55 protein-coding genes and 2 tRNA genes (2 of these 57 running past the window's edge) are annotated in these 55,484 nt (G+C 62.7%); 24 read left to right on the forward strand and 33 right to left on the reverse strand.

The features are described from left to right. Window positions 1-457: the final stretch of an AI-2E family transporter gene (locus YH63_RS10620; protein ID WP_046827636.1), read on the forward strand. 608 nt of this gene lie to the left of the window's left edge; 457 of the gene's 1,065 nt are visible here — the last part of the coding sequence; its start codon lies beyond the left edge, outside the window; it ends in the stop codon at window positions 455-457. 12 nt (window positions 458-469) lie between these two features. On the opposite strand, the gene YH63_RS10625 is transcribed toward YH63_RS10620, so the two are convergent. The 3 genes from YH63_RS10625 to YH63_RS10635 form a co-directional block, all read right to left on the reverse strand. Beyond that, window positions 470-2,113: an ABC transporter permease gene (locus YH63_RS10625; protein ID WP_046827635.1), complete on the reverse strand. Its 1,644-nt coding sequence runs from the start codon at window positions 2,111-2,113 to the stop codon at window positions 470-472. A gap of 245 nt (window positions 2,114-2,358) precedes the next feature. Continuing rightward, window positions 2,359-3,387: a Fe(3+) ABC transporter substrate-binding protein gene (locus YH63_RS10630; protein WP_046827634.1), complete on the reverse strand. Its 1,029-nt coding sequence runs from the start codon at window positions 3,385-3,387 to the stop codon at window positions 2,359-2,361. A gap of 136 nt (window positions 3,388-3,523) precedes the next feature. Continuing rightward, a complete protein-coding gene (locus YH63_RS10635) occupies window positions 3,524-7,033 on the reverse strand; it encodes a PAS domain S-box protein (RefSeq protein WP_046829597.1) in 3,510 nt (1,169 codons plus the stop codon). 333 nt (window positions 7,034-7,366) lie between these two features. Between YH63_RS10635 and YH63_RS10640 the strand changes: the two genes are divergently transcribed. From YH63_RS10640 to YH63_RS10650, 3 genes are all read left to right on the forward strand, one after another. Then, window positions 7,367-7,741, forward strand: coding sequence for a phasin family protein (locus YH63_RS10640; protein WP_046827633.1), 375 nt, complete (start codon window positions 7,367-7,369; stop codon window positions 7,739-7,741). Window positions 7,742-7,964: 223 nt separating this feature from the next. Continuing rightward, a complete protein-coding gene (locus YH63_RS10645; protein WP_046827632.1) occupies window positions 7,965-8,390 on the forward strand; it encodes a phasin in 426 nt (141 codons plus the stop codon). Window positions 8,391-8,581: 191 nt separating this feature from the next. Continuing rightward, window positions 8,582-8,658: transfer RNA gene (locus YH63_RS10650), tRNA-His, on the forward strand. Window positions 8,659-8,687: 29 nt separating this feature from the next. Here the strand turns inward: YH63_RS10650 and YH63_RS10655 are convergent. Together YH63_RS10655 and YH63_RS10660 are read right to left on the reverse strand one after the other, a co-directional pair. Beyond that, complete coding sequence (locus YH63_RS10655) at window positions 8,688-11,099, reverse strand: sensor domain-containing diguanylate cyclase (protein WP_046829596.1); 2,412 nt, start codon at window positions 11,097-11,099, stop codon at window positions 8,688-8,690. Between the two features lie 273 nt (window positions 11,100-11,372). Beyond that, window positions 11,373-11,648, reverse strand: coding sequence for a metal-sensitive transcriptional regulator (locus YH63_RS10660; protein WP_046827631.1), 276 nt, complete (start codon window positions 11,646-11,648; stop codon window positions 11,373-11,375). Window positions 11,649-11,695: 47 nt separating this feature from the next. On the opposite strand from YH63_RS10660, the gene YH63_RS10665 reads away from it, so the two are divergent. Further along, window positions 11,696-14,098 (forward strand): heavy metal translocating P-type ATPase, encoded by a 2,403-nt coding sequence (locus YH63_RS10665; RefSeq protein WP_283809699.1) that lies wholly within the window; start codon window positions 11,696-11,698, stop codon window positions 14,096-14,098. Here YH63_RS10665 and dapA read toward each other — a convergent pair. The 3 genes from dapA to trxB form a co-directional block, all read right to left on the reverse strand. Next, window positions 14,055-14,990, reverse strand: a complete 936-nt coding sequence (gene dapA, locus YH63_RS10670) for a 4-hydroxy-tetrahydrodipicolinate synthase (RefSeq protein ID WP_046827629.1) — start codon at window positions 14,988-14,990, stop codon at window positions 14,055-14,057. The genes YH63_RS10665 and dapA overlap by 44 nt on opposite strands. A 611-nt stretch (window positions 14,991-15,601) precedes the next feature. Continuing rightward, window positions 15,602-16,525, reverse strand: coding sequence for a LysR family transcriptional regulator (locus tag YH63_RS10675; protein WP_046827628.1), 924 nt, complete (start codon window positions 16,523-16,525; stop codon window positions 15,602-15,604). A 2-nt stretch (window positions 16,526-16,527) separates the two neighbouring features. After that, window positions 16,528-17,493, reverse strand: coding sequence for a thioredoxin-disulfide reductase (gene trxB, locus YH63_RS10680; protein WP_046827627.1), 966 nt, complete (start codon window positions 17,491-17,493; stop codon window positions 16,528-16,530). Window positions 17,494-17,758: 265 nt separating this feature from the next. Between trxB and YH63_RS10685 the strand changes: the two genes are divergently transcribed. Further along, window positions 17,759-18,241 (forward strand): Lrp/AsnC family transcriptional regulator, encoded by a 483-nt coding sequence (locus YH63_RS10685; protein WP_046827626.1) that lies wholly within the window; start codon window positions 17,759-17,761, stop codon window positions 18,239-18,241. A gap of 214 nt (window positions 18,242-18,455) precedes the next feature. Further along, window positions 18,456-19,214 carry a sulfite exporter TauE/SafE family protein gene (locus tag YH63_RS10690; RefSeq protein WP_046827625.1) on the forward strand — a complete coding sequence of 253 codons (759 nt, stop codon included), beginning with the start codon at window positions 18,456-18,458 and terminating at the stop codon, window positions 19,212-19,214. Between the two features lie 30 nt (window positions 19,215-19,244). Here the strand turns inward: YH63_RS10690 and YH63_RS10695 are convergent, their stop codons facing one another. From YH63_RS10695 to YH63_RS10725, 7 genes are all read right to left on the reverse strand, one after another. After that, window positions 19,245-19,649, reverse strand: coding sequence for a DoxX family protein (locus tag YH63_RS10695; protein WP_046827624.1), 405 nt, complete (start codon window positions 19,647-19,649; stop codon window positions 19,245-19,247). Between the two features lie 164 nt (window positions 19,650-19,813). Beyond that, a complete protein-coding gene (locus tag YH63_RS10700; RefSeq protein WP_046829595.1) occupies window positions 19,814-20,095 on the reverse strand; it encodes a hypothetical protein in 282 nt (93 codons plus the stop codon). Window positions 20,096-20,144: 49 nt separating this feature from the next. Then, window positions 20,145-20,411 carry a GIY-YIG nuclease family protein gene (locus tag YH63_RS10705; protein ID WP_046827623.1) on the reverse strand — a complete coding sequence of 89 codons (267 nt, stop codon included), beginning with the start codon at window positions 20,409-20,411 and terminating at the stop codon, window positions 20,145-20,147. 137 nt (window positions 20,412-20,548) lie between these two features. Continuing rightward, complete coding sequence (gene greA, locus YH63_RS10710) at window positions 20,549-21,025, reverse strand: transcription elongation factor GreA (protein WP_046827622.1); 477 nt, start codon at window positions 21,023-21,025, stop codon at window positions 20,549-20,551. Between the two features lie 331 nt (window positions 21,026-21,356). Beyond that, on the reverse strand, window positions 21,357-24,821 hold the full coding sequence (gene carB, locus YH63_RS10715) for a carbamoyl-phosphate synthase large subunit (protein WP_046827621.1): 3,465 nt from the start codon (window positions 24,819-24,821) through the stop codon (window positions 21,357-21,359). 201 nt (window positions 24,822-25,022) lie between these two features. Further along, window positions 25,023-25,097, reverse strand: a tRNA-Cys gene (locus YH63_RS10720). 77 nt (window positions 25,098-25,174) lie between these two features. After that, window positions 25,175-25,870, reverse strand: a complete 696-nt coding sequence (locus tag YH63_RS10725; RefSeq protein ID WP_046827620.1) for a class I SAM-dependent methyltransferase — start codon at window positions 25,868-25,870, stop codon at window positions 25,175-25,177. A gap of 219 nt (window positions 25,871-26,089) precedes the next feature. Between YH63_RS10725 and YH63_RS10730 the strand changes: the two genes are divergently transcribed. After that, entirely contained in the window at window positions 26,090-26,614 is a 525-nt protein-coding gene (locus tag YH63_RS10730; protein WP_046827619.1) for a Dps family protein, read from the forward strand. 166 nt (window positions 26,615-26,780) lie between these two features. Here YH63_RS10730 and YH63_RS10735 read toward each other — a convergent pair whose 3' ends face one another. Continuing rightward, window positions 26,781-27,416 (reverse strand): HAD hydrolase-like protein, encoded by a 636-nt coding sequence (locus YH63_RS10735; protein ID WP_046827618.1) that lies wholly within the window; start codon window positions 27,414-27,416, stop codon window positions 26,781-26,783. A gap of 5 nt (window positions 27,417-27,421) precedes the next feature. Then, a complete protein-coding gene (gene carA / locus YH63_RS10740; RefSeq protein ID WP_046827617.1) occupies window positions 27,422-28,630 on the reverse strand; it encodes a glutamine-hydrolyzing carbamoyl-phosphate synthase small subunit in 1,209 nt (402 codons plus the stop codon). A 219-nt stretch (window positions 28,631-28,849) separates the two neighbouring features. Here carA and YH63_RS10745 point away from each other — a divergent pair, with 219 nt between their 5' ends. From YH63_RS10745 to YH63_RS10760, 4 genes are all read left to right on the forward strand, one after another. Beyond that, window positions 28,850-30,442, forward strand: a complete 1,593-nt coding sequence (locus YH63_RS10745; protein ID WP_046827616.1) for an AMP-binding protein — start codon at window positions 28,850-28,852, stop codon at window positions 30,440-30,442. Window positions 30,443-30,561: 119 nt separating this feature from the next. After that, the gene (locus tag YH63_RS10750; RefSeq protein WP_046829594.1) at window positions 30,562-31,263 is read left to right on the forward strand and encodes an alpha/beta fold hydrolase; all 702 of its coding nucleotides are present in this window, start codon (window positions 30,562-30,564) and stop codon (window positions 31,261-31,263) included. A 71-nt stretch (window positions 31,264-31,334) separates the two neighbouring features. Next, the gene (locus tag YH63_RS10755) at window positions 31,335-31,790 is read left to right on the forward strand and encodes a GatB/YqeY domain-containing protein (RefSeq protein ID WP_046827615.1); all 456 of its coding nucleotides are present in this window, start codon (window positions 31,335-31,337) and stop codon (window positions 31,788-31,790) included. A 200-nt stretch (window positions 31,791-31,990) separates the two neighbouring features. After that, a complete protein-coding gene (locus YH63_RS10760; RefSeq protein WP_046827614.1) occupies window positions 31,991-33,601 on the forward strand; it encodes an acyl-CoA synthetase in 1,611 nt (536 codons plus the stop codon). 41 nt (window positions 33,602-33,642) lie between these two features. Here the strand turns inward: YH63_RS10760 and YH63_RS10765 are convergent, their stop codons facing one another. The 4 genes from YH63_RS10765 to YH63_RS10780 all read right to left on the reverse strand — a co-directional run bounded on the left by YH63_RS10765 (window position 33,643) and on the right by YH63_RS10780 (window position 35,362). Continuing rightward, on the reverse strand, window positions 33,643-33,993 hold the full coding sequence (locus YH63_RS10765) for an endonuclease domain-containing protein (protein ID WP_046829593.1): 351 nt from the start codon (window positions 33,991-33,993) through the stop codon (window positions 33,643-33,645). Between the two features lie 76 nt (window positions 33,994-34,069). Beyond that, entirely contained in the window at window positions 34,070-34,594 is a 525-nt protein-coding gene (locus YH63_RS10770) for an SRPBCC family protein (protein ID WP_046827613.1), read from the reverse strand. After that, window positions 34,594-35,055 (reverse strand): SRPBCC family protein, encoded by a 462-nt coding sequence (locus YH63_RS10775; RefSeq protein ID WP_046827612.1) that lies wholly within the window; start codon window positions 35,053-35,055, stop codon window positions 34,594-34,596. Before YH63_RS10775 ends, YH63_RS10770 begins: the two co-directional genes overlap by 1 nt. Beyond that, window positions 35,048-35,362, reverse strand: a complete 315-nt coding sequence (locus tag YH63_RS10780) for an ArsR/SmtB family transcription factor (RefSeq protein WP_046827611.1) — start codon at window positions 35,360-35,362, stop codon at window positions 35,048-35,050. The genes YH63_RS10775 and YH63_RS10780 overlap by 8 nt, the downstream gene beginning before the upstream one ends. Before the next feature lie 180 nt (window positions 35,363-35,542). Between YH63_RS10780 and YH63_RS10790 the strand changes: the two genes are divergently transcribed. Then, window positions 35,543-36,157, forward strand: coding sequence for a LysE family translocator (locus YH63_RS10790; RefSeq protein ID WP_046827610.1), 615 nt, complete (start codon window positions 35,543-35,545; stop codon window positions 36,155-36,157). Window positions 36,158-36,159: 2 nt separating this feature from the next. Then, window positions 36,160-37,128 carry a DUF3592 domain-containing protein gene (locus YH63_RS10795; protein WP_046827609.1) on the forward strand — a complete coding sequence of 323 codons (969 nt, stop codon included), beginning with the start codon at window positions 36,160-36,162 and terminating at the stop codon, window positions 37,126-37,128. Here the strand turns inward: YH63_RS10795 and YH63_RS10800 are convergent. Continuing rightward, a complete protein-coding gene (locus YH63_RS10800) occupies window positions 37,125-37,934 on the reverse strand; it encodes an N-formylglutamate amidohydrolase (protein ID WP_046827608.1) in 810 nt (269 codons plus the stop codon). The genes YH63_RS10795 and YH63_RS10800 overlap by 4 nt on opposite strands. 111 nt (window positions 37,935-38,045) lie before the next feature. Here YH63_RS10800 and YH63_RS10805 point away from each other — a divergent pair, with 111 nt between their 5' ends. From YH63_RS10805 to YH63_RS10815, 3 genes are read left to right on the forward strand one after another with little or no spacing between them, the layout of a single operon-like run. Then, the gene (locus tag YH63_RS10805) at window positions 38,046-38,936 is read left to right on the forward strand and encodes a transglutaminase family protein (protein ID WP_046829592.1); all 891 of its coding nucleotides are present in this window, start codon (window positions 38,046-38,048) and stop codon (window positions 38,934-38,936) included. A gap of 33 nt (window positions 38,937-38,969) precedes the next feature. Then, window positions 38,970-39,800 carry a transglutaminase-like domain-containing protein gene (locus YH63_RS10810; RefSeq protein ID WP_046827607.1) on the forward strand — a complete coding sequence of 277 codons (831 nt, stop codon included), beginning with the start codon at window positions 38,970-38,972 and terminating at the stop codon, window positions 39,798-39,800. Further along, window positions 39,797-40,189: a gamma-glutamylcyclotransferase family protein gene (locus tag YH63_RS10815; RefSeq protein ID WP_046827606.1), complete on the forward strand. Its 393-nt coding sequence runs from the start codon at window positions 39,797-39,799 to the stop codon at window positions 40,187-40,189. Before YH63_RS10810 ends, YH63_RS10815 begins: the two co-directional genes overlap by 4 nt. Before the next feature lie 52 nt (window positions 40,190-40,241). Here YH63_RS10815 and YH63_RS10820 read toward each other — a convergent pair whose 3' ends face one another. The 3 genes from YH63_RS10820 to YH63_RS10830 all read right to left on the reverse strand — a co-directional run bounded on the left by YH63_RS10820 (window position 40,242) and on the right by YH63_RS10830 (window position 41,597). Continuing rightward, window positions 40,242-40,454: a BrnA antitoxin family protein gene (locus YH63_RS10820; RefSeq protein WP_246658041.1), complete on the reverse strand. Its 213-nt coding sequence runs from the start codon at window positions 40,452-40,454 to the stop codon at window positions 40,242-40,244. Between the two features lie 46 nt (window positions 40,455-40,500). Beyond that, window positions 40,501-40,830, reverse strand: a complete 330-nt coding sequence (locus tag YH63_RS10825; protein ID WP_046827604.1) for a BrnT family toxin — start codon at window positions 40,828-40,830, stop codon at window positions 40,501-40,503. Window positions 40,831-40,973: 143 nt separating this feature from the next. Then, the gene (locus YH63_RS10830) at window positions 40,974-41,597 is read right to left on the reverse strand and encodes a cysteine hydrolase family protein (protein WP_046827603.1); all 624 of its coding nucleotides are present in this window, start codon (window positions 41,595-41,597) and stop codon (window positions 40,974-40,976) included. 159 nt (window positions 41,598-41,756) lie between these two features. Between YH63_RS10830 and dnaG the strand changes: the two genes are divergently transcribed. From dnaG to YH63_RS10845, 3 genes are all read left to right on the forward strand, one after another. Next, window positions 41,757-43,781, forward strand: a complete 2,025-nt coding sequence (gene dnaG, locus YH63_RS10835) for a DNA primase (RefSeq protein ID WP_046827602.1) — start codon at window positions 41,757-41,759, stop codon at window positions 43,779-43,781. A 390-nt stretch (window positions 43,782-44,171) separates the two neighbouring features. Beyond that, entirely contained in the window at window positions 44,172-46,310 is a 2,139-nt protein-coding gene (gene rpoD / locus YH63_RS10840; protein WP_046827601.1) for an RNA polymerase sigma factor RpoD, read from the forward strand. A gap of 115 nt (window positions 46,311-46,425) precedes the next feature. After that, complete coding sequence (locus YH63_RS10845) at window positions 46,426-46,836, forward strand: DUF4345 domain-containing protein (RefSeq protein ID WP_046827600.1); 411 nt, start codon at window positions 46,426-46,428, stop codon at window positions 46,834-46,836. A gap of 21 nt (window positions 46,837-46,857) precedes the next feature. Here YH63_RS10845 and YH63_RS10850 read toward each other — a convergent pair whose 3' ends face one another. After that, the gene (locus tag YH63_RS10850) at window positions 46,858-47,310 is read right to left on the reverse strand and encodes a DUF6647 family protein (protein ID WP_046827599.1); all 453 of its coding nucleotides are present in this window, start codon (window positions 47,308-47,310) and stop codon (window positions 46,858-46,860) included. A gap of 216 nt (window positions 47,311-47,526) precedes the next feature. Here YH63_RS10850 and YH63_RS10855 point away from each other — a divergent pair, with 216 nt between their 5' ends. Then, on the forward strand, window positions 47,527-48,207 hold the full coding sequence (locus YH63_RS10855; protein WP_083992582.1) for a TetR/AcrR family transcriptional regulator: 681 nt from the start codon (window positions 47,527-47,529) through the stop codon (window positions 48,205-48,207). Between the two features lie 150 nt (window positions 48,208-48,357). Then, window positions 48,358-49,164: a lytic murein transglycosylase gene (locus YH63_RS10860; RefSeq protein ID WP_046827597.1), complete on the forward strand. Its 807-nt coding sequence runs from the start codon at window positions 48,358-48,360 to the stop codon at window positions 49,162-49,164. Between the two features lie 222 nt (window positions 49,165-49,386). Here YH63_RS10860 and YH63_RS10865 read toward each other — a convergent pair whose 3' ends face one another. From YH63_RS10865 to YH63_RS10880, 4 genes are all read right to left on the reverse strand, one after another. Continuing rightward, window positions 49,387-49,842 carry a DUF6647 family protein gene (locus tag YH63_RS10865; protein ID WP_046827596.1) on the reverse strand — a complete coding sequence of 152 codons (456 nt, stop codon included), beginning with the start codon at window positions 49,840-49,842 and terminating at the stop codon, window positions 49,387-49,389. A 187-nt stretch (window positions 49,843-50,029) separates the two neighbouring features. After that, complete coding sequence (locus YH63_RS10870; RefSeq protein WP_046827595.1) at window positions 50,030-50,503, reverse strand: SRPBCC family protein; 474 nt, start codon at window positions 50,501-50,503, stop codon at window positions 50,030-50,032. Continuing rightward, window positions 50,500-50,844, reverse strand: coding sequence for an ArsR/SmtB family transcription factor (locus tag YH63_RS10875; protein ID WP_046827594.1), 345 nt, complete (start codon window positions 50,842-50,844; stop codon window positions 50,500-50,502). Before YH63_RS10875 ends, YH63_RS10870 begins: the two co-directional genes overlap by 4 nt. Window positions 50,845-50,981: 137 nt before the next feature. Then, window positions 50,982-51,251, reverse strand: a complete 270-nt coding sequence (locus YH63_RS10880) for a DUF2798 domain-containing protein (RefSeq protein ID WP_046827593.1) — start codon at window positions 51,249-51,251, stop codon at window positions 50,982-50,984. Between the two features lie 907 nt (window positions 51,252-52,158). Here YH63_RS10880 and YH63_RS10885 point away from each other — a divergent pair. Beyond that, window positions 52,159-53,373, forward strand: coding sequence for a GGDEF domain-containing protein (locus YH63_RS10885; protein ID WP_046827592.1), 1,215 nt, complete (start codon window positions 52,159-52,161; stop codon window positions 53,371-53,373). A gap of 12 nt (window positions 53,374-53,385) precedes the next feature. On the opposite strand, the gene YH63_RS10890 is transcribed toward YH63_RS10885, so the two are convergent. From YH63_RS10890 to YH63_RS10900, 3 genes are all read right to left on the reverse strand, one after another. Continuing rightward, window positions 53,386-53,625, reverse strand: coding sequence for a DUF2171 domain-containing protein (locus YH63_RS10890; RefSeq protein ID WP_046827591.1), 240 nt, complete (start codon window positions 53,623-53,625; stop codon window positions 53,386-53,388). Window positions 53,626-54,051: 426 nt separating this feature from the next. Next, window positions 54,052-54,273, reverse strand: a complete 222-nt coding sequence (locus tag YH63_RS10895; RefSeq protein ID WP_046827590.1) for a hypothetical protein — start codon at window positions 54,271-54,273, stop codon at window positions 54,052-54,054. 365 nt (window positions 54,274-54,638) lie between these two features. Further along, window positions 54,639-54,971 carry a hypothetical protein gene (locus YH63_RS10900; protein ID WP_046827589.1) on the reverse strand — a complete coding sequence of 111 codons (333 nt, stop codon included), beginning with the start codon at window positions 54,969-54,971 and terminating at the stop codon, window positions 54,639-54,641. 412 nt (window positions 54,972-55,383) lie between these two features. On the opposite strand from YH63_RS10900, the gene YH63_RS10905 reads away from it, so the two are divergent. Next, window positions 55,384-55,484: the 5' portion of a hypothetical protein gene (locus YH63_RS10905; protein WP_046829591.1), read on the forward strand. The gene runs 127 nt beyond the window's last position; the window shows 101 of its 228 coding nt (coding positions 1-101); the start codon lies at window positions 55,384-55,386; its stop codon lies beyond the right edge, outside the window.

The following is a 55,484-nucleotide window of genomic DNA, read 5'->3' on the forward strand; positions in this document are numbered from 1 at the left end:
CACCGTCGTGATCCGCGCCACGGTGAAAGGCAGTCTTCTGGTTGCCCTGGCGCAGGGCGCGCTCGGCGGAGTGATCTTCTGGTTGCTCGGCATCAATGCGGCGTTGCTGTGGGCGGTGCTGATGGCATTCCTGTCGCTGCTGCCGGCCGTCGGGGCCGGGCTGGTCTGGATGCCGGTCGCGCTCTATCTGCTGGCCACCGGATCGTTTCTTCATGGCGCGATCCTGATCGCCTACGGCTTTCTGGTCATCGGGCTTGTCGACAATCTGCTGCGCCCGATGCTGGTGGGCAAGGACACCAAGCTGCCGGACTATGTGGTGCTGATCTCGACGCTGGGCGGCATCGAAGTCTTCGGGCTCAACGGCTTCGTCATCGGCCCGGTCATCGCTGCGATGTTTATCGCAGCGTGGGATATCTTTTCGATCTCGCGGAAGAATGATCAGGCTGGGGCGGCCTGATATCTGCGACGTCTAGGCCGGTCCCTGCGGAATATCCGAAAACCGCGTCAGCCATGCCACCGGCCCGATGCTCGCTGCCACAATCAGAAGTGCAGCGAGCGCGCCGTCCTCGAAGCTGCCGCGGCTGGCATATTGATAGATCGAGGTCGCCAGCGTCTCGACATTGAGCGGACGCAGCAGCAGCGTCGCCGGCAATTCCTTCAGGCAATCGACGAACACCACAATGGCCGCGCCCAGCAGGGCAGGGCGCAGCAGCGGCAGGTGGATCCGCCGCATGGCGGTGATCTGTCCGGCGCCCGCGCTGCGCGCGCTGTCGTCGTAGTCGAACGGAATGCGCTCAAAGCCGGCCCGCAGAAATCCGGTCGGCACCGCGAGAAAGCGGATCACATAGGCGGTCACCACTGCAGCGCCTGAGCTCATCAGCACGAGGCCGGGCAGGGCGAGTCCGAGCCACGCGGCGAATGTGTTGAGCGCATTGTCGATCGCCAGCACCGGCGTCAGCAGGCCGAGCGCCAGCACCAGCCCCGGCAGCGCGTAACCCGTCTGCGCGATATTGGCCGAGAACGCGCGCCATGAACCGGGACGCCAGCGGGTTGCAAGGATCGTCGCCAGCCCGAGACCGAGCGCGGCCAGCGTCGCGAGCGCCGCAAAGATCACCGAGTTGAACGCATCGCGCCAGACCGCCGTGTCCATCGTCACCGACGCGCGGTGCACGCTCTGATGCAGCAGAAACAGCAACGGCACGATGAAGCCGAGCAGCACGGGGAGGGCGCATGCGGTGAACGCCAGCCAGCCCCTGACCCCCTTGAAGGGCGTGCGCGGTGTCAGCCGCGGACTCTCCGACGAGAATTCGGTCACGACGTTGCGGCGGCCGTAGCGTTCCAGCGCGATCAGTCCGCCGACGATCACCAGCACCAGACATGACAGCTGCGCCGCGCCCGCGAGGCTGCCGCGGTTGAGCCATGTCGTGAAGATCGAGACGGTGAGCGTGCGCACGCCGAGATACTCACTGGCGCCGATGTCGTTCAGCGTTTCCAGCGCGACAAGCGCGAGGCCGACGGCCAGCGCCGGGCGCGCCATCGGCAGCGAAATGCGGCGAAACACGTTCCAGCGTCCGGCGCCGAGCGTTCGCGCGGCTTCCGCAAATTCGGCGCTTTGCAACTGGAATGTCGCGCGCGCGGAGAGATAGACATAGGGATAGAGCACGATCCCGATGATGAAGATCGCGCCGGGCAGCGAGCGCAAACCGGGGAGCAGCGCCAGCGCCTCGCGCGCAGGGAGCCACAGCGTCAGCGTGCGATGGACGAGGCCGAGCGGTTCGAACAGATCGACGTAAACATACGCCGCAATGTAGGTCGGGATCGCCAGCGGCAGCGGCAGCAGCCAGAGCAGCAGTCCGCGCCCGGGAAAATCATGCGACGACACCAGCCAGGCGGTGCCGGCGCCGATCAGCAGCGCGACCGCTCCGACGCCGATCAGCAGCGCCGCCGTGTCGCGCAGCGCCAGCGGCAGCACGTAGTCGATCAGATGCGACCAGAGGCCGGGCGCGGGCTGCGCCGCGATCACGACAATCGCCAGCACCGGCAGCGCCACCAGCGCGGCCGTGACGACGGCCAGCGCCGAGACGGCGGGTTCGGCGATGCGGGTGGTGGTCATACGGGATAGTTCCCTCTTCCCGCTTGCGGGGAGAGGGTTGGGGTGAGGGGCAACTCTTTATCCGGGAACGATGCGAGTCTGTCGTTCGTCCTGCCCGGCCATAGCAGTCGCAGACTGCGTAAACTTGTCTGCGTGCCGGGTCTCGACGTCCTGCCTTCAATAAGAGGTGAGCAAGACGTGGATGGCCGGGACAAGCCCGGCCATGACGAGATTTCTGGTTTGATCGAAATCACAAGATCAACCCATCAGTTGTTATCGAACCCGACCTTGTCGACCAGCGTCGAGGCCGCCTTGCGGTTGGCCGCAATCTTCGAGATCGGCAGCGTGTCGGCGTTCAGCTTGCCGTAGCCGGCGATGGTGGGATTGACGGCGACGCCGGCGCGGACCGGATACTCGTAGTTGGCGTCGGCATACATCTGCTGCGCTTTCTCTCCCGCGAGCCATTCGATCAGCTTGATCGCATTGGCGCGGTTCGGCGCGTTCTTCGCCAGCAGCACACCCGAGAGATTTACATGGGTGCCGCCGCCGGCGAAGGTCGGCAGGATCACCTTGGTGGCTTCCGCCCACGGCTTCTTGTCGGGATCGTTGTTCATCATCAGCGCCCAGTAATAGGTGTTGCCGATGCCGATGTCGCACTTGCCGGCCGCGACGTCGCGCGCCGTCTCGCGGTCGCCGCCGGACGGTTTCTGCGCGAGGTTGGCCTTGACGCCGCGCAGCCATTCCTCGGCTTTCGCTTCGCCATGATGCGCGATATAGGCCGCGAACAGCGCGTTGTTGTAGATGTGCTGGCCGGAGCGGATGCAAATCTTGCCCTTCCATTTCGGATCGGCGAGTTCTTCATAGGTGATGGCGTCCTGCTTGACGCGATCCTTGGAGGCGTAGATCACGCGCGCACGCATCGAGATGCCGGCCCAGTGACCGTCCGGGTCGCGGTACTGCGCCGGCACGATCTTGTCGAGCGCGTCGGACTTGATCGGCTGGGTCACGCCGGCTGCCACCGCTTCGGCGATGCGGCCGACGTCCACCGTCAGCATCACGTCGGCGGGGCTGTTGGCGCCCTCGGCCTTGATGCGCTGTTCGAGGCCGGAGCTTGCCGAGACGATGTTGACCTTGATGCCGGTGTCCTTGGTGAAGGCGTCGAACAGCGGCTGCACCAGCTTGGTCTCGCGGTAGGTGTAGACGTTCACCTCGCCGGATTGGGCGAACGCCGGGCTGTTCAGAAAAATCGCAGATGCGACGGCGGTTGCGGTGGCGACAATGCGGGTTCGTGACATGAGGGCTCCAGCGGCTTGGCAAACCACGCAGCATTGAACGCCGCGCGCGGTGATGCCGGTTCTGTAGCGCAGCGGGCGTCGACATTCACGCGGCGCGATGTCGCGAGAGCATGAGTTTAGAGCGATTCCAGATTACTTAGGCGATCGCGCTGGCGTGCGAGAAGACGACCTCGATCAGCGTGCCTGAATGCGGCGCGGTCTTGATGTGGAATTGCGCGCGGTTGGCCTCAACGAGCGCCTTGGTCAGCGACAGGTTGATCACCGAGCCGTCGGCGGTCTGGTCCGATGCGCCCGACGTGCGGAACGGCGCCATCGCGGCCGCGATCTCGTTGTCGTTGAGGCCGTGTCCGGTGTCGCGGACGCGCAGCACGATATCGCCGAAATCGGTGGTCGCGGTTGAGACGATGACCTGCCCGCCGGTATTGGCCAGGTGGATTGAATTGCCGATCAGGTTCATCGCGATCTGGCGCAGCGCGCGGGCGTCAGCCTTCACGGTCGGCAGCGCATGCGCCAGCGATGTGCGGATGATGATGCGCTCGCGGTTGGCCTGCGGCTGCATCACGGCGACGCATTGCTCGACCATGCTGTTGAGGTCCTGGCTCGCGAACGACAGTTCCATCTTGCCGGATTCGATCCGCGACAGGTCGAGCAGGTCGTCGATGATCGCCATCACACGCTGGCCGGAGGCGCGGATGTCCTTCATGTACTCGACATAGCGTTCATTGCCGAGCGCGCCGAAACGCTCCTCGATCATCACGTCGGCGAAGCCGATGATGGCGTTGAGCGGCATGCGGACCTCGTGACTGATCCGTCCGAGAATGTCGGCCTTGGCGTTGGTCGCGCGTTCAACCTGACGCCGCGCCTGTATCAGGTCGCCTTCGCCCTTCTTCGCCTGCGACAGGTCGCGGAAGATCGCGAAGAAACGCGCATTGTCCGGACGGGTGCGGCCCACGGTCATCGACAGCGGAATGGCGCTGCCGTCGCGGGCGCGGCCCAGCATATTGCGGTCGTGCTGAAGCAGACTCGCGACTGCGGCGGTCCTGACTTCGTTCACATAGTCCTGCACCGCGTGCTGGCTGTCCGGCGCGAATAGATCGGTCAGGTTGAGCGCGGCCATCTCGTTGTCGTCGCGGCCGAACAGGACTTCGGCGCTGCGGTTGCAGGAGAGGACATGGCCCTCACCGTCGAACACCACAACGCCCTCGGCGGTATGGTCGAGAATGGTGCCGAGTTCTTCCGCCTGCGTGGTGTCGTCGCTAGGCACGACAACCGGCGTTATGACCACCGCCGGCGCAGGCTCGCTCCGGGTGGCGGCGCGCGGGCCGGAGAACACCAGCACATGGGACGGTTCGCCGTCCCATGTAATGGCGAACAGGCGGGCGTCGGCGGGTTCGCCCTTGTCGGGCCCGCTCTTGCTGGTCGCCGCGATCACGACCGGCGTGCCGGTCTCCGAAGTGCTGCTGGCGGTGCCCGCACCGGCTTCGACGGTCAGCGCATCGAGACCGCCGGCCTCGGTCAGCGCGTGAAGATCGTTGTATCCGGTCGAGGCGAGAAACGCCTTGTTGGCGTAGAGCAGCCGGTCGAGTCGGTAGACCAGCACGCCGACCGGCAGGCGATCGAGTAACTGCGAATCCTGCGCGGCGTTGGCGCGCGGCAGCACCGGCTCCGGCTGCAGGAATGCGGGCGGGTTTTCGAGCGCAGGCGGTTCGGCAACGGGTTCGCGGGTTTGTTCGCCCTCATCGGTGGCGAACAGTTCGGCCACCGAGGCGTCGGTGAGCGTATCGCTCTCGGCTGCATTTTCGAGACGGGCCGACAGCCGCCGCGCCAGTTCGTCAAAGGCGTTGCTCTCGACCGCGGTCAGCGCTGGCGCTTTCGGCTCGGCCACGGGAAACGGTACGACGTTCTGCGGAGTGTCCACGGGGGGCTTCGATTCGGTTCGCTGTGAATTCTCTGTCGGGAAATTGTCTTGCGTGCTGCCGGCGAGGTGCAGCGGTTCGGTTGGCGCATGCACGTCCACTGCGTCCGTGATGTCCTGATTCACCGGTTCTTGGCTGGTGGCGTCATGAGCCGTCGCGTCCTGCACAACAGGTTCGTCGGAGAAAGGCGTTGCGGGCGGCGTCGACGCGTACAGCATGTCGTCGCGGCGCTGCGCGGCCAGCCGCGCCATGCCTTCGACGTCGCGGCAGACGCCGAACCCGCGATAGCCCAAAAAACTCCCGGCGCGGTCGTAGATCGGCAGACCCGACAGTTCGACCGGCAATCGCGCGCCCGCGCCGTCGGCGGGCCAGTTGACGACGATGTTGCTCCAGGTCTCGCGGGTTGCGACCGCTGCCGCCACCTGGCCTTCGGGGTCGAGGCCGAGTGCATCGGCGATTTCATTCCACGGCCTGCCGAACGCGGCTGAGGTGCGCGCGCCGATCAGGCGGGTGAATTCATCGAGGCCGAGCGAAAAGCGGCCGTCCTCGTCCATGTGCCACATGAAGCGCAGCGGATGCCGCCGCGGCGTCAGCGGCGGGCCGTCCAACTCGAGCAGCGTCGCCGACACGTCGTGTGTGCCGATGTCTTGTGCCGGTGGTTTGCGGCGCTCGTCGTCGAAATAGATTCGCGTCACATGATCTGCCGGCGCGTCGTGACGCGAGGTTTCATCGTGAGACGCGGACTCCGAAACGTTGCTCGCTTGAGTCTCAACGTGCTGAAGCGCTGTGGTGGTGTCCGCGATCTGCTGAACCGGCGATTTTTGTTCGGGCGGCTCATCGAACACCGATCCGAAAACGTCGGCGGGCATCACCTCGGCAGGCGGTTCAGGCGGCGCGCGATGAAGCGGGGCGTCAACGACAGCTTGAGTAATCACTTCAACAGGCTGTACGGGTGGCGCATCGGGTGTGGACTGCGTCGCTGCTACGACGGGGTCGGCCTTTGGCGTTTGCGCCGGAGCGCTCTCGACGGTTGATGCAACAACGACGGGAATAGGCTTCGGTGCGCGCGGCGGCACAACAGCGGCGCCGATCAATGCAACTAGCGCTGTTGCTTCGCCGGTCCCGACGCGATGCACTGAGACGCGGCCGAGATCCATTTGCAGGATCGCCTGTCCGTCGCGCAGCGCGCCGCTGCGCGCGTCGTCGAAGCCGGGGCCGGTGAGATCGTTGAACAGGCCGGGGAAATTTTTCGCACGTTCGTTCGCGCCCGCCAGCGCGCCGTTCGGCGTGAAGGTCATGGCCGGAATCGTGACGCTGTCCACGAGATGCGCGAGCCGTTCGGTGAGCGGCGCCGGACGGCCGACCGGGTCGGCGGCGGCGATGAGAATGCCTGCTGTGCCATCGGCGAAGGTGAGCCGCGCGCAGGAGCATGTCAGGAGGCGGCCGAGCGGCGCGCCGAAACCGCGCAGCCGTTCCAGCCGCGGCGCGCCGGATGGCGACAGCCGTGCCGCGAGCTGCGCGGCCTGCCGGCGATGCGGGTCCGCGGGTCCGATGATTTTTTCCGCGAGCACGGCGGCGTTGCGTGCGCCGAACAGTTGTGCGCCGATGGTGTTGGCCCAGAGAATGTGCGCGCCGTCGAGCGACCAGACCCATGCAGGCAGGCCGCTTGTCGCGTGAACCGCAAGGCGCGGATCGCGGATGCCGTGAAGCTGGAAGTCGGCTTCGCTCATATCGGACAACGTGCCTTTGACTCGCTTTCGCCGCGCCGGATTTCGGCGCTGGAAGTGGGATCGGACAGCCTTAACAAATGATTAGTATGGCGCGGTTGCCGCAAGGTCCACCAGTGCGGTGTGAGACTACCCGTCCAAACCCGCGATAACGTTAATTCCCCGACGCGCTGAACCCCAACGCCGTTCAGGCGTTGGGTGTTGCAAAAGCTATTCAAACGTTCACGATGAGCGGGCAGGAACTGTCGTTGCGCTGCGTCAAATGTGGTGTCACCCGGCGGTGAATTGCGGACTCGGGTCCGGCAGACGGGCCCGGATGTAACAGGAGGGTGCGACATGGCAGGCAATCAGTTCGAGATTCCGAAGGAAATGCGGTCGATGGCGGAAGCGAGTCTGGATCAGGCGCGCAAGGCCTTCGAATCCTTCATCAGCAGCGCGCAGCAGACAGCGTCTGCTTTCGGCGGATCGTCGTTCGGCGCCCCCGGCGAGGCGGCCAAGGATATCAGCACCAAGGCCATCGCCTTCGCGGAGAAGAACGTGCAGTCCTCGCTGGCCTACGCCCAGCAGTTGATTAATGCCAAGGATCTGACCGAGGTGATGCGCCTGCACACCGAATACGTTCAGGGCCAGATGCGCGCGCTGGCGGAGCAGGCCAGCGAAATGGGGCAGGCCATGACCCGTGCGGCGATGGACGCCACCAAGCAGAAATAGTCTGCTTCCGGACGCTTGCGCAGTCAGCACGGCAGATCCGGCCCGGCAGATCCGGCCCCGGGGCCGGCTCGGCTGGGCTCCCGGCCCGGCGTTTCTTGTTGCAATGCACAATGTCCAGCCTATAGTGCCAAATAGAGACTGATCTTGCGCCGGGCTGTGAGCCTCGCGCGGCCGGCTTTCTCGTCCCGGCCATTCAATTCCAGACACCACAAGGAATCTCCACATGAGCGCGAACGATCCGTTTTCCGTCGTCCCCTTCAAGGTTCCAGAGCAGTTTCGCGCATTCGCGGAGATGGGCGTTTTCCAGGCGCAGGGCAGCTATCAGAAGCTCAAGGACGCGGCGGTTTCCAACAACGGGGCGCTGGAGGCGATGGTGACGTCGGCCACCAAGGGTGCAGGTGACTTCACTTCGAAGGTGATCGGGATGGCCCAGACCAACACCGAGGCGGCCTTCGCCTTTACCCAGAGCCTGATGGGCGTGAAGTCGCTGCCGGAAGCGTTCGAACTGATGAACGCCCATGCCCGCAAGCAGTTCGAGGTTTTCAGCGCGCAGTCGCAGGATCTCGCCACCCTGACCCACAAGGTTGCGGCCGAGGCGGTCGAGCCGATCGCCACCGGCGCGGCAAAGGCCTTCAAACCCGCTCTCTGACCAAGTCCCGGTCACGGAACAGGCGCACCCGGATGAACCTTTTGCTCTTCCGGGGCGACCCACTAACGAGCTGTTCGCGACGCCCGTTCGGCAGGTCAAAGCGTCTTGCAAAAGCGCGGCGTTGCACCTAGTTTCCCGCGAAATCGCCGCCCTTGGCGGGGCCGCCTCCAGGCGGCCGTTCGATTGAAAATGCAGTTGTAGCTCAGCTGGTTAGAGCGCCGGATTGTGGATCCGGAGGTCGGTGGTTCGATCCCACCCAACTGTACCACTTCCATCCCTTGCAGAGATTAGAACCCGTCAGGCCGACTGCGCCAGCAGGACGCGAACGTCGTCGCCTGTGGCGAGCGCGCTGTCGGCATGCGTGAGCATCGCAAAGGTTGCGATCGGCGCGGGGCGTCCGACCAGATAGCCCTGAACCTCGTTGCAGAGTTCGGATTGCAGGAACGCCAGTTCAGCCGGCGTCTCGACGCCTTCCGCTAGCACCGGCAGACCGAGACCGCGCCCCAGACCCAGCACCGCGCGCACGATGGTCGCGGCCTGTGCATTGGTGTTGACCGATTTGATGAACGAGCCGTCGATCTTGATCTTGTCGAACGGGAAGGCGCGCAGATTCGAGAGCGAGGAATAGCCGGTGCCGAAATCGTCCATCGCGATATGGACGCCGAGCGCCTTGATGCGCCGGAGCGTGTTGAGCGCGCGGTTGAGATCGCGGACCAGCGCGGTCTCGGTGATTTCGAGTTCGAGCCGGTCCGGCGTCAGGCCGGTTTCGAGCAGCACTTCGTGCACCAGCTGCACGAAATTCTCGCTGTAGATCTGCACGGCAGAGACATTCACCGCGATCGTCAAGGGCTGCGGCCAGCTCGCCGCCTGCTGGCAGGCCTCGCGCAGCACCCACTCGCCGATGCCGAGAATGGCGCCGGTTTCTTCGGCGATCGGAATGAACACGGCCGGAGAGATCGACCCGCGGGACTTGTGGGTCCAGCGCAGCAGGGCTTCGAAACCGACCACGCGGCGGGTCTGAATGTCTTCCTGTGGCTGATAGACCAGATTGAATTCACAGCGGGCCACGGCCTGGCGCAGGTCGTGCTCCAGCACCCGGCGGTCATGCACTTCCGCGCCCATCCTCGCCTCGAAGAAGCGATAGGTCGAGCGGCCTTCCGTCTTGGCGCGGTAGAGCGCCGTGTCGGCGTGGGTGAGCAGCGCTTCGCGGTTGTCGGCATCGTCCGGGCAGATCGCGATGCCGATGCTGCACGAGGTCAGATTGTCACTGTCGGATTTGTTCGCGCCGGGCTGCAATGCCGCGAGAATAGCGTCGGCCAGCCTTCCCGCCGCCGCGGGGTTGGACAGTTCGGGCATCAGCACCGCGAATTCGTCGCCGCCGAGGCGCGCGACCATGCAGGTGTTGTCGAGAAGCGCGGAGACGCGCGAGGCGACGGTCTGAAGCACCTTGTCGCCTGCTGCGTGCCCGAACAGGTCGTTGATCTCCTTGAACCTGTCGAGGTCGAAACACAGCACCGCGCACTTTTGTCCGTTGGCTTTCGCCGTCGCGATCTCGTGATCGAGCCGTGCATGGAAACTGCCGCGGTTCGGCAGCGACGTCAGCGCGTCGTGATGCGCGAGATAGCGGATGTGCTGCTCGGCTTTCTTGCGCGCCTGCAGGTTGCGGACGGCGATGACGTGATGCGCCTGTCCGCCGAAATCGATCGGACGCAGGATCAGCTCGACCGGAATCATGGATCCGTCGACATGGCGCAATTCGGCCTCGACCGGCTGGTTCGGCGCGGCCAGCAGTTTTGCGCGCGCCTCCGCGTTCGGAATGTATGTTTCCAGCCTGGCGCCGATCAGTTTGTCCGACGATGATCCGACAAGCTGGGCAAAGCTGGTGTTCGCTGTCACGGCGGTGTCGCCGTCGCAGACCAGCAGGCCTTCGATCGCTGCATTGGCCAGACCGCGCATCCGGTCGGCTTCAAGCACAGAGCGGCGCTGGTCGTGGATGTCGAGAGCGGCGGCGCCCAGCGCCAGCAGAATGATGGTGAAGCTCGAGACGGCGACGCCGATGGCGAGCCATCCGGCGGGGATCGCGGCGGGAGGAATCGTGACGGTGGGATCGGGGATGATCGCCACCGCGCCCATCGCCGTGAAATGATGGCTGCAGATCGCGAGCGTCAGAAGCAGCGCGCCGGCAATTCGCCAGCGCTGCGAACTGGCGTGCAGGCCCGAAGGCAGGGAGGTCGCGCCAATCATCGTGCCGAGCAGGATCGAGACCGCGACAAGGGTTGAATCCCACAGGATAACGCCAGCGATCTGAAAGGCCGCCATGCCGAGATAATGCATCGTGGCGATGCCGCCTCCGACAACGGCGCCGCCGAGCCAGGGTCCGGCCCGCCATTCGGGCCGCATGGCCATCGCGAGACCCGCGCCGGTCAGCAACACAGCGGCGGCGAGCGACAGGATGGTGAGGGCGATGTTGTAGCCGCTTGGAATCCCGGGCGAGAACGCGAGCATCGCGATGAAATGGGTGGACCAGATGCCGAAGCCGGTGGAGATCGCGGACACCGCGAGCCAGGCCGGGCGCATGCGGCCGGCCGACCGGCGTGCATGTCTCAGCAGACTGATGGCGGCGAACGAAGCCAATGTACAAATGACGGCCGCGAGACCCACGAGCCACAAATCATGGGCGGTGGCGATACAATTGTAGACCTTGAGCATCGAACGACCTGCAATGCGCGAGAACAAGCGATTGCTTCGGCAGGTACCGGGGAATTGCGTAAGAACACGTAAATACCCCGGTGCACGTTCGACCTATGCGTTGAGCGGGCCTTGCGATCAGCTGGACGACCAGCGTGTGCGCTCAGCGAACAAATAACGAAAGCCGCTGTGGCGCAGGTATTTCTTGCATGCATGGCGCATCAGTCGACGCACCGTTGCAAGCTAACGCGCAATCAACCATGTCGCGAAGTGGTAACCCGGTGATCATGCCGCCTAACGGTCCGCGCGGCTGACCACATCCATCAGCTCGGCGATTTTGCGGCGCTGATCGGCCTTGTCGCCCGACGTGATCGCATGCTCGACGCAATGAGCGACATGGTCGCGCAGGATTTCTTCCTCGACCCGACGCAGCGCCGTGCGCGCCGCCGCGATCTGCGTGACGATATCGATGCAATAGCGATCGTCATCGACCATGCCCGCGAGACCGCGAACCTGGCCTTCGATCCGTTTCAACCTTTTCAGGCATGACGTCTTGATTTCCTGGCGCATGACGACCTATATACCCCCATAGGGTATATAGGTCAAGGAGAGCGATCGTGGTTGCGAACACAAACGGCGGGAAAAGTTGCTGCGGCGGCCATGGTCACGCGGGCCATGATCACGCCGGTCATAGTCATGGTCATGCGGACCATGCACCCGCCGATGCCGATGGTCGCGTCACCGATCCGGTCTGCGGCATGCAAGTCGATCCGCTCACGACGAAGCATCACCTCGACTACAAGGGGCAGGATTACTTCTTCTGCTCGGGACGTTGCCGCACGCGCTTTGAGGCCGAGCCGGAAAAGTTCTTGGCGCCGAAGTCATCCGCGCCTGAAGAGAAGCTGCCGGAAGGCACGATCTACACCTGCCCGATGCATCCCGAAGTGCGTCAGGTCGGGTCGGGAAGCTGCCCGATCTGCGGCATGGCGCTGGAGCCGGAGACGGTCTCGCTCGACGACAAGCCAGATCCCGAACTGATCGACATGACGCGACGCTTCTGGATCGCGCTGGCGCTGACGCTGCCGGTGTTCGTCATCGACATGACGGCGCATCTTGGCGGCATACACCTGTTACCGGCGCAGACATCCAACTGGCTGTCGTTCGCGCTGGCGACCCCGGTGGTGCTGTGGGCCGGATGGCCGTTCTTCGAGCGCGGCTGGCAGTCGCTCAAGACGCGCAACCTCAACATGTTCACGCTGATCGCGATGGGCACCGGCGTCGCCTATGTCTACAGCGTGGTCGCGACCCTGGCGCCGCAGCTGTTCCCGCAGGCATTCCGCGATCACCACGGTGCGGTCGCGGTGTATTTTGAAGCGGCCGCAGTGATCACCGTTCTGGTGCTGCTCGGTCAGGTGCTTGAACTGCGCGCCCGCGCGCAAACCTCCGGCGCGATCCGCGCGCTGCTGGGCTTGGCACCAAAGACCGCGCGTCGCATCACGCCAGCGGGCGACGAGGACATCGACATCGACGTCATCGCGGTGTGCGATCTGTTGCGCGTGCGGCCGGGCGAGAAAATTCCGATCGACGGCGTCGTCACCGAAGGCTCGTCGCTGGTGGACGAATCCCTCGTCACCGGTGAATCGATGCCGGTGAAGAAGACCGAGGGTGCGCAGGTGATCGGCGGCACGGTCAATCAAAGCGGCGGCCTCGTGATCCGCGCCGAGAAGATCGGCCGCGACACCATGCTGGCGCGGATCGTCGATCTGGTGGCGCGGGCACAGCGCTCGCGCGCGCCGGTGCAGCGCCTGGCCGATCAGGTCGCGGGCTGGTTCGTACCGGTCGTGATCGCGGTGGCGCTTGCGGCATTCGCGGCTTGGGCCGTGTTCGGTCCGGAGCCGCGCTTCACCTACGCGCTGGTCGCCGCAGTGACTGTGCTGATCATTGCGTGCCCCTGTGCGCTTGGTCTTGCGACCCCGATGTCGATCATGGTCGGCGTCGGCCGTGGTGCGCGCTCCGGCATCCTGATCCGCGACGCCGAAGCACTCGAGCGGATGGAGAAGGTCGACACGCTGGTGATCGACAAGACCGGCACGCTGACCGAAGGAAAGCCGAAAGTGGTGGCGATTGTCGCCGCCGATGGATTCGAGCGTAACGAACTGCTGCAGCTCGCCGCCAGCGTGGAACGCGCCAGCGAACACCCATTGGCGTTCGCAATCCTGAACGCGGCGAAGGAAGAGAGCATCGAGCTTCGCGACGTGCAGAACTTCGATTCCCCGGTCGGCAAGGGCGCCATCGGTACGGTCGATGGCCGCCGTATCGTGATCGGCAATGCCGTGATCATGCAGCAGTCGAACGTCGACATCGCGGCGCTTGAGGCCGAGGCACGGACGCAGCGCGAACGCGGCGCGACCGCGATCTATGTGGCCGTCGATGGCCGCGCCGCCGGCGTCATCGCCATCGCCGATCCGGTCAAGCCGAGCGCGCAGGACGCGCTCCGGCAGTTGCGCAACGACGGGCTGCGCATCGTCATGCTGACCGGCGATAACGTCACCACGGCGCAGGCGGTGGCGAAGACGCTCGGCATCACCGAGGTCGAAGCCGACGTGCTGCCCGAGCGCAAGGGCGACGTGGTCACGCGGTTGCGCGGCGAAGGCCGTGTGGTGGCGATGGCCGGCGACGGCATCAACGACGCGCCGGCGCTGGCAGCCGCGGATGTCGGCATCGCCATGGGCAGCGGCACCGACGTGGCAATCGAAAGCTCCGGCATCACACTGCTGCGCGGCGATCTGATCGGCCTCGTGGAAGCACGGCAGTTGTCGCGCGCGACCATGCGCAATATCCGTCAGAACCTCGTGTTCGCGTTTCTCTATAACGCGGCGGGCGTTCCGGTCGCGGCGGGCGTGCTGTATCCGGTGTTCGGGATCCTGCTGTCGCCGATGCTGGGTGCCGCTGCGATGGCGCTGTCGTCGGTCAGCGTCATTGGCAATGCGCTCCGGCTGGCGCGGGCGCGGTTGCACTAGTGCGGGCTGCGATGTCCCGGTCGAGCCGCGCCGCCAGTTCGGAGCTGACTTCCGTCATCGGCAGGCGCAGCTCCGGACTGTCGATCAATCCGGTGCGCCACAGCCAGTACTTGATCGGCGCCGGGCTCGGCTCGGAAAACAGCAGCTTCGTTAAATCCGAGATGGTGCGCCAGTGGATCAGCGCCCCGTCTCGGTCGCCCGCCGCCAGCAACTTGACGACCGACGCAAATGCTCCGGTTTCGATATGCGCCGATGCGAGAATGGCGCCGTCCGCGCCGTCGGCCAGCGCATCCCAGGTCTGTGCATCCTCGCCGGTCAGCACGGCAAACCGGGCCGGACGCCTGCGCAACAACTCGATGAATTGCGCGCGGTCCGCACAACAATCCTTGAGCCCGACGATGTTGTGATGGTCCGCCAGTTGCAGCATCGCCTCATTGCCGAGATTGACGCCGGTCCGGTACGGAATGTTGTAGATCAGGACCGGGTGCGCGGCCTGGTCGGCAAGCGCTCTGAAATGCCTGATCATCCCGTCTTGCGTTGGTCGCGAATAATAGGGACAGGAGATCAGGTAACCGTCGATCGGCCATGCAGCCGTTCTCCGCAGCGTGTCCAGCAACGCCCGCGTATCGCTGCCGGACAGGCCGAGGCAAACCGGAAGGTCCTTGCCACTGCTGGTGAGTTCGTCGCGCACGATAGCGACCAGCCGCGCAGTTTCCTGCGGCGCAAGGGTGAGACCTTCGCCGGTGGTGGCGGTGAGGATCATTCCGTTGACCGGCAGGGCGGCGTAGTGCCGCACCAGGCGCCGCAACGATGCGTCGTCGAGTTCTCCGTCATGAAACGGCGTGACGAGCGGCAGCCACAGGCCATGCAGGCGTGATCGAAGGTTGGTCATTGGTCCGTCTCCATCAGGTAAAGCCGGAGACGGGACAAACAAAAACCCCGTCCTCGCGGCGGGGTTTCGGGATCAAGCTTGAGCGAGACAATTATCGCGCGCGTCGATCTCCAGTCCCCGGATGGGGACCTTTTTTCGACAGCGTTGCGCACGAATTCGCGATCATGCGCCGAGAGTGATTTGAGGTCGCCGCGTTGTCAACGTACGGGCAGAAAAAAGACCGGGCTAAAGAGCCCGGCCTGTTTAGTTTTTTGGCCACGTGAGGCCGACACAATCACCTTCCAAGAGGGATAACTGAGCGCGCGTTCCGCTGGAGGAGGGGGACAATGCGCAGAACGCTCAATCAGTGTGGGGAGAGTATGGGCCGCGACTTCCCATCCGGACAACTCCGATCCCGGTATGTCAGTCATGCTCAGAATGCGGGCTCAAACGTCCGTTTGAACCCGGGGCCTGGTGATCCGGTTCTGACATTCGTCCGGTATCCATCGCAGGTACTTTGACGAATGTCAGAACCAAAGGATCACCAGAATTATGGTGTTGCTAGTGTCCTTTCGTATCCGACGTTTGCACAGGCGACGCTGCGAAACGAAGCAAACGTCGGATACGGGACACTAGGACGGCCAGCGTTGCGCCTTACTCACGATAAAATCACGGAAAACCTGCACGCGCGCCACCGACTTCAATTCTTCGGGATAAACAAAATATGTATCCAATTGAATCGAGTCGGCCTCGCTGAACAGCTGCACCAGCCGGTTATTGTCCTCAACGAGGTAGTCCGGCAGCGCGGCGATGCCCAGGCCCTGCTGGCAAGCGCGCACCAGACCCAGGATGTTGTTGACCTTGAACACGGCTTCGCGCGGGCCGGAGCCGTTGCGGTTGGCGTCGACCAGCCAGTTCCGGTTTTGCAGGTGCTGCGGCACGTTCTGGTCGCTGAGCACGATGATCCGGTGCGCATCCAGTTCGTCGAGCGTGCGCGGCGTGCCGTGGCGCTTGACGTATTCCGGCGAGCAATAGGCGTGGAAGCCCATCGAGAACAGTTTGCGCTGAATGAGATCCGGCTGGGTCGGCTTGCGGGTGCGGATCGCCACATCGGCTTCGCGCATCGACAGGTCGAGTTCCTCGTCGGTCACGATCAGTGAAATGCGGATGTCGGGGTAAAGCGCGGTGAATTCGCCAAGCCGCGGAATCAGCCAGTTGATGCCGACGCCCGGTGTGGTGGTGACCTTGAGGTCGCCGCTCGGCCGCTCGCGGCTGTCGGTGAGTTTTGCGCGCGCCGCCTGCAACTGCATGAACACGTCATGCGCGGTGCGGAACAGGAGGTCGCCCTGCTCGGTGAGGATCAGTCCGCGGGCGTGGCGGTGAAACAGCGAAACCGACAGTTCCTGCTCCAGCGCGCTGACCTGACGGGAGACGGCCGACTGCGACAGCCCGAGCTGTTCGCCCGCATGCGTGAAGCTTCCCGCTTCCGCAGCCGCGTGGAAGACCTTCAGCTTGTCCCAATCCATATCGCTTAATCCGTCGCGTGTTCGTGCCATGGTTACTCCGCAGCTGCGCGTTCGGTGGCGCTGTGAGCGATAAATCGTTCGGCTTCCAGCGCTGCCATGCAGCCAAGACCGGCCGCTGTCACCGCCTGGCGATAGGTTTCATCCGCGACGTCGCCCGCGGCGAAGACGCCGGGCACCGAGGTCGCGGTCGAATGGGGTGCGATCTCGACATAGCCGGTGGATTTCAGTTTCAGCTGGCCGGTGACGAGTTCGGTCGCCGGCGCATGGCCGATGGCGATGAACACGCCGTCGGCGGCGTGCTCGGTCACGGTGCCGCTCTTGAGATTCTTCAGGCGGATGTGGGTGACCTTCGAAGGATTCTCGGAGCCGCGGATTTCGTCGACCTCGCTCTCCCAGATCACGCTGATCTTGGGGTGCTTGAACAGCCGGTCCTGCAGGATGCGTTCGGCGCGCAGGCTGCCGCGGCGGTGGACCAGCGTCACCTTCGAGGCGAAGTTGGTCAGGAACAGTGCTTCCTCGACCGCGGTGTTGCCGCCGCCGACCACGAACACTTCCTTGTTGCGGTAGAAGAAGCCGTCGCAGGTGGCGCAGGCCGATACGCCGAAGCCCTTGAACTTCTCTTCCGAGGGAATGCCGAGCCAGCGCGCCTGGGCGCCGGTGGAGAGGATCACGGCGTCAGCCAGATAGACATCGCCGCTGTCGGTGGTGATGCGGAACGGGCGCTGGCTGAGTTCGAGCTTGTTGACGTGATCGGTAACGAGCTTGGTCCCGACATGCGCCGCCTGCTTTTCCATCTGCTCCATCAGCCAGGGACCTTGGATGACGTCGGCAAAGCCCGGATAGTTCTCGACGTCGGTGGTGATGGTGAGCTGGCCGCCAGGCTGGATGCCCTGGATCAGCACGGGTTCAAGCATGGCGCGGGCGGCGTAGATCGCCGCCGTGTAGCCTGCGGGCCCGGATCCGATGATGACAACCTTGGCATGAATGGGAGCGGCCATAGCGCGACCTTCGGTATTCTGTTGCAGGGATGATCAGCGACGAGGCGGGACTTGCCCGTAAAGGCATCGCTGGGCTGTTAAAAGTGCATGCTCCGAATGTAGGCCATCCTGCGAGCTATGCAAGATATGCAACCCCTATCATGAGATTTTCCCCAGCTAGCCATGACATAGCATGCTGACGAAATAAAATTGCGCGAAACGCTGCGGATGGCTAGAACAGTCCCGAAACCGGCCGGACCATCCGGCCGCCAAGGATTACCTGCCCGTGTCAAAAACCCTCGACGAAATCGATCTGAAAATTCTGAACGAGATTCAGGCCGACGGCCGAATCACCAACGTGGAACTGGCCAAGCGGGTCGGGATTTCGCCGCCACCGTGCCTGCGCCGGGTCCGGACGCTGGAAGAAGACGGCTACATCACCGGCTATCGCGGGTTGCTCAATCCCTCGTCGCTCGGCTTCGACGTCACGGTGTTCGCCTCGGTGCATCTGTCGAGCCAGGCCGATGCCGATTTGCGCGCGTTCGAGGAATTCGTCCGTCACGAGCCGCTGGTGCGCGAATGCTGGATGCTGTCGGGCGAGATCGATTTCATCCTCAAATGCGTCGCGCCGGACATGGTGACGTTTCAGAATTTCGTCTCGCACCTCACGGCTGCGCCCCATGTGCGCAACGTGCGAACCTCGCTGGTGCTGCACAATTCCAAGGATGCGCCGGACGTGCCGCTCGAACTGAAAGTCCCGCAGGGCTGAAAGTGCGCTGCTCGCCGTAGTTGGTCGTCCACGCGAAAGCGGGGACCCATGCTTGGAGAGTTCACGAGAACCTCATTTATTTTGTGCTTCTGGGTCCCCGCTTTCGCGGGGACGACATGGAGGCCATACGAGACGCAGCGTTCTCCCGGGCGGCGGCATGCTCTAAAAGCCGCGTGCCGGGCGCTTCCCCGCCCGATTGCGTGATGGGGCTGACGTGACTTTATTCCAGATCGTTGTGCTGGCGGTGGCGGGCTTCGCCGCGGGCACCGTCAATGCTGTCGCCGGTGGCGGCACGTTTATTACGTTCGCCGCGCTCGTCGTCAGCGGCTTGCCGACGCTGGATGCCAACGCCACCAGCGCGGTGGCGCTGACGCCCGCCAATCTCGCAAGTGTCGCTGCCTACCGCTCCGAGGTTCGCACTTATCATCGCGAGATGATTCCGTTCGCGATCATCGGACTGATCGGCGGCGGTGCCGGTGCGCTGCTGCTGATCGGGCTGGGCGACAGTGGTTTCCGTCCGCTGGTGCCGTGGCTGCTGTTGCTGGCCACTTTGCTGTTCGCATTCAGCAGCCAGATCCGCGCTTTCGTTGAACCATGGTCGCGCGGCCAGCATGCAGGTGCGCGGATTGCCGCCTACGGGTTCATGATGCTGGTGGCGATTTATGGCGGATTCTTCGGAGCCGGCACAGGCATCATGATGCTCGCGGCGCTGGCCATCCTCGAAAGCGGTAATTTTCACAAGGCCAACGCGACCAAGATCGTTGTCGCGTTTCTGATTCAGATCATGTCGGCGGCGTTGCTGATCGCCGGCGGTCTGGTGCACTGGCCGCACGCGCTGGTGACGATCGCCGCGTCGGCCATCGGCGGCTATTACGGCGTCAGTCTCGCGCGCCGCGTCCCGGAAAAAATAATCCGCGCCGTGGTGGTGGCCATCGGCGCGGGTTTGACTGTTGTGTTCTTTGTCAGGACATGATCGGAAATCATGCCTTGAGGGCTTGAGCGATCAGGCCTTGCCGCGCGAGGCGTCGACGCTCCACGGACCCGGGCCTGCGCTCGCCAGATAAAGGCATGCGAAGCAGAACATTGCCGCCAGCGTGCCGCCGTTCAGAAGCGGATGAAAAACGGCGCTGCCGGTCTTGAACATATGGCCGATGAAGTAGGCGAGGGCCATTTCGCCGGCCAGAAGGAACGCCGACAGGCGGGTGAACAGGCCGACGATCAGCAGTGCGCCCAGCACCAGTTCGATTCCGCCGGCGACGAGACTGAGTGTCGGCGGGTTGGCGAACATCGGCACCGCCGGAAATTTCAGAATCTTGGCGACGCCGAACTGAAACAGCAGCAGGCCGGTCATGATGCGCAGCACGCTGAGAAGCTGCGGCCGGTATGGCGCGAGAAACCCGAAGTCCATGGAAAACTCCCCCTGTTTGATTCCACGTGATTTGATATCGCGCCGGACAGGGAAGCAATAGTGTTGCCCCTTGGAAATCCGATGACGATTTCGTGGGGCGATCCGGAATAAGTCGAAGGTGACAGTGTTGTGCGTGTGCCCTGGTTTCCGGTTGGAAACTGCCGCTACTTCTTCTGGGGTTCGCCCTGCGGAATGTCCGCGGCGGTGCAGCGGATCGCCTTGGGCTGACAGGCAACCCCGATGTTCGAGCAGGTCGGCGCCTCGCCGCTCGCTCCGCGCGCGCAGTTCACGCAGTCATCGGTCCAGCGCTGGCAGTTCGGCTGGTTGACGTAGACCGAAAGTTCTTTCGGCTTGCCGGGCGGGGGAATGTCGATTTCGGCGGCGCGTGCGCCGGTGGTGGCGATGACCACCATCAGCAGCAACGTCATGATGTGAGAACGCGGCATATCCCAACCATCGTCGTCGTCCCCGCGCAGGCGGGGACCCATCTTCCTTTTAAGCTAGCATGTCGGTCAGGTCCCGCCACTCGGGATTGTCCTGTTCAATCAGCCTTATTTTCCATGCTCGATTCCATTTCTTCATCTGCTTCTCTCGTTGGATGGCTTCTTCTGCTCTGGAATAGGTTTCGACATAGACAAGGCGATAGACGCGATATCGCTTCACGAATTCTGAGCCTTGGCCAAGACGATGCAATTCGAGCCGCGCCGCGACGTTGTTGGTTACGCCGATGTACAGCGTTCCATTGCGGGCACTGGCGAGGATGGTAGACGTGGAACAAGATTAGTCCTCACGCATAGCGAGATGGGTCCCCGCCTGCGCGGGGACGACGCTGAGGATACAAAAATGGCCGGGGAAAAACCCGGCCATCTTGCTTAGGCGCAATCGAATTAGTGGGCGTCTTACTTCCAGTCCACCCTGGTGATCTCGTAAGCCTTGGCGCCACCGGGAGCCACGACTTCCACCGAGGAGCCCTTCTTCTTGCCGATCAGCGCGCGCGCCAGCGGCGAGGTGATCGAGATGCGGCCCTTCTTGGCGTCGGCCTCGGGCTCGCCGACGATCTGCCAGACAGCCTTCTTCTCGGTGTCCTCATCGACCAGCGTCACGGTCGCGCCGAACATGATGGTGTCGCCGGACAGTTTCGAGACGTCGATAATTTCGGCGCGCGCAAGCTTGTCCTCGAGTTCCGCGATGCGGCCCTCGTTATGCGACTGCGCTTCCTTCGCGGCATGATACTCGGCGTTCTCCGACAGGTCGCCATGCGAGCGCGCTTCGGCAATCTGCTCGACGATGCGCGGGCGATCCACCGACTGGCGCTGCTTCAATTCAACTCCCAGGGCGTCGTATCCGCCTTGGGTCATCGGTACCTTGTCAACCATTTCGTCGTCCTTGCATTTCGTGCGGCGGGCTGTTGCCGTATGCACGAAACATCTTGTTTGATCCCGTTGGCTACGGCCGCGGGGCAACGAATGAGAACACGATTGCGGCTGGGCGGTTCCCGCCGCTAGTGTCCCGTATCCGACGTTCGCTTCACTTTGTAGCGCCTTCCGAGCGAACGTCGGATACGAAAGGACACTAGTAAACTATAATTCCAGTGATCCTTTGGTTCTGACATTCGTAAAGGTGCCTGCGAAAAACGAGATACGAATGTCAGAACCGGATCACTGGTTCCACTTATACTACTCCGGTCGGGATGACCGGCTACCAATTTCAGAGATCGGGGAAGTAACCTTGCAGGGTGCGGACCTCGAGATCCCCGCCCAGATAGGCCCGGATGCCCTGCGCCGCCGCCAATGCACCCGAAAGAGTGGTGTAATATGGCACTTTATGCAAGAGGGCAGCGCGCCGCAACGAGCGGCTGTCGGCGAGTGCCTGCGGCCCTTCGGTGGTATTGAAAACCAGTTGCACCTCGCCGTTGGTAATGGCGTCGACGATGTGCGGGCGGCCTTCCAATACCTTGTTGATCTTCTCGGCCGGAACACCGTTTTCAGCGAGAAAGCGTTGCGTGCCGGATGTCGCGATCACCTTGAAGCCGAGCGAGCTCAGCAGTTTCACCGCGTCGAGGATTCGCGCCTTGTCGGTTTCGCGCACCGACACGAACACCGTGCCCTTGCGTGGCACGCGGGTGCCGCCGCCGAGCTGGCTCTTGGCGAAGGCCACCGCGAACGAGCGATCGATACCCATGACCTCGCCGGTCGATTTCATTTCCGGCCCGAGCACGGTGTCGACGCCGGGGAAACGCGCGAACGGAAACACCGATTCCTTGACGCCGACATGGTTGAGCTTGGGCGGCTTCAGTTTGAAGTCGGCGAGCTTCTCGCCCGCCATGATCCGCGCAGCGATCTTCGCGACCGGAATCCCGACCACCTTGGCGACGAACGGCACCGTGCGCGAGGCGCGCGGATTGACCTCCAGCACGTAGATATCGCCGTCCTTGATGGCGTACTGCACGTTCATCAGGCCGACGACGTCGAGGCCGAGCGCGAGTTCGCGGGTCTGGCGCTCGAGTTCGGCGATCACCGCCGGCTCAAGCGAATGCGGTGGCAGCGAACAGGCCGAGTCGCCGGAATGAATACCGGCTTCCTCGATATGCTCCATGATGCCGACGACGAACGTATCTTTTCCATCGCACAGGCAGTCGACGTCGACCTCGGTGGCGTCCGACAGGTAGCGGTCGAACAGCAGCGGGTTCTTGCCGAGCACCGTGTTGATCTGGCCGGTCTTGTCGTTCGGATAGCGCGCCTTGACGTCGGCGGGCACCAGTTCCGGCAGCGTGCCGAGCAGGTAATCGCCGAGCTGGAATTCCTCGCGGATGATCTGCATGGCGCGACCGCCGAGCACGTAGGATGGACGCACCACCAGCGGCAGGCCGAGATCGGCGGCCACCAGCCGCGCCTGCTCCACTGAATAGGCGATGCCGTTCTTGGGCTGCTTGAGCTTGAGCTTGTCGAGCACGCGCTTGAAGCGGTCGCGGTCTTCAGCGAGATCGATCGCGTCGGGCGAGGTGCCGAGGATCGGCACATTGGCTTCTTCCAGCGCGCGCGCGAGCTTCAGCGGGGTCTGGCCGCCGAACTGCACGATGACGCCGTGCAGCGTGCCGTTGCTGCGCTCGGTGTCGATGATCTCGAGCACGTCTTCTGCGGTCAGCGGTTCGAAGTAGAGGCGATCCGCGGTGTCGTAGTCGGTCGAGACGGTTTCCGGATTGCAGTTGACCATGATGGATTCGAAGCCGGCATCATGCAGCGCGAAGCAGGCGTGGCAGCAGCAATAGTCGAACTCGATGCCCTGGCCGATCCGGTTCGGACCGCCGCCGAGGATGATGACCTTGTTCTTGTCCGAGGGCGCGCTCTCGTCGGCCATCGCGCCAGCGAACGGGGCTTCATAGGTCGAGTACATATAGGCGGTGGGCGAGGCGAATTCGGCGGCGCAGGTGTCAATGCGCTTGAACACCGGGCGCACGTTCAGCGCACGGCGTGCAGCTTTCACCTCGGGTTCGGTGGTGTTGGCGAGCACGGCGAGGCGGGCGTCGGAGAAGCCCATCGCCTTCAGCATACGCATGCTGTGGGCGTTGCCGGGCAGGCCGTTCGCCCGGACCTTGGCTTCCATCTCGATAATGCCGCGCATCTCGGCGAGGAACCACGGGTCGATCTTGCACGAGGTGAAGATCTCTTCGTTGGACCAGCCGAGCCGCATCGCCTGCGCGACCTGCAGCAGGCGGTCGGGCGTCGGCGTGCCGAGCGCGGCGCGCACCGCGTTCTTGTCGTCGCTCTGGCCGAGGCCTTCGATCTCGATTTCATCGAGGCCGGTGAGGCCGGTCTCAAGCCCGCGCAGCGCCTTTTGCAGGCTCTCCTGAAATGTGCGGCCGATCGCCATGACTTCGCCGACCGACTTCATCGAGGTGGTCAGCGTGGTCGAGGCGCCGGGGAATTTTTCGAACGCGAAGCGTGGAATCTTGGTGACCACGTAGTCAATGGTCGGCTCGAACGACGCCGGCGTGGCGCCGCCGGTGATGTCGTTGGCGATTTCATCGAGCGTGTAGCCGACCGCGAGCTTGGCCGCGACCTTGGCAATCGGGAAGCCGGTGGCTTTCGAGGCCAGTGCCGACGAGCGCGACACGCGCGGATTCATCTCGATGACGACCATGCGGCCGTCGGCCGGATTGACGCCGAACTGCACGTTCGATCCGCCGGTCTCGACGCCGATCTCGCGCAGCACCGCCAGCGAGGCGTCGCGCATGATCTGATATTCTTTATCGGTCAGCGTCAGGGCAGGAGCGACGGTGATGGAGTCGCCGGTATGCACGCCCATCGGATCGAGGTTTTCGATCGAGCAGACGATGATGCAGTTGTCCTTCTTGTCGCGGACAACCTCCATCTCGTATTCTTTCCAGCCGAGAACGGATTCCTCGATCAGAACTTCGTTGGTCGGCGAGGCATCGAGACCGCGCTCGATGATGTCGAGAAATTCTTCCCGGTTATAGGCGATGCCGCCGCCGGTGCCGCCCATGGTGAACGAGGGGCGGATGATCGCGGGTAGGCCGATCTCGGACAGCGCCATCAGCGCCTGGCCGAGCGCGTGCTCCTGATAGCGCTTGCGCCGGTCGCCTTCATGCAGCACCCACTGCCGCTCGTGCTCGGCAAGCGCCTCGCCGGAGAGCTTTTCCTTCTCGGCAAGATACTGGTCGCGGTACTGCTTCTTCAGCGCCGAGGCATTCGCCAGCCGCGATTTGGGGGTCTCGAGGCCGATCTTGGTCATGGCCTCGCGGAAAAGCTGACGGTCTTCCGCCTTGTCGATGGCGTCCGCAGTGGCGCCGATCATTTCGACGTCGAATTTGTCCAGCGTGCCCTGCTGGCGTAGCGACAGCGCGCAGTTCAATGCGGTCTGGCCGCCCATGGTCGGCAGCAGCGCGAACCCGCCGGGGAGCACATGGCGCTCCTTCTCGATGATCTTGGCGACGATTTCCGGCGTGATCGGCTCGATATAGGTCGCGTCCGCCAGTTCCGGGTCCGTCATGATCGTGGCCGGATTGGAGTTGACCAGAACGATGCGATAGCCCTCTTCGCGGAGCGTCTTCACGGCCTGGGTGCCGGAGTAATCGAATTCGCAGGCCTGGCCGATCACGATGGGGCCAGCGCCGATGATGAGGATCGTCGAGATGTCTGTACGTTTAGGCATTAAGTCTCACGGCAGGAATTTGGGCACAAAAAAAGGGCGCGCATCCGCGCGTCCCTCGAGCCAAGCGCCAGGTTGCCCTCGCGCGCGCCGTGTCTTTAGACCAGATTCCGTGACGGTGAAAGGCCTTAAAAGCCGCGATCAACTGCGAATTTCAGGTAGTTTCCGGGACTTGCGGCCCGCAGGATCGCGGACCAGAGAATTTGGAGGCTCGGCCTGGACTTGAACCAGGATATGAAGCGTTTGCGGCGCCTCCGCGTAACATTCCGCCACCGGGCCATGGCAGGAGAGTACCGCGGCGTTACGTGGAGTCCACGAGGGCTTCGGCTTAACCTTAATGTGTGCAGTTGTATCGATCAGGCACGCGGTGTCGCGACGAAAGTCATGCGCGCGGGATTGTAGCCGATATTGGTTTTTGCGCGCGATGCCTGGAACCCCGCGGCTTTCAGCTTCGCCAGCATGTCGGCTTCGGCGTAGCGCTGCAGCCCGATGCTTTTGCGCAATTGCCAGTAGTCCGACAGCGCCGTGCGGGCCAGCCCCCACAATGCGTCGGTCAGGAAGCCGTTCTTGGCCGCAAGCCTGAGCAACGCCATCACGTCGGTCGCAGCACCGACTTCGGGGCGCAGGATATCGCCCAGCACCAGCCGGCCGCCGGGCTTCAACACGCGGCGCATCAGGGCGAATGCCGTATCGAGTTCGGCCGGCGTCATGTACTGCGCCACTGAAATCATCACGGCGAGATCGACCGACCTGTCCGGCAACTGTTGAAGGTCATCGAGCGAGCGGACCGCGATTTTCGGGTTCGGGCCGAACCGGGCGGTGAGACGTCCGCGCACACCGGGGGCAGGTTCGGCAAGGATCAGCTTCTGGCAGGCGGCCGCGACCTGCGCGGCGAACAGCGCCTCGCCGCAGGAATAATCCAGCACCACGGCATCCGGAGAGGGGACGTATGCGAGAATGTCATTGGCGATCACGCGGAAATGCACGTCGCGATGCAGCTTGCTGACATAAATCGTGTGGGTTGAATCGTAATAATCGATCCAGTCGTCCATCGGCTTTGTCCGGACTGGCATGATCCCGAAAAGTGGGCCCGGTTTTCGGGAAGATCATGCCTCTATGTTAATGGCATGGTCCCGGAAACCTGCGGTTTCGGAACGATCATGCCTCCAAGGGAGGGGTTCCCGCCCGGGAACCGGCGGGCCTAGGATGCGTTAGTTGGTCTGGCGATCACTGTCCATCGCCTGATGTTATTTCCTACAGGAAGGCCCGCTGTGAGCAAAACCAAGAATGCCGTTTCGGCCGAACTCGACACCCCCACCGATCTCGACAGTGCTGCCGTGACCAAGGTGTCGGCTGCACTCAACACGCTGCTGGCGGATGCCTTCGCGCTTTACTTAAAGACGAAGAATTTCCACTGGCATGTCAGCGGACGCCATTTCCGCGATTATCATGTTCTGCTCGACGAGCAGTCCGCCCAGATCCTAGGCTCCACCGACCAGTTGGCGGAACGTGTCAGAAAGATCGGCGGAAACACCATCCGCTCCATCGGCCACATCGCCAAGCTCCAGACCCTCGAGGACAACGACGAGAAGTTCGTGCCGCCGCGCGAAATGCTGCGCGAACTGATGGAAGACAACAAGAAGGTCGCCGCGGCCATGCGCAAGGCGCACAAGGTTTGCGACGATGCCGAGGACGTTGCGTCCGCCAGTATCCTCGAGGTCTTCATCGATGAGACCGAGCGCCGGACCTGGTTCCTGTTCGAGGCCACCCGCCAGGAAGGCGGCAACGAGGCGTAAGCCTCGTGCAGCGTCTTCGACGCGATCGTTACTGGATCGAAAAACGCCCGCTTCGCGCGGGCGTTTTGTTTTCGATTTATGCTCGCTGTCCCCGCAAAGAGCGCGAGCTGCTCGGCAACGATCCAGATGGCGCACCGGCTGGAAGAAGAGTTCGACTGGGCCGAACTCAGCGCGGCGGAGTGAGGGCGGTGGTGATATCGTTCATGGTATGAAAGATGAACTGCGGCCGTTGTGCTTGCAGCGCCTCTGGCAAGGTATACCCCCACGCCACGGCGCCGAAAGCGATGCCCGCGGTGCGGGCGGCGTCGATGTCGCGGATTTCGTCGCCCACCGCGAGTGTTTGTGCGGCTGAGATTCCGGTATGGCGCAATGCTTTCTTGAATTGGGCGGCTTTGCCGAAGACCGAGACGCCGCAGCCATAGTAATGCACGAGCGCCGCCGTGTCGGGGCCAAGAATGGCGCGGACATTCGCTTCGGAGTTGGAACTGACGATGGCGAGCGTTCGTCCGGCCTCGCGTACCTGCCGCAACATCCCTGCCGTTCCGTCGAACAGGCCGATGGCCGCGACGTCGCTCGCCTTGCGCGCGCGCATGTAGCTGGCGATGGCGGGCATCTTCCAGAACGGTACGCCGAGATGTGCGACGACCTCGCGCGCGCCTTTGCCGCGCAGCATGTCGATATCCTGCGGTGCAACGCGCCGGAATCCAAACCTGTCAGCGGCGTCGTTCACGACGTACGTGAACCATGTGAAGGAATCCGCCAGCGTGCCGTCGAAATCGAACAAGACGAGACGATAGTCCACGGGTGTCAGGCGCTCTTGCGCTGCGACGGGTCTTTGCGCTCGCGCATCAGATCGGCGAAGCGCCTGAAAAGATAGTGCGAGTCGCGCGGGCCGGGCGAGGCTTCCGGATGGTACTGCACCGAGAACACCGGCTTGTCTTCCAGCGCGATGCCGCAGTTCGAGTCGTCGAACAGCGAGATATGCGTCTGGGTGACGTTGTTCGGCAGCGTGGTCTTGTCCACCGCGAAGCCGTGGTTCATCGAGGTGATCTCGACCTTGCCGGTGGTCAGGTCCTTCACCGGATGATTGGCGCCGTGATGGCCCTGATGCATCTTCATGGTCTTGCCGCCGACGGCGAGGCCGAGCATCTGGTGGCCGAGGCAGATCCCGAATGTCGGCGTGCCGGACTCGATCACCTTCTTGATGACGGGCACGGCATATTCGCCGGTCGCCGCCGGATCGCCGGGGCCGTTGGACAGGAACACGCCGTCCGGCTTCATCGCCAGAATGTCTTCGGCCGAGGTCTTCGCGGTCACGACCGTGACCTTGCAGCCTTCGCCGGCGAGAAGCCGCAGGATGTTGCGCTTGATGCCGTAGTCGATGGCGACGACGTTGAATTCAGGCTTGTCCTGCTTGCCGAAACCCTTCTCCCATTCCCACGGCGTCTCGTCCCAGGTGAAACGCTGGGCGCTGGTCACCATCGGCACGAGGTCCATGCCCTCGAGGCCGGGCCATTCGCGCGCTTCTTCCTTGAGGCCGTGCAGGTCGAACTGGCCGTCCTTCGCGTGCGCGATCACGGCGTTGGGCATGCCCTTGTCGCGGATCAGCGCGGTCAGCGCCCGGGTGTCGATGCCGGACAGGCCGATGATGCCGCGCGCCTTCAGCCATGCGTCGAGATGCTTGGCGGAGCGATAGTTCGACGGATCAGTAATGGCTGCGCGTAAAATTACGCCGCGCGCGCCCGGCGTCGCCGCCATGTTCACCGTTTCGATGTCTTCGTCGTTGGTTCCGACATTCCCGACATGGGGAAATGTGAAGGTAATGAGCTGCCCGGCATAGGACGGATCGGTGAGGATTTCCTCATAACCGGTCATCGCCGTATTGAAGCAGACCTCGCCAACGGCCTGACCTTCTGCGCCGAGGCCGAAGCCTTCCAGCACGGTGCCATCGGCAAGCACGAGGAGCGCGGTCGGTTTATGGTCCGGCCAGGCTGAAGAGTTATCTGATGTCGTCATAAGTGCATCACATAACCCCTGTGCCGCGGCGCGTCAAAGGCAGAAGCGCCGGAAATTCATGTCATTTGCACATATTTGACACCCGGCGAACGCTGCCTAATCTGCGCCCCCGCGCGGCCACTGCGACATAACGAGCCGCGTCGCGCATGATCCGCCAAAGTGTAGGCGGTTTGGCGAACAGATCATGCGCTCTTGATGGGATTTAACAGGAGACACGCGATGAATGTGGCGATTGGCGCGCCGGATCTGGCTCAACTTCATTCCGGCGGTACGATGGGAAGCCTCATCGTCAACGCGATTGCGCGATTTTCCGACCAGCCGGCCATCGCCGACGGCCATCTTCGCTGGACCTATCGCGAGTTCGGCGGCCAGGTGGCGCGTTTCATCGCGGTGTATCGCTCGCTCGGCATGAAAAAAGGCAACGCGCTGTCCGTCGTGGCGAGCAACCGCGCCGAGTCCTGGGCGGCGATCTGCGCGGCGCTGGTGATGGGTATGCGCTACACCGCGCTGCATCCGATGGCGGCGGAGGACGACCATGCCTTCATCGTCGATGACGCCGAGATCGATCTTTTGATCGTCGAGGGCGCGAAGTTCGGTCCGCGCGGTCTCGCCATCAAGGCACGCGCGCCGAAGCTGAAGCATCTGATGTCGTTCGGCCCGATGGACGGCGTGCGCGACATTCTCGCCGATGTGGCGCAGGCAACCCCAGCGCCGCTGGTGGACGAGAGTGCAAGCCATGAACTCGCCTTTCTCGCCTATACCGGCGGCACGACCGGACGCTCCAAGGGCGTGATGCTGCCGCATCGCGCATTGGTCACCATGGCGCTGCTGCTGCATTCGGATTGGGACTGGCCGCAGGATGTCCGCTTCCTTGCCGCGACGCCGATCAGCCATGCCGCCGGCGTGACTTTGTTCACGGTGATGATGCGCGGCGGGTTGATGCGTCTCGTGCAGGGCTTCGAGCCGGAAGTTTATGCCGGCGTTGTCGCCGCCGAAAAGATCAACTCGACGTTTCTGGTGCCGACGTTGATCTACGCACTGATCGACAACGAGGACCTGCGCAAACGTCACGACATGTCGTCGCTGGAGATGATCGTCTACGGCGCGGCGCCGATGTCGCCGGACCGTTTGCTCGAAGGCATCAAGATTTTCGGCAAGGTCTTCGTGCAGCTTTACGGGCAGACCGAAGCGCCGCAGTGCATCACCACGCTGCGCAAGATCGACCACGACGAGACCAAACCGCACCGCTTCGGCTCCTGCGGCCGCGCCAGCCCGTTCGTGGACGTGAAACTGTTCGATGCCGAAATGCGCGAAGTTGCGATCGGCGAGCCCGGCGAGATCTGCGTGCGCGGGCCGCTGGTGATGGACGGCTACTGGAAGCGTCCCGACGCCAACGCCGAAACCCTGAAAGGCGGCTGGCTGCACACCGGCGACGTCGCGGTGAAGGATGAAGAGGGCTACTTCTATATCGTCGACCGTACCAAGGACATGATCATCTCCGGCGGCTTCAACATCTATCCGCGCGAGGTCGAGGATGCGCTGATGTCGCATCCCTCTGTCGCATCCGCTGCGGTGATCGGGATTCCCGACGACAAGTGGGGCGAGGCCGTCAAGGGATTCGTGGTGCTGAAATCCGGCGCGAATTCCGGCGCCGCTGAACTGCAGGCCCACGTCAAGGACAAGCGCGGCGCGCCATGGTCGCCGAAGACCATCGATTTCGTCGAGACCATCCCGGTCACGGGGCTCGGCAAGATCGACCGCAAGGCGCTGCGTGCGCCGTACTGGGAAGGCCGCAAGCGCGGCGTGGCTTGATGGATCCTCAATAGGATGTCATGCGCGGGCTTGACCCGCGCATCCATCTCAAGAGTAGAGTCTTTCAAGAAGGATGGATTGCCGGGTCAAGCCCGGCAATGACAGAACTGGATGTTCACATGCCAACCTCGCTTCCCGTCGTGCTCGTTCCGGGCCTTGCGTGTTCGCCGCGCATCTATGATCCGCAAATCCCCGCGCTGTGGCGGCAGGGTCCGGTGGTCCTCGCCAACCATGCGCGTGGCGGCGACATGGCCGCCATCGCGCGGCGCATTCTCGCCGAAGCTCCGCTGCGCTTCGCGCTCGCCGGCCATTCGATGGGCGGCTACATCGTGCTGGAGATGTACCGGCAGGCGCCCGAGCGGATCGCACGGCTGGCGCTGCTGAACACATCGGCGCTGCCCGAAGCGCCGGAAGTCTCCGAGAAGCGGCGGGCGATGATCAACGAAGTGAAGCAGGGCGGCTATCGTGCCGTGATGGATCGCCTGTTTGCGAACTTCGTGCACCCCGCACTGGCGCGCGACGAGCAACTGCACCGCATTGTCCTCGATATGGCGGACGATGTCGGTCCCGATGCCTTCGTCTGGCAGCTTGAGGCGATCACGGGGCGCATCGACTCCCGCCCGACGCTGGCGACCATCAAGTGCCCGACGCTGGTGCTGGCCTGCGACACCGACAACATGGTTCCGGTCGATGCATCGATCGAGATGGCGAACGGAATCGCGGGCGCGAAGCTGGTCACCATCCAGGATTGCGGTCACCTTCCGCAGCTCGAAAAACCGCAGGCGATGACCGAGGCGTTGCTCGACTGGCTTGAGATGTAACCCTGTTGGTTGTGCCGCGGCGAAAAACGCCCTAAATCAACGCAAAGCGATTTGCCGCGAGGGAGAGACCGATGCTGCGCGATGACATCAACAATGCCGTCAAGGACGCGATGAGGGCAAAGGACGAGCGCAAGCTCTCGACGCTGCGCATGGTCAATTCGTCGCTGAAGAATGCCGACATCGAGGCGCGCGGCCAGAGCAAGCCGCCACTCAGCGACGAGGACATCCTCGGGCTGCTGCAGAAGATGATCAAGCAGCGCCAGGAATCGGTCGAGCTTTACGACAAGGGCGGCCGTCCTGAACTCGCAGCCCAAGAGCGCGAGGAGATCGCGGTGATCTCGGCCTATCTGCCCAAGCAGATGTCGGAAGATGAAGTGAAGGTCGCCATTGCCGCCGTCATCACGGAAACCGGCGCCGCCGGCATGAAGGACATGGGCAAGGTGATTGCCGCATTGAAGGCGAAATACGCCGGGCAAATGGATTTCGGCAAGGCCAGCGGGTTGGTGAAGGCCGCGCTGACAGGGTGAGATTCGAAGAACATCACCCCACCCGGCTGACCTTCGGTCAGCCACCCTCCCCATCGAGGGGAGGGATAAGAGGTGCGGCGACGTTCATTTTCTTTTCCCTCCCCCTTGTGGGGAGGGTCGGCGCGCAGCGCCGGGGTGGGGGTCTCCTTTACGAGACAGAATGAGTTAGCTCACGACGACGGATAACTCGAAGGCCCAACATGCTCACCGAAACCGACAACTACGACGACCTCTACCGCAATTTCCACTGGGACATTCCGGCGGTCTTCAATATTGCGACGGCTGCGTGCGACCGTCACGCCGACGGCTCAAACCGGCTTGCGCTGATTTACGCTGATGAGAATGGCAGCACACAAAAGCTGTCGTTCGATGAGATCAGCGCGCTGTCGAAGAGTTTTGCCAATGCGCTGAAGGCCGATGGCCTTGTGCGCGGCGACCGCGTTGCGGTGTTCCTGTCGCAGTCGGTGGAGCTGCCGATCGCGCATCTCGCCGCGTTCCGCTCCGGTCTGGTCTCGGTGCCGCTGTTCACGCTGTTCGGCGAGGACGCGCTGGAATTCCGGCTCTCCAACAGCGGCGCGAAGGCCGTCATCACCGACGAGGGCGGTTGGGAAAAGCTGTCGAAAATCCGCGATCGGCTGCCGCATCTGCAGGACATCTATGTGACCAGCGGCGCGATCCATGCCGGCGCGAAATCGTTCTGGCAGGCGATCGAGGACGCCTCGGAGAATTTCTCGACCGTCTACACCGGCCCGGATGATCCGGCGATCATCATCTACACTTCGGGCACCACGGGAAATCCCAAAGGCGCGCTGCATGCCCATCGCGTGCTGCTCGGCCACTTGCCGAATGTCGAAATGGCCCACGACTTCCTACCGAAGCCGGGCGACCTGATGTGGACCCCGGCGGACTGGGCGTGGATCGGCGGGTTGTTCGATGCGCTGTTTCCGGCCTGGTATCACGGCGTGCCGATGCTTGGGCATCGCGCCAAGAAGTTCGAGCCGCAGGCGGCGATGCAACTGATGGCCGATCACGGCGTGCGCAACGTGTTCCTGCCGCCGACCGCGCTGAAGCTGATGCGTCAGGCCGACGTCAAACATTCCGGCGTGAAGCTGCGCAGCATTTTCTCAGGCGGCGAATCCCTCGGCGCCGAACTGATCGAGTGGGTGCACGCCACCTTCGGCGTCAACGTCCATGAGATCTACGGCCAGACCGAATGCAATCTGGTGCTCGCCAACAACTCGGCGCTGTTCCCGATCAAACCGGGCTCGATGGGCAAGCCGACGCCGGGCTTCGATGTGCGCATTGTCAACGAGCGCGGCGAGGAACAGCCGCGCAATGCACGCGGCATCGTCGGCGTGCGCGCGCCGAATCCGTGCATGATGCTCGAATACTGGAAGAATCCGGACGCGACCGCGACGAAATATGCCGGCGGATTTCTGCTCACCGGCGATCTCGGCGTGCAGGATGACGACGGCTATTTCTGGTACGTCAGCCGCGAGGACGACGTCATCACCAGCGCGGGTTATCGCATCGGCCCGGCGGAGATCGAACACACTTTGATGAAGCATCCGGCGGTGGCGATGTCCGCCGTGGTCGGGATTCCCGATCCGATCCGCACCGAGGCGATCAAGGCGTGGATCGTGCTGCGGCCGGGGTTCACGGCGAGCGATACGCTTGCGAAAGAAATTCAGGATTTCGTCAAGGTGCAACTCGCTGCGCATGAGTATCCGCGCCACATCCAGTTCGCGGACACCTTGCCGATGACCGCCACCGGCAAGGTGCTGCGGCGCGAGTTGCGAGGGTTGGGGTAGGCGGTCTCCTCCCTCCCCCTTGTGGGGAGGGTCGACCGGCGTTAGCCGGTCGGGGTGGGGGTACTCAATTCCGAGAGAATTCTCTCCATCACACCTTCGAGATTTTGATCGATATCGGAATTCCAGAAACGCAAGACGCGAAAGCCATGCGAAACGAGAAATCTATCACGCCGAATATCTCGCTCCATGCCCGGAGCTAAGCCGTGCTGGCCGCCATCTACTTCGAGTAGGAGATGTCGGCGCAAACACGCGAAGTCCACGATGTAGGCTCCTATCGGCGCTTGCCTACGGAAATGATAACCGAGCGGTTTCAGCGCGCGCAATCTGCTCCACAGTTTGATTTCCTGTGGTGTAAGTTGCTTTCGAAGTTTGCGCGCATTCTCGTTGGCCATCGGCGTTTGCCGCTCACCCCACCCGGCTGACCTTCGGTCAGCCACCCTCCCCATCAAGGGGAGGGAGATCATCGCATCATTTCGGCATTCCCGGAATCTTCACACCCATCTTCTTCAGCGCCTCCAGCATCCGTTTCGGCGGCTCCATCTCGATCGCGAGCGGCTTGCCGGTTTCCAGCACGCTCTTCAGGCTGGACAGAATCGCCGGCCAGCCCGCGCGGCCACCGGAGAGAATGTCCTCGCTGATCTCGCGGTCGTTGGCTTCGGTCATGGTCAGGCGGACGGAATCACCCGACTGTTCGATCTCGTAGGTCACCAGTGTCTCGCCAAGGGCCTCGACGAGACCGGGCCAGTTGACGTTGAAGGTGATGACCAGCTTGCGCGGCGGATCATAGGCGATGACTTCGCCGCCGATATGGACCGAGCCGTCCGGCGCGCGGAGAACGAACGCGCCTCCCACTCTGTCCTCGACCTCGACGCCGAAGCCCGAGAAATATTCCCTGCTGTACTCGGCCGATGTCAGTGCTTCCCAGACCTTCTCGGGCGTCGCGGCGATGTAGATCGTGTAGACGAGCGAAGGTTTGAATTTGCTGATATCCATCACGCGCTCTCCGCATTGCGGGCCATTTCGAAATCCAGCGGCTGGCTGGTTTCGAGAATGCTCTTCAGGCTGGACAGCACGATCGGCCAGCCTTCGGAAATGCTGGGCAACGTCTTGCTGCCTTCCGCGAAATCCTCGTGCGTCACGGTCAGCTTGACCGCGCCGTTGCTTGGCTCAAGCACGAACGTCACGCGCGAAGGGCGTTCCTTGATCATGTCCGTGTCGTAAACCGACAGCCAGCTATAGGACAACCTGCGCGGTGGATCGGATTCGAGAACAAAGCCCTCGTTCATCACCTTGCCGCCAAGGTCCATATGCACGCGGGAGCCGACTTTCCAGTCCGAGTGCAGACTGCATCCGAACCAGTAGCTCAGTGTGAATTCCGTGTCGGTCAGGGCATGCCAGAGCTTGTCCGGCGTGGTCTTGATATAGGTCGTGTAGACGAATTCCGGCTTACGCATCACGCTTCTCCAGTTGACGTTTTAGTTCGCTGAGCGCGGCGAGCTTGCCGCGCTCGAATTTTCTGATCCATCGTTCGCCGATCTCGTGGATCGGAACGGGATTGAGGTAGTGCAGCTTCTCGCGGCCGTGTTTGAGCGTGGTCACGAGATTGGCGTCTTCAAGAATCCCGAGATGCTTGGTCACGGCCTGCCGCGTCATGGCGAGGCCATCGCAGAGTTCGAGCAACGTCTGTCCGTTGCGGGCATGAAGCCGGTCCAGCAATGAGCGCCGCGATGCATCCGCCAGTGCCTTGAAGACGTCATCCATGGTCAGGATAATAGGCAACCAAATGGTTGCATGTCAAGCGCGTTGTAAAGTGAGAATGACTCAGACAAGAATTCGTCATGCCCGCGCTTGTCGCGGGCATCCACGTCTTTCTATTCTTGCTAGTAAGACGTGGATGGCCGGGACGAGCCCGGCCATGACGGTCATGGACGGAAATCAATCATGTCGCTTCAGGTTTATCTCGCCTACGTCGCCGCCTGCGTCGCGCTCGCGATCCTGCCGGGTCCGATCGTCACGCTGGTCATCGCCAACGGCCTTCGCTACGGCACGCGTGCGGCGCTCACCAACATTGCCGGGGCGCAGGCGGGCCTTGTGATCATCATCGCGATCATCGCCGTCGGTCTGACCACGCTGATGGCGACGATGGGGTACTGGTTCGAGTGGGTCAGGTTCGCGGGAGCGGCCTATCTCGTCTGGCTCGGCATCAAGGTGTTCCGCTCGTCGGGCGCGATGTCGGCAACGGAAGCGCCGCCGCCACCGCGCGGCGGATTCTTCCTGCAGGGATTTCTGGTCCTGCTGAGCAATCCGAAGGTGCTGGTGTTCTTCGGCGCGTTCATTCCGCAGTTCGTCGATATGCAGCGGGATCACTTGCCGCAGGTGGCGTTGCTTGGCGTTACGTTCACGGTGATCGCGGCGCTGACCGACGGGGCCTATGCGCTGCTGGCCGGGCGCGCGGGCAAAATTCTCTCGGCCCGCCGCGTGCGGCTGGTGTCGCGCATCTCCGGCGGTTTCATGATCGGCGGCGGCATCTGGCTCGCCCTGACGCGCGCGAGATAACGATGCTGCCGGATATTCCGTGGTTTGTGTATGCGATGTTGCTGGCGCCGGTCGGCCTCATCGTGTTTGCCGCGGGCTATAAATATCTGGAGGTCCGCGCCGCGAGCGACTGGCCCAGCACGCCGGGCAAGGTCGTCATCTCGAAACCCGAGACGAGACAGGTCAAGGTGATCGACAGCGACCGCGCGAGAGGCCATCGCTTCGAGGAGCGCAATTTCGCCAACGTCACTTACGAATATTCGATTGCCGGACAGGTCTATCGCTGCAACCGCGTCACCATCGGTGAGGACCGCGGAAACTTCGAGGTCGCGGAAACCATCGCGCGCTATCCGGTCGGCAAGCCGGTGACCGTCTTCTACAATCCGAACAAACGGAGCGAGGCCGTTCTGGAGCGCGACATGCCGCAAGGCATGTGGGGCTGCATCGGCTGGATGGTGGCGATCGCGGTCGCGCTGGTGTTCGGCTCCGCGATCGGTTTCCACAAGCTGACCGATTTCGTTTCCTCCATGCCGGTTGCCAATGCGCCGATGACGGTGGCGCTCGGGGCGTTCGGGGCTGTTGCGGCGCTGATTGCCCTCGCCATCCAGCGGCATGCGCGTCAGGCCCGGCACTGGCCGGTGACCAGGGGCACGATTGCGACATCGGGGCTTGAAAGGTTCCGAAGCGCGGCGACCGATACAAGCCGCGGGCAGATCAGGTTCAAGGCGCGGATCAGCTACACCTACAGCTTTAACGGCGTGAACTACACGGGCACGGTGGCGTCCCTCGGCGGCGAGGTGTCATCGACATCCGATCGCGCGGTGCAGCGTTGGGTGAAGCGCTATCACGATGGCCAGTCGGTGGATGTCTATGTCAACCCCGCCAATCCCTCGGAGTCGGTGCTGGAGCCGCGCGCGAAAGGAATCTGGGTTGTCTGGGCGATCGTTGCCGTGCTTTGGGCGCTGGCCGCCTTTGTCGCAACAAGAGGTTAAGCCGGCATCAGCTTCTTCGCGTGCAGCGTCTCCTCGATCTCGCGCAACAGACGCGCCAGCCGCTCCGCCCATTGATGCTGGCCGGACTGGTCGCCGATCAGGTCCTGACGAATCTCGACGCCGGTGTTCATCAGGCCGCGCCGCTCGCCGTGAACCGGGATGGTGTAGTCGGTGGCGTCGCTGACCGCATAGGGCTCGTTGTCGCCGACCACGAGATCGCCTTCGTGGCGCAGCAGGTCGCGCAAAAGATGCGGCAGCCGGTCGTCGCGATTGTACAACGTGCCGATGTGCCAGGGCCGCGCGATGCCGGCATAGACCGGCGTGAAGGAATGCAGCGACACCAGAATGGTCGGCAGCCCCTGCGTCTTGCGCGCATCCAGCGCCTGCGCGATCCGCGCATGGTAGGGCGCGAACACCGCCTGCCGGCGCGCGGTGACCTGTTCGTGGTTGAGCCCGCCATTGCCGGGAATTTCCGTCGCTTCGCTGATCAGAGGGATCGAGCCCGGGCTGTCGAACGGCCGGTTGCAGTCGATCACGAGGCGCGAGTAGCGCTGCGCAATCAGGTGAGCGTCCATCTCTCTCGCAAGCCAGGTCGCGACCTCGGCGATGCCGATGTCCCAGGCGATGTGCCGCTCCAGCTCGCCGGCATGCACGCCGAGATCGCCGAGCGCCCGCGGGATCAGCCGGCCGTAATGGTCGCAGGTGAAGACGAACGGCGAGCGGCTGCCCGCATTTTCCTCGAGAACGGGGGGAACTTCGTCGTCCTCAAGGAGTCGTCGTGTGTCGCTCGTTTCGTGCACGGTCATCCGTCGATCATTGCCTAACGCTGAAGCATCCAAGCCCAACAATGAGCCGGAAGTGCAGCAAGATAGCATGTACGATTTGAACACATGAATATAGCCGCCGCGAACGCCACGATGCCCCTGCTGACGATTCATCACAAGACCGAGTATCGCTATGACCGCCCGGTGGCGTTCGGCGAGCATCGGATCATGCTGCGCCCGCGCGACGGCCACGATATCCGTGTGCTGTCGGAGAGGCTCGACATCTCGCCGCAGCCATCCTCGCTGCGCCGCATTCACGATGTGTTCGGCAACAGCGTCGCCATCGCCGATTTCGACATCGAGTCGGACCGGCTGGTGTTCGATTCGACCGTCACCGTCGAGCATTATCCGCTCGAGAACATCGACCTGACCCCCGACGATGAGGCCTATTACTACCCGTTCTTCTACAACCAGGATGAATTTACGGATCTGACGCCATCGATGACGCCGCAATACAGCGATCCCGATGGCGCGCTGGCGGCATGGGCGCGGCAGTTTCTCAGCGAAGGGCGCCGGACAAGGACGCTGGATCTGCTGGTCGGCATGACTCATGGCGTGCGCCAGTCGTTCGGCTATCGCAGGCGCTACGAGCGCGGCACGCAGCATCCGCTCGATACACTCAGCATCGGCTCGGGCACCTGCCGCGATTTCGCGCTGTTCATGATGGAGGCGCTGCGCCGCCTCGGCATCGCGGCGCGTTTCGTCAGCGGTTACATCTTCATTCCCGGCGACGAGGCGCATGGTTATGTCGGCGGCGGTTCGACCCATGCCTGGGTGCGGGCCTATCTGCCGGGCGCGGGCTGGATCGAGTTCGATCCCACCAACGGCATTGTCGGCAGCCGCGATCTCATTCGCGTCGCGGTCGCGCGCGATCCGCATCAGGCCATCCCGTTGTACGGCACTTACGTGGGACCCGCCGACGCCCATCTCGGTATGGATGTCACCATCCATGTCCTTTCCGTCGGCGAAGATATGAAGGACTAGTATGAGGCGAACTTCGAATTCAGGACACTAGACATGCTGATCCGGGTCGGTTTCGAAATTTCCTATGGCGCGGTGGCAGAGACGCCGATGGTGGTCATGCTGCGGATTCATCCCTCGCGCGTGAAGGACATTGTCGGCGAGGAGACCATCGTCACCGAGCCGGATGTTCGCATCCGCTACTATCACGACACGTTCGGCAATATTTGCGGACGCCTTGTTGCGCCGCCGGGCGGCATCACGTTTCGCGGCGATGCGCTGGTGCGCGATACCGGCCTGTCCGATGCGATCGTGCCCGAGGCGCAGCAGTTGCCGATCGAGCAGTTGCCCGACGAGGTGCTGCTTTATCTGATGGCGAGCCGCTATTGCGAGACCGATCGCCTCACGGACTTCGCCTGGTCGCAGTTCGGCAATACGCCGCCCGGATGGGAGCGCGTGCAGGCGATCAATGCGTGGGTGCACAATCATGTGCGGTTCGACTACCAGCAGGCGCGTCCGACCAAATCGGCCTTCGATGTGTTTCAGGAGCAGCAGGGCGTCTGCCGCGACTTTGCGCATCTGGCGCTGACGCTGTGCCGCTGCATGAACATTCCGGCGCGTTACGTCACCGGCTACATGGGCGACATCGGCATTCCCTATGATCCGGCGCCGATGGATCTGTCGGGCTGGTACGAAGTCTATCTCTCGGGTAAGTGGTACACATTCGATGCGCGCCACAACAAACCGCGCATCGGCCGCATCCTGATGGGCACCGGCCGCGACGCGGCCGATGTCGCGCTATCGACCAACTTCGGGCCGATGGTGCTGAACAAGTTCGTCATCATCAGTGACGAGGTCACTGAAGCAAAGGCGAGCTCATCGCGATGACCGAGCGTCTGTTTGTCTATGGCACGCTGAAGCGTGGCTCCCGGCATCCGTTTGCGGAGCAATTGGCGGCCAAGGCCAGCCATCTCGGCGAAGCGCGCTATAACGGCCGGCTTTACCGCGTCGCGCATTATCCCGGCGCGGTCGCATCCAGCCTGCCGGGCGAGTGGGTGCAGGGCGACGTCTATGCCCTGCAGGATGCCGGTCTCCTGAAAGCGCTGGACAGGTATGAGGGCTGCGGCCCTGACGATCCAAAGCCGACGCAGTATCTGCGGCTGCTTCAGACTGTGAAGCTGTCCGATGGCACGGCCGTCGAAGCGTGGGTCTATGTTTACAACAGGCCGGTCGAGAAGCTCGAGCGGATCATGTCGGGCAGCTTCGACGAGGCGTAGCCGCAGGTAAGTGATTTCGCGGCGCGCGCCTTTCTTGGCGTTGATTTTAGAATCAGGCTCGCTTTTTAGGCTTGGCCTTCTGCTGCATGTAAGAACGCAGAACGGCATTCATGCGGCCCTGATAACCCTCACCTTCGCCTTTAAAATAATCGAGCACGTCTTCATCGATCCGAATGGAGATAGCCTTTTTCTTGGCAGGAATAACAAGCTCGGCTTTTGACCAGTCGATATCCTTGAACTCTGCCCAATCGGGATCGTTCGCCATAGCGGCGTTGATCTTCCGATCGGTGAGCTTGCCAACGCGGGACCAGTCAGTCTTTCCCTTTCGCCGGTCGCCCGATTGACGTGTGACGATATGATTCTTTTTCATTCTTTCTCGCGGAGCGCGCTGAGATGATCCGGATGATGTCATTTCGTCGTGTGAAGATAACGGCAATGACATGATCGTTGGACTTCCCAATCGCGACCCAGCGCTCCTCAAGGTTGCGATCTGACCGATACAAAAGAATCGGGCCATCAAAGACTTCGACTGCATCGTCGAAATCGATGCCGTGCTTTTCTATGTTCCGATGATTCTTGTCGTCATCCCATTCAAATGAGCTAGCTGCGATAAAGGTGAGTTCCGGGCCGTTGTCCGCCATTCTCTGGTATCCCTATTGAATCTAGTTCGCTCCATCGGCGTCTCCTATTTGGCGGCCACAATTGGCCATACACATGTATATACAGGTATTGCTTGCAGTTGTCTAGATGGTTGACGGCATTTTAGGGTGATGCCCGTTGCGAACTATGCCACCGCCTGCGCCGTCGCCGTCAGCGCCGCAGTGTCCTTCACGACAATCGCAAAGCGATCTGCCAGTTCGGACAGTGCCACGCGGTGCACGACGCTGGCCGGGATCGTGCCGCCGAGCGGATCGGGCAGGTCGCGCGTCGCGGTCGCGTTGGCGACGATGGTGGTGCGGTACTTCAGATCCGTCGCGGCGCGCGCGGTGGCGCTGACGCACATATGGGTCATGAAACCGGCGAGGATCAGTTCGGAGCGGCCGGTGCTTTTCACCAGTGCGTCGAGATCGGTGCCTGCGAAGGCGTTCGGCAGGGTCTTGCGCACCACCACTTCGCCGGCAGCCGGCGTCAGCAGTTGCACGATCGGCGCGGTCGGCCCGTCCTCGGCGAACAGCGGGCGGCCCGATGGCGCGTGCTGCACGATATGGAACACCGGAACGCCCTGCGCGCGCGCCAGCTTCAGCAGTTTGGCGGCTTCCACGATGGCGGCGTCGACGCCGTCCAGCGGCAGGCTGCCCTTGGTGTATTCAACCTGGGCGTCGATGATGACGAGGGCGGATTTGTCGAGCGCGCTCGGATGCAGCGGCGCGCCGGCGATCTGGAGCAGGGATTTCGGGGCAGGGGCCATTTTTCTTGCTTTCGTTGAGGAAAAGGACGACTTCGAAAGGGTGCCGGACAATAAGGCTTGTGGTCAGTGGGGACAATCCGGCGGGGATTGGGCCAAACGCCACGCGGTCTTATATGGATGATCGGTTGGCAACCCCCGAGTCCCGAACCTTCAAGGCTCATGCGTTTTACGCCTCAATTTCTCGACGAACTGCGCGCCCGGCTTCCGGTTTCGGAAGTCGTGGGCAAGCGCGTGAAGTTGAAGCGGGCGGGCAAGGAGTGGAAGGGGCTGTCGCCGTTCCATCAGGAGAAGACGCCGTCCTTCACGGTCAACGACCAGAAGGGTTTTTACCACGACTTCTCCAGCAACAAGCACGGCGACATCATCTCCTTCGTGATGGAAACCGAAGGCGTCGGTTTCCCCGAAGCGGTCGAGCGCCTCGCGTCGATGGCGGGGATGTCACTGCCTGCGGTGACGCCCGACGCTGCGCGGCAGGAGCAGCGCCGCAAGACGCTGCACGACGTGATGGACCTCGCCGCGAAATTCTTCGCCGACACGCTGGCGTCGCGTAACGGCGCCAAGGCGCGCGGCTATCTCGGCGACCGCGCCATTTCGCCGGCGACGCAATTGCAGTTTCGTCTGGGTTACGCGCCCGCAGAGCGGTTCGCGCTGAAGGAGCATCTGGGCGGCCTCGGCATTCCGGTTCCGGACATGGTCGAGGCGGGACTTCTGATCGGCGGCGACGACATTCCGGTGCCGTATGACCGTTTTCGCGATCGCGTGATGTTTCCGATCACCGACGCCCGCAATCGCGTCATCGCCTTCGGCGGACGTGCGTTAGAGAAGGACGTGCCCGCGAAGTATCTCAATTCGCCGGAAACGCCGTTGTTTCACAAGGGCGACAATCTCTACAACCTCGCCACCGCGCGGCAGGCCGCGCATGAAGGCGCGCCCCTCATTGCAGTGGAAGGTTATGTCGACGTGATCGCGATGGTCAGCGTCGGGTTCAACGCCAGCGTCGCGCCGCTCGGCACCGCGCTGACCGAGAACCAGCTCACACTGCTGTGGAAGATGGCGGACGAGCCGATCCTGTGCTTCGACGGCGACGGCGCCGGCCAGCGCGCGGCGTTTCGCGCAGCCGATCTGGCGATGCCGCATCTCAAGCCGGGAAAAAGTCTGCGCGTCGCGCTGCTGCCGGAAGGGCAGGACCCTGACGATCTGGCGCGCTCCGGCGGACGCGGCGCGATCGAGGAAGTGATCGCGCAGGCAAAGCCGCTGGCGGAGATCGTGTGGTCGCGCGAGATCGAAGGCGGCAGCTTTGCCACGCCCGAACGCCGTGCGGCGCTGGAAGCACGCATCAACGAACTCACCAACGGCATCCGCGACGAAGTGGTGCGGCGTTATTACCGGCAGGATTTTTCCGAGCGGCTGCGCAATGCCTTCGCGCCTCAATCCGGCTACCGCGACGGTCCGCGCGGCGGCGGATTCCGGGGACAAAATCAGGGCGGGTTTGGCCGCGAATCAGGGCCGCGTTTTCAGCAACGCCCCCCATTTGCCCCCGGTGGAACCGGGCGGAACGACGGCCGGGGTGGCCTATCCACAGGTCCGCGCACCATCAACCGCTCGCCCTATCAGGTCGCCAGCCCACAGATGGCAGGCTCGTCGATCATGCGCGGCCAGCGCAGTTCCCTGTCCCGGCGGGAGGCTTTGATCCTGCTGTCGCTGATCAATCACCCTTGGCTTTTGCACGATCATCTCGAGGAAGTTGCCGCCTTGGAGCTGGCCCATCCGGAGGCCCACAAACTGCGGGCCGGGATCATCGGCGCGTTCTCAAATTATTCGCACACCGACGATCCGGCGGCGGAAAGTGCGCGGCTGCGGGCGAGTTTGGATCGGGCGGGATATTCCGAGCAAATTCAAAAGGTTGAGCGATCGCTCACAACCAAGAACGTGTGGGGGGCCCAGCCGGGCGCCGCGGAGGAGGATGTTCTGGCCACCTGGCACCAGCTCGTTGCCTTGCATCGCCAATGGCACTCCTTACTTAGAGAACTCAAGGATGCCGAACTGGCGCTTGGGCAAGACAGCAGCGAGAGAAACCTTTCCTGGCTGCGCGATGTGAAAGCCCGGCTTGCCGAAGTGGACGGCCTTGAGGCGCTGATCGAGGGTTTCGGCGAATCGTCGGGCCGGTTCCAGCGCAGGAGTTGACGAAACCGCCGCGATGGGCCTTTAAAGCCTCCGCCAAGGCCTTAAAAAGACTCGCCAAACCGGGTTTTTACCCGCAAAAACAGGGTTAATCGAAGCTTAACGGCCTTCGGCCATACCTACACCTTCGGCCCGGGTGGTGCCCTCAAAAGCGCCGCCCTTTCCGCATCGCAGTGATCCGGTTCTGACATTCGTATCCGACCCTTCGCGGGCACTCTTACGAATGTCAGAACCAAAGGATCACTAGAATCTTAATTTGCTAGTGTCCTTCGTATCCGACGTTCGTACAGAGAGCTCCGCAGAGTGAAACGAACGTCGGATACGGGACACTAGCGGTTTCAAATTCCACGCGGGCCACCGGCCCACGTCGTGAGCGTGTTTCAGGAGCAGTGAATGGCCATCAAGGCAAAGACGGCAGCGATCAAAGACACCGCCAAGGATCAGAAGGCCGCCGACACGCCTGAGAAGGACGGAGCAGACGCACCGTCTCCGTTGCTCGATCTGTCCGACGCCGCCGTCAAGAAGATGATCAAGCAGGCCAAGAAGCGCGGCTTCGTGACCTTCGATCAGCTTAACGAAGTGCTGCCCTCCGACACCACCTCGCCCGAACAGATCGAAGACATCATGGCGATGCTCTCCGACATGGGCATCAACGTGTCCGAGTCCGACGACGCGAACGACGAAGACGAAGAGAAGCAGGAAGAGGAAGCCGACGAGACCGACAACGAACTCGTCGAAGTCACCTCAAAGGCCGTCACCGAAACCAAGAAGTCCGAGCCGGGCGAGCGCACCGACGATCCCGTGCGCATGTACCTGCGCGAGATGGGCACCGTCGAACTGCTGTCGCGCGAGGGCGAAATCGCCATCGCCAAGCGCATCGAGGCCGGCCGCGAGGCGATGATCGCGGGCCTCTGCGAAAGCCCGCTGACCTTCCAGGCCATCATCATCTGGCGCGACGAACTCAACGAAGGAAAGATCTTCCTTCGCGACATTATCGATCTCGAAGCGACCTACGCAGGCCCCGACGCCAAGAACAACATGAACCCGGCGATGATCGCCGGTCCCGTCGGCCCCGACGGCCAGCCGACCAGCGCCATCATCAACGCCGACGGCACCGTTCAGGTGATGCCCGCGCAGGCCGCCGCCGCGCCGGCCGCGCCTCCGTCGCCGACGCCGTTCCGCCCCGCAGGCGACACTGCCGGCAAGGCGCCCGGCGAAGCCGCCGCCGAAGCGGACATGGACGAGGACGACGAGTTCGAGAACCAGATGTCGCTCGCGGCCATCGAGGCCGAACTGAAGCCGAAGGTGGTCGAGACCTTCGACAAGATCGCCAGCGAGTACAAGAAGCTGCGCCGTCTTCAGGAGCAGGACATCCAGAACCAGCTCCAGAACGAGACGCTCTCGCCGGCCCAGGAACGCAAGTACAAGAAGCTGAAGGACGAAATCGTCGTCGAGGTGAAGTCGCTGCGGCTTAACCAGGCGCGTATCGATTCGCTGGTCGAGCAGCTTTACGACATCAACAAGCGGCTGGTGTCGTTCGAGGGCCGTCTGTTCCGTCTCGGCGACAGCCACGGCGTCGGCCGCGAAGACTTCCTGCGCAACTATCAGGGCTCGGAGCTTGATCCGCGCTGGCTCAACCGCGTCTCGAAACTCGCCGCCAAGGGCTGGAAGAATTTCGTCGCGGTCGAGAAGGACCGCATCAAGGAACTGCGCCACGAGATCCAGCAGCTCGCGGGCCTCACCGGCCTCGAGATCGGCGAATTCCGCAAGATCGTCCACGGCGTGCAGAAGGGCGAGCGCGAAGCCCGTCAGGCCAAGAAGGAAATGGTCGAGGCCAACCTGCGTCTCGTGATTTCCATCGCCAAGAAATACACCAACCGCGGCCTGCAGTTCCTCGATCTCATTCAGGAAGGCAACATCGGCCTGATGAAGGCGGTCGATAAATTCGAATACCGCCGCGGCTACAAGTTCTCGACCTACGCGACGTGGTGGATCCGTCAGGCCATCACCCGCTCGATCGCCGACCAGGCGCGCACCATTCGTATTCCGGTGCACATGATCGAGACCATCAACAAGATCGTGCGCACCTCGCGCCAGATGCTGAACGAGATCGGCCGCGAGCCGACCCCGGAAGAACTCGCCGAAAAGCTCGGCATGCCGCTGGAGAAGGTGCGCAAGGTTCTCAAGATCGCCAAGGAGCCGCTCTCGCTCGAAACCCCGGTGGGCGACGAGGAAGATTCGCATCTCGGCGATTTCATCGAGGACAAGAATGCGGTGCTGCCGATCGACGCGGCCATCCAGAGCAATCTGCGCGAGACCACGACCCGCGTGCTGGCCTCATTGACGCCGCGCGAGGAGCGCGTGCTGCGCATGCGCTTCGGCATCGGCATGAACACCGACCACACGCTGGAAGAAGTCGGCCAGCAGTTCTCGGTGACCCGCGAACGCATTCGTCAGATCGAGGCGAAGGCACTGCGCAAGCTGAAGCATCCGTCGCGGTCACGGAAGCTGCGGAGCTTCCTTGATAACTGACGATCAACCAGTCGATCGTCCTTTGAGCAATTTGGACCCGGTGCGTGCGCGCGCCGGGTTTTTTTATGCGTTTGATCAGGCTTTTCTCAACCCGATTTGAAAAGGAGATATTTCCATGAGCGCCAGCGATCCGATGTTGCTCAGTCAGCGTATTGCCCAAGTCTGTTTGTTTCTGGCAGGCGCCATCGCCGTCTTCGGCGGCACGTTGCAGATGTATCTCGGGCAGCCGGAAACCTCGCCGCGGCTCGACAATGTGCATCGCTTCATGGGCGGGATTTATCTGATGTCGGGTGTGGTCGGCCTGTGGGCCGCGGCGACCATCCGCCAGCACAACGCGCTGGTCTTCCTGCTCGCGCTCACCGTGCTTGTGGGCGGCATCGGCCGGGTGATCTCGATCAGCAAGGTCGGCTTGCCCGAACCGTCAGCGGTCTGGCTCGGTTATCTCGTTCCCGAGCTGGTCCTTCCGTGGATCATCATCGCGGCCCAGATCGTCACCAACCGCGCCATCAGCGGGGCACCGAACTGATAGCGATCTTCCTTTTGTTGCCTAGTATCCGCACGCGGTGCTGACTTTCAGCGTGAACTTGTCGAGATCGAAAGCCTGCTCCAGATTGCTCCCGAATAGTCCCAGCCATTTGTCCTGCGCCCGATAGGCAAGTTCCTCACGCGCCGCCGGACATTCGTATTTCAGGCGGCCGATGTTCTGCAGGTGATGCACCATTTCATGCACCAGCACAGACAGGTCGGCCGGCGCGGCGCTGGTCCACGAGACCGGAAGATAGATGGTCTGGGTCGCGTCGTCGTAGACCGCAACCGTCGCGCGCGAATTGCCTTCGGCATTGCCGGCGATGTCGTGTTGCTGCCACGCGGCGAAGGCCTGATAGCGAATGGCGTTAATCTTCGCGGGCGAAACAAGCTCGACCTTCGGCGGTTCATGCGTCGCCGGAAGATCGAAGTTCACCGACAGCCACATCGCGATTGCGGTCAATAGGGCGGTCATGATGACACTCCTGTCTGCGGTTCTGTCGCCGTGTTTTCAGCGCTGAAGCCGGACCGGAGCGCGACGTGCGGATTGCTTCACGCGCGCTCCGTCCTTTTCGCGTTAAGGGCGATTTACGCTTTTAGGTGATGCTGTTTCTTGTTCGAATGAGCTTTATGCAGGAGCCATGGCAGAGTACAGTCACTCGCCGGTATACTTCCGCTTGCGGAACGCAACATGGTCAGATCGCACATGGTCAGATCGTCTGCCGAGACCAAGGCCAGAATTGTGAAGGCGGCCTACGCATTGTTCTGGCGCCACGGCTTTGTGAGAGCTTCGCTCGACGATATTGCCGAACATGCAAACGTCACCAAGCGCACGCTCTACCAGCATTTCCGCAGCAAGGATGATCTGATGGCCGTTGTGCTTGCGGAGGCAAGCGCGCTCGGAGTGGAGCGGGTGCGGCGATATTTCGAGGGGCCGCCGGAAAGCGCGGATGCGATTATCGATGCGATGTTCGCCGAGCTGATCGAATGGGCATCGCGGCCGCATTGGGCCGGCACCGGCTTCACGCGCGTCGCATTCGAACTTGCCGATCTTCCCGGTCATCCCGCGCGCGCGATCGCCAGGCATCACAAGACCTCGATGGAATCGTTATGTGCCGACTTGTTCGACAGGGCCGGGCTCGCGTCGCCCCTTGAACGGGCGCGTCAGGTGATGCTGGTGTGGGAAGGCGCGGTCACCCTGATGCTGGTTCACGGTGACCGCAGTTATGTCGAAGCCGCTGCGAAGGCTGCAAAGCAGTTTATCGACGTCCCGCGCGAGCGCCCGGCATCGATTCCATCCCGCAGGAATTCAGGCGGCAATTCCCGCAAGCACAACGCTGCCGGTGGAATCAAGGCGGCTTCCTCACGGTGATCGAATCGACTGCTCCGGCCGGTGTAGATTAGCGCGGCGCATGGATTCGATGCTGTTTCGTTTAAAAGCGTAAGAACTAAGGCGTGGATGGCCGGGACAAGCCCGGCCATGACAGTGTAGAATCGCGGAATATTTGAAACGGAGTTCGTGATGTCCAGACTTCGCCTCGCGATCATTCTTTGCGCCCTCACTCTTTCCACCCCCACCTTCGCCGCGCGCTGCGGCGGCGATTTCCAGACCTTCGTCTCCGCCATGGCGCAGGAGGCTCAGGCGGCGGGGATTTCGCGCGGCGTGATCGACAGCGCGCTCAATGGCGTGACGCAGGACCCCGGGGTGCTGGCGTTCGACCGCCGCCAGCGCGGCACCTTCAACAAGACGTTTGAGCAATATATCGCCACCCGCGTGGGGCCGGGGCGCATCAAGACCGGACAGGCGATGCTGCAGCGGCATGCCTCGCTGCTGTCGCGCATCGAGCAACGCTTCGGTGTGCCGCCGCAAATCATCGTCGCGATCTGGGGGCTGGAATCGGATTTCGGCAAGGGTGATCTTGGCAGAATGCCGGTGGTGCGCACGCTCGCGACCATGGCGCATGATTGCCGCCGCACCGAACTGTTTCAGGGCGAGCTGCTGGCGGCCCTGAAGATCGTCCAGCGCGGCGATCTCCCGCTGCGCGATCTGGTCGGCGCCTATGCCGGCGAACTCGGCCAGACCCAGTTCCTGCCGTCATCCTATATCAAGTACGGCGTGGATTTCGACGGCAACGGCCATGTCGATCTGCGCCACAGCATTCCGGACGTGCTGGCCTCCACCGCCAATCTTCTGAAGACCGCCGGCTGGCGGGCGGGCGGCGATTATCACGAAGGCTCGGCGAATTTCGAAGCGATGCGCGAATGGAATCGCGCGACCATCTATCGCAAGACCATCGGCTATTTCGCCGATCGTCTCGCGGGACGGTGAATTCGACCGCCGTCGAAGTGTGAAAAATCGACGCGAATCCTAAACCCCGGTCGTCCCCGCGAAAGCGGGGACCCATGATCCCTGCGGTTTCATTTATCAACGTTGCGCAGGAGAACGAGCGGCCATTGGGAATGGATCCCCGCTTTCGCGGGGATGACCCGTTGAGAGATGTCTCGCGGGGCTGTGACGCTCCTGCTGCCGCAAGGCTGATACGTCCTGCGGCTAGAATCCGCAGGTCGTGCTGACTTTCAATGTGAACTTGTCGATGCCGAATGTGTGCTCGAGGTCCTGTCCGAACAGGCCGAGCCATTGGTCCTGCGCGCGATAGGCAAGCTCCTCGCGCGCCGCCGGGCATTCGTAACTGATGCCGCCGATGTTCTGGAGGTGATGCACCATCTCGTGCACCAGCATCGACAGGTCGGCCGCCGTGCCGCCGGTCCATGTCAGGGGAAGGTAGATGGTCCGGTTGGGGTCATCGTAAACGGCGACGGTGTCGCGCGGGTCGGAGACAGGTGGCATGGCGGCGATGTCGTGCCGTCGCTCCACGTTGAAGGCCTGATGGCGGATGGCCATGATCCTGGCCGGGGAGACCAGTTCGATTTTCGGTTGTTCGCTCAGGGGCGGCAGGTTGAAGTTGGCTGAGAGCCAAAGCGCGATTGCGGTCAACAGGGCTGTCATATCGGGCGCTCCTGTCAGGGGTGAGGACGGGCGCACGCTATTCCCTGTTTCGGTCTCCGGATGTGGCGTGCTTCACGCGCGAGCGTCATCCTTACGGGTAGCTTGCACTACCGGATGCAGTAACAACAAAAAAGAAAAGGGCAGCACGCATGCTGCCCTTGGTTGTTCGATGCGCTGATGAAATCGCTCACATCGTCTTGGCGTGCGCCACCAACTGATCGAGCGCCGTGCCCCAGCCGCTATGGAAGCCCATCTCTTCGTGGGTCTTCTTCCCGGCTTCGTCCTTGTGGATCGCCCAGGCGGTGTACTTCGAGCCGCCCTTGATGGGGTCGATGAGGACGATAGCGGTGAAGAAGCCGTCATCGCGCGGGCGGAAGCCCGGCAGCAGCGCATCGGTGAACACCAGCTTGCGCTTCTCCACAACCTCGAGGCAGCAACCGAGGTTGGTCATGTCCTGCCCCTCGGGCGAGCGCATCACGGTGCGGAAGATGCCGCCCGGACGAAGGTCAATCTCGCACTCCACCGTTTTCCACGGCGCAGGCGTGAACCATTTCATCAGGTGCTGCGGCTCGGTCCATGCCCTCCAGACCAGTTCGGGCGGCACGTCGATTTCACGTTCGAGGACGAGATCGAGGTTGGGGTCGGTTTTGTACGCTGTCACTTCGCTGTCTCCGTGGCGTTGAGGTGTCTGAGATAGTCGTCGAGCTGGTCGAGCCTTTTGGTCCAGAGCGTGCGCTGCGCGCCGATCCAGTCCTCCGCAGCCGCCAGTTGCTTGGGCTTGAGGTGGCAGGTGCGGACCCGTCCCACTTTTTTCGACCTGACGAGGCCACATTCCTCCAGCACCTTGAGGTGCTGAAGAAACGTCGGCAGCGCCATGCTGAACGGCTGCGCGAGATCGCTCACCGTGGCAGGGCCGGATGTCAGCTTTGCCAGCACCGCGCGCCGGGTCGGATCGGCGAGGGCGTGGAACGTGTCGTTGAGGCGATCTTGTTGGTTAGTCATATGGCTAACTATAATCCCGCAAAAAGTTAGGTCAACGCCTAAGTGTTGCGGCAAGCGGACGCAGGGCGTGTGCTGCGGAATTTGCGGAAACAGCCGGGAAAAGGCCGGTTTTGCGGCCGCCCTTTCTCCTTGGGACGTCAGGCCGCGGCGGGCGGCGCGACCACCACCGCCACGATCCGCCGCACCAGCGGCAGCACCGCGAGCAGGGTCGGAAACGCGACCAGCCAGGAAATGCCCCAGGCTGCTGGCCATGTCGCGAGAAAAGCCTCTGTGGCACCGAGACTCTTCAGCGTCGAAATCCCCGAGACCACGAAGGTCATCAGGATCGACAGCACCAGCGGCATCACGACCGAAGCATAACGCGCGGGCAGCTTGCCGCGTGTGCGGGATTTGGGAAGCGTTGTCATCAGGTCACTCTTTGAAAAACGGCTGCCCGGTCATCAGAGATGCGCGATGACGGTTGCGGGGCAATGATCGCAAGCTTGCCTCGTGGTGTGAGGGGCTGGGCGTTCTGCTCGTCATGGCATTCCTCCGGGCCGGCGGCCTCGGTTGAATGCGTTGCCTGACGTGAGACGCTTACGGCGCGATCAGCGCGGGGCCGTTCTAGCGAGAATGGAATTGGGATTCAAGCGTTGCAGGGATGAGGCAATCGCTAAGGGAGAGGTGAGTAAGCGCGGATGGCGCGAGGGAAATTATTTGGGGAGCCGCCCTGAACCGGCGGCTCGGGCGAAGCGACTCCGCCCGAGCCACTTCAAATAAACAAAACTACTTCTTCTTCGCCTTCTTGGCCTTCTTCACTGTCTTCTTCGCCGCCTTCTTCGCCTTCTTGGCTTTCTTCGCCATGGCATCCTCATGGGTTCGAGTTGACGTCAACGTCACGAGGCATGCTCGGCGATAGGCCAGTGCGCAGCCTCGAATCCGATCCGAACCGATTCGCTGAAATTTGTCGCCTGTTTTTCAGCATTGTGCCGTCTCGGTGACATTGCCGGTGTCTTTTTCTGTGGACGGTGGCGTGCGCGCTCAGGGTTAACATCGGGCAAAGGCTTTCGTTTTGCTTTCGCGATTGCCGGTGCGCGCGCCACAACGGCTTTCGTTTGGGCGTGCGCCCCGCATCTTCATCAAATCCCAACCACGGCGCGGTTTATCCGAAGCCGGTCAGACTCCGTTAAGAGCGCCCCTGCAAGGATGCATCCGGCTTCGGGGGAGGCGGAATTCCGGGTGATCCGGAATCGGGAGTGGGTCTATGCAACGGGCAGCGATCAATCACAGGGACAGGGCAGAAGACGCGGTCAATCGCGCGCCCTTGGCCCGGTCATGCTGAGCGTCCCAACCCTCTGGATCGTTTTCGTCGTCAACTTCGTCGCGATCGGGATCGTGTGGACCTTCGTCGTCCGCAGCTATCCGAATCTCGAGGCCACGCGGTACTGGTGCGCGGGCGCGCTGGTCGCGGCCCTGGGCGCCGCGACTGCGATGACCCGCAGCTTCATCGATCCGCAGCAGACGACTCTGCTGCTCATCCCGCTGCTGATCGGCGGCTCCATCCTGATTCTGGCGATCTGCCTTGCCGCGATGGGCATTCGCAAGTTTTACGGCGTCCCGGTGTCATGGCGCTTCACCATGGCGATGGTCGCGATCAACTTCGTCGGCCTGGCGTATTTCGTCTGGCACGACAACATGGCGATGCGCATCCTGATCTACTCGACGTGCCAGGCCGTGCCGATCGCCATGACATTGCCGCTGTTGTTCTCGCGCAAGAACGGCCATGCGCATCCCGGCGCGCGGATGGCCGGCTACATCGCCGTTCTGATGGTCGCGGTCTACGTGGTGCGCTCCGTGGCGGCGCTGTTGAAGGTCGGCGGGCCGGTCTCGCTGGTCGACTTCAACCAGTTTCAGGCCGTCGTGATCCTGATGCTGGTGTTCCTGTCGATGATGTGGAATTTCGGCTTCCTGCTGATGGCGATCGACCGGCTGCGCGCCGAGGTCGCGGATCTGGCGCTGTTCGACGATCTCACCGGCGCGGCCAACCGCCGCCAGTTCCTGGCGCGGCTGAACGAGGAATGCACGCGCTCCGGCCGCAGCGGCGAGGCATTCGCTCTGCTGATGATCGATCTCGACGAGTTCAAGGAAGTCAACGACAACCACGGCCATGCCGCCGGCGACGAATGCCTGAGGCGGTTCACCCGCGCGGCCGAAAGCCGGCTGCGCACCGGCGATCTTCTGGCGCGCATGGGCGGTGACGAATTTTGCGTGGTGCTGCCTTCGACCACCCTGCGCGAGGGCGCGATGGTGGCTCGTCACATTCTGGAGGCCTGCCAGGGCGAAGTCGTGCAGGGCAACGGCGTCTCGTTGGGGCTGTCGGCGTCGATCGGCGTCGCGCAGTGGCGGCCCGAGATCGGGCTGCATGCGGAACGGCTGATCGCCGCGGCGGATCGGGCGCTCTACACCGCCAAGAAGGACGGCAAGAACGGCTATGCGGTGTTCGACGCGACGCCGCTCGAAGCCGAGCCTGTGCTGCGCAAATCGGCCTGAGCCCGCGCGGCGCTACTTCTCTTCCTCGAACGTCACGGCGACGTCGGCATTGGCTGACAGGCGCACCTTCTGGCCCTCGACGCCGGCGACAAGCCCCTGATCGATATAGTGATGGTGGCCCTTGTGGCTGCCCTGGCCGCTGTCGGCCTTGGTCAGCTTGATCCGGCCGCCCTCGACCCGATCGACAGTGCCGATATGCACGCCGTCGGCGCCGATGACTTCCATATGCTCCTTGATCTGGCTCGCGCTCATATGAGTTTCCTTTTGGGATGTTCGTTTGGGGGATGTGTCGTGACGCCCGTTAACGCGCGGACGGCCAAAGCGTTCAGGTCGCCGCGCGCTTATCCGCCTGCGCGCGAGATGGATCGCCCGCGGACAAGGTGGTAATGTTGTTCAGGCCATGCATCGGCCAGCACGGCAACAGGAGGACGCGATGGCAAAAGGCAAGGACAAGGGCAACAAGGAAAAGAAAAAGCCCAAAGCGGACAAGAACGCGCCGAAGAGCGGCGGCTCCAGCTATCAGCAGAGCAAGGGCGGCAAGAAGTAGCCCGCAAATCCCCGCTGTTGAGACATCGAACCTGAGGTCTCAATTCCGGGCGCGGGACATGATCGCCGGGCCGCGAGGTCCGGCGATGCGGTGTTGGCTTTCGGGCGGGCGCTGTTTGAGCGAACCCCATTTCAGTCGAACCAGTCGGCCCTGCTCGCGGGCAATTGTCCGCGCGTGCCGTTGGTCACCGCCTTGAACATCTCGCACAGTTCGTACTCCAGAAATTCGTTCGCCAGGATCAGCGCGCGGATCGTGCTGCGCATGTCGCCGCCGCATGCCGCGATCGCCTGATCCGCTGCAATATCCAGCCGCTCCGATTCCGACTGAGGGTCGGAGGCGAGATTGTCCAACATGCCGATGTTCCGTATTGACGGGGTGGCGCGCATGTTCTCTTTTTGTTCTCAAAGAGTCAAGGCGGCAATCACGTCAAGGCGACAATCACGTCAAGACGACAATCACGTCATGCGACAATCGCATCAAGACGACAATCACCATGCCGTATTGAAACGCCGCGCTGAAAACAGATCCAGAAAACGCGCATCAACGAAACGCATCAAGCGAACGCGCTGCATCGGCCCGGCACGCAGAGACAAACCTGTGACGTCACACGCAGCCGCAAGCCGTGGTGCAAACCGGCGCGCGGGAAAGCCCGGAGCGCGCTCCGGGCTTTGCATGTGTTCGTGCCTTGAAGTGTTGATCCGTGAGATCGCGTGTCCCGTTACCAGGGATTGTACGGATTCATATCGACAGGGTTCGGATCGTTCCTGTGATTGCGCTGATAGGCGCGCGCGCGATAGTAGCCCGGCCCGTAGACGGGCTCGGCATAATAGACAGGGCCGCCGTAACCGTAACCATAGGCCGGCTCGCCGTAATAGGCTGGCCCGCCGTAATAGGCGTAGGAGTTGGAGGCGGCGGCGCCGGCAATGAGCGCGCCGGCGGCAATGCCGAATCCGATCGCGGCCGCGTTACGGCCGCTGCGGGCCTCGGCGGCGGGAGCGGACATCACGGCGACGGTGGCGACCGTCGCCAATGCAACTGCAATCTTTTTCATGACCTAATTCCTTTCGTAACCTCGCAATCAACAGGCGAGCCCGGAGAATGTTCCCGCGGCCTCGTCGCGGCGGATGGGCAACCTGCCGGAAATAAGATGAACGGCGGTGGAACGAAACCGGTGCCTTCGTTTTGTCTTTTTTGACGGGGCCTGAGGGCAAAGAGGGCAGAGCCATGAAGCTTATCGACAAGATCGTGGAAGACCGTCCGCTGCGCTATGCCTTCGCGGGGCTGGCGGTCCTGCTGATGTTCGGCATGGTGCTGAACTAGCTGAAACCAGCGCGCGCCTGCTGCGTTGATGGAGTCGGGGCTTCACGGTTGTCAGGACCATCAGCCTTCGGACTTTCGAGTCGTCAGGATTTGCAGTCTTCAAAGCCAATCGTGTTCCGGACATGCGTCCGAAGGAGCAGTTCATGCCCTATGCGCTTTTTGTCGAGGACCACCAGATCAGCCGCGCGCTGCCGACCGAGCACGACGTCTGGCACTATGCCGACGACGCCGGCCTTGTGGTGGA

Source organism: Afipia massiliensis (assembly GCF_001006325.2).
Classification (GTDB): domain Bacteria; phylum Pseudomonadota; class Alphaproteobacteria; order Rhizobiales; family Xanthobacteraceae; genus Afipia; species Afipia massiliensis_A.

Bases quoted from the DNA above. Each gene is read 5' to 3' on its own strand.
- YH63_RS10795 (WP_046827609.1), top strand. From the start codon at position 36,160: ATGCTGCCGGATATTCCGTGGTTTGTGTATGCGATGTTGCTGGCGCCG.
- YH63_RS10830 (WP_046827603.1), bottom strand. From the start codon at position 41,597: ATGGCCCCTGCCCCGAAATCCCTGCTCCAGATCGCCGGCGCGCCGCTG.
- YH63_RS10865 (WP_046827596.1), bottom strand. From the start codon at position 49,842: ATGACAGCCCTGTTGACCGCAATCGCGCTTTGGCTCTCAGCCAACTTC.
- YH63_RS10815 (WP_046827606.1), top strand. From the start codon at position 39,797: ATGACCGAGCGTCTGTTTGTCTATGGCACGCTGAAGCGTGGCTCCCGG.
- YH63_RS10810 (WP_046827607.1), top strand. From the start codon at position 38,970: ATGCTGATCCGGGTCGGTTTCGAAATTTCCTATGGCGCGGTGGCAGAG.
- YH63_RS10875 (WP_046827594.1), bottom strand. From the start codon at position 50,844: ATGACTAACCAACAAGATCGCCTCAACGACACGTTCCACGCCCTCGCC.
- YH63_RS10625 (WP_046827635.1), bottom strand. From the start codon at position 2,113: ATGACCACCACCCGCATCGCCGAACCCGCCGTCTCGGCGCTGGCCGTC.
- YH63_RS10745 (WP_046827616.1), top strand. From the start codon at position 28,850: ATGAATGTGGCGATTGGCGCGCCGGATCTGGCTCAACTTCATTCCGGC.
- YH63_RS10900 (WP_046827589.1), bottom strand. From the start codon at position 54,971: ATGAAAAAGATTGCAGTTGCATTGGCGACGGTCGCCACCGTCGCCGTG.
- YH63_RS10880 (WP_046827593.1), bottom strand. From the start codon at position 51,251: ATGACAACGCTTCCCAAATCCCGCACACGCGGCAAGCTGCCCGCGCGT.
- YH63_RS10825 (WP_046827604.1), bottom strand. From the start codon at position 40,830: ATGGCGGACAACGGCCCGGAACTCACCTTTATCGCAGCTAGCTCATTT.
- YH63_RS10645 (WP_046827632.1), top strand. From the start codon at position 7,965: ATGAGCGCGAACGATCCGTTTTCCGTCGTCCCCTTCAAGGTTCCAGAG.
- YH63_RS10765 (WP_046829593.1), bottom strand. From the start codon at position 33,993: ATGGCCAACGAGAATGCGCGCAAACTTCGAAAGCAACTTACACCACAG.
- dapA (WP_046827629.1), bottom strand. From the start codon at position 14,990: ATGACCAACCTTCGATCACGCCTGCATGGCCTGTGGCTGCCGCTCGTC.
- YH63_RS10770 (WP_046827613.1), bottom strand. From the start codon at position 34,594: ATGGATATCAGCAAATTCAAACCTTCGCTCGTCTACACGATCTACATC.
- YH63_RS10855 (WP_083992582.1), top strand. From the start codon at position 47,527: ATGGTCAGATCGCACATGGTCAGATCGTCTGCCGAGACCAAGGCCAGA.
- YH63_RS10790 (WP_046827610.1), top strand. From the start codon at position 35,543: ATGTCGCTTCAGGTTTATCTCGCCTACGTCGCCGCCTGCGTCGCGCTC.
- YH63_RS10890 (WP_046827591.1), bottom strand. From the start codon at position 53,625: ATGAGCGCGAGCCAGATCAAGGAGCATATGGAAGTCATCGGCGCCGAC.
- YH63_RS10885 (WP_046827592.1), top strand. From the start codon at position 52,159: ATGCTGAGCGTCCCAACCCTCTGGATCGTTTTCGTCGTCAACTTCGTC.
- YH63_RS10800 (WP_046827608.1), bottom strand. From the start codon at position 37,934: ATGACCGTGCACGAAACGAGCGACACACGACGACTCCTTGAGGACGAC.
- YH63_RS10760 (WP_046827614.1), top strand. From the start codon at position 31,991: ATGCTCACCGAAACCGACAACTACGACGACCTCTACCGCAATTTCCAC.
- YH63_RS10755 (WP_046827615.1), top strand. From the start codon at position 31,335: ATGCTGCGCGATGACATCAACAATGCCGTCAAGGACGCGATGAGGGCA.
- YH63_RS10850 (WP_046827599.1), bottom strand. From the start codon at position 47,310: ATGACCGCCCTATTGACCGCAATCGCGATGTGGCTGTCGGTGAACTTC.
- greA (WP_046827622.1), bottom strand. From the start codon at position 21,025: ATGGTTGACAAGGTACCGATGACCCAAGGCGGATACGACGCCCTGGGA.
- YH63_RS10695 (WP_046827624.1), bottom strand. From the start codon at position 19,649: ATGGACTTCGGGTTTCTCGCGCCATACCGGCCGCAGCTTCTCAGCGTG.
- YH63_RS10820 (WP_246658041.1), bottom strand. From the start codon at position 40,454: ATGGCGAACGATCCCGATTGGGCAGAGTTCAAGGATATCGACTGGTCA.
- YH63_RS10895 (WP_046827590.1), bottom strand. From the start codon at position 54,273: ATGTTGGACAATCTCGCCTCCGACCCTCAGTCGGAATCGGAGCGGCTG.
- YH63_RS10805 (WP_046829592.1), top strand. From the start codon at position 38,046: ATGCCCCTGCTGACGATTCATCACAAGACCGAGTATCGCTATGACCGC.
- YH63_RS10845 (WP_046827600.1), top strand. From the start codon at position 46,426: ATGAGCGCCAGCGATCCGATGTTGCTCAGTCAGCGTATTGCCCAAGTC.
- YH63_RS10700 (WP_046829595.1), bottom strand. From the start codon at position 20,095: ATGCCGCGTTCTCACATCATGACGTTGCTGCTGATGGTGGTCATCGCC.
- YH63_RS10860 (WP_046827597.1), top strand. From the start codon at position 48,358: ATGTCCAGACTTCGCCTCGCGATCATTCTTTGCGCCCTCACTCTTTCC.
- trxB (WP_046827627.1), bottom strand. From the start codon at position 17,493: ATGGCCGCTCCCATTCATGCCAAGGTTGTCATCATCGGATCCGGGCCC.
- carA (WP_046827617.1), bottom strand. From the start codon at position 28,630: ATGACGACATCAGATAACTCTTCAGCCTGGCCGGACCATAAACCGACC.
- YH63_RS10640 (WP_046827633.1), top strand. From the start codon at position 7,367: ATGGCAGGCAATCAGTTCGAGATTCCGAAGGAAATGCGGTCGATGGCG.
- YH63_RS10775 (WP_046827612.1), bottom strand. From the start codon at position 35,055: ATGCGTAAGCCGGAATTCGTCTACACGACCTATATCAAGACCACGCCG.
- YH63_RS10630 (WP_046827634.1), bottom strand. From the start codon at position 3,387: ATGTCACGAACCCGCATTGTCGCCACCGCAACCGCCGTCGCATCTGCG.
- YH63_RS10660 (WP_046827631.1), bottom strand. From the start codon at position 11,648: ATGCGCCAGGAAATCAAGACGTCATGCCTGAAAAGGTTGAAACGGATC.
- YH63_RS10750 (WP_046829594.1), top strand. From the start codon at position 30,562: ATGCCAACCTCGCTTCCCGTCGTGCTCGTTCCGGGCCTTGCGTGTTCG.
- YH63_RS10725 (WP_046827620.1), bottom strand. From the start codon at position 25,870: ATGGACGACTGGATCGATTATTACGATTCAACCCACACGATTTATGTC.
- dnaG (WP_046827602.1), top strand. From the start codon at position 41,757: ATGCGTTTTACGCCTCAATTTCTCGACGAACTGCGCGCCCGGCTTCCG.
- YH63_RS10780 (WP_046827611.1), bottom strand. From the start codon at position 35,362: ATGGATGACGTCTTCAAGGCACTGGCGGATGCATCGCGGCGCTCATTG.
- rpoD (WP_046827601.1), top strand. From the start codon at position 44,172: ATGGCCATCAAGGCAAAGACGGCAGCGATCAAAGACACCGCCAAGGAT.
- YH63_RS10635 (WP_046829597.1), bottom strand. From the start codon at position 7,033: ATGAGCGAAGCCGACTTCCAGCTTCACGGCATCCGCGATCCGCGCCTT.
- carB (WP_046827621.1), bottom strand. From the start codon at position 24,821: ATGCCTAAACGTACAGACATCTCGACGATCCTCATCATCGGCGCTGGC.
- YH63_RS10675 (WP_046827628.1), bottom strand. From the start codon at position 16,525: ATGGCACGAACACGCGACGGATTAAGCGATATGGATTGGGACAAGCTG.
- YH63_RS10655 (WP_046829596.1), bottom strand. From the start codon at position 11,099: ATGCTCAAGGTCTACAATTGTATCGCCACCGCCCATGATTTGTGGCTC.